This is a genomic window from Streptomyces antioxidans (assembly GCF_000968685.2).
In the GTDB taxonomy this organism is placed as follows: Bacteria; Actinomycetota; Actinomycetes; order Streptomycetales; family Streptomycetaceae; genus Streptomyces; species Streptomyces antioxidans.
Genome location: NZ_LAKD02000137.1, coordinates 1 through 46,540, shown reverse-complemented (window position 1 = coordinate 46,540; position 46,540 = coordinate 1). Strand labels below are relative to the sequence as shown.

Genomic DNA, 46,540 nt, shown 5'->3' with positions numbered 1-46,540 from the left:
GGCTCCAGGTCCGTCTTCTGCCGGCACCCTGAACACGGGCCAGTGCTCAGGATCGAAGAGGACCTCGGACAGGGCATCGGCATCGGCGCCGTCCTCACCGAACCACTCCGGAACCGGGCGCTCGGCACACCCCCCGTCGCTGCCCATCGCCAAGAGGTAGTTCGACCAGAAGCCCGGGTGGAGCAGCAGTGACTCGCCCGGCACCAGCGGGCCGACGTCGTATCCCTTGATCAGCACCCCTCGATCCTGTCACCAGCCACTGGCCGAGCAGTGACCTTCAGAAGATTTGGCTGTTCTGTTCTGGTGTCCCGTCCGGATCGACTGCCGGGTCGGCGCGGCCGATCCCGTGCCGCGGGCGCCCGCCCCCGCGATACCGCCCCACCCGCGATGCCGTCCCCTCCGCGGTACCGCCTCGGGAGAGTCCGGCTGACCCGTTCCGCCGGGCAGCCAATGCCCTGACCTGTGGGTATGACCTATTCGTCGCATCTATACACACCACGTATACGCATCTTGTATAGTGCCGCGTATGTCCATCGGTCACACCTTGCCCGGACTGCTGGAGTCCGGGCCCCGCCACGGCACGCTGCTGCACTGCCTGGCCGGGATCATCACCCCGGACTCGGGCTCGGTGCACCACAGCGGGCGCGATCTGGCCACGATGCCGGACGCCGAGCGCAGCAGGCTGCGCCGCGGCGAGTTCGGCTTCGTCTTCCAGTTCGGCCGGCTCGTCCCGGAGCTGAGCTGCGTGGAGAACGTGGCGCTTCCGCTGCGGCTGAGCGGTGTCAAGCGCAGGGAGGCCGAGGCCCGGGCGCTGTCCTGGCTGGAGCGGCTGGAGGTCGCGGACGTGGGCGCCAAGCGGCCCGGTGAGGTCTCCGGCGGTCAGGGGCAGCGGGTCGCCGTCGCCCGCTCGCTGGTCACCGGCCCGCGGGTGCTCTTCGCCGACGAGCCCACCGGCGCGCTGGACTCCCTCAACGGGGAACGGGTGATGGAGCTGCTCACCGGGGCGGCCCGGGAGGCCCGTACCGCCGTGGTGCTGGTCACCCATGAGGCACGGGTCGCCGCCTACTCCGACCGCGAGGCCGTGGTGCGCGACGGCAAGGCGCGGGACATGGCGGGCGCCCGATGACGATCGAGGAGAGCGCGGCCGAACCACGGGAGCGGACGGCACTGCCGCGGCGCGGAGCCATCACCCGCTGGGCCGCCGACCTCGCCATGGGCGCCCGCTTCGCGGTCACCGGCGGCCGGGAGAGCTGGGCCAGGACGCTCATGACGGCGATCGGCGTGGGGCTCGGCGTGGCGCTGCTGCTCCTGGCCTCCTCCGCCCCCCACGCGTACCACGCGCGCGAGGACCGGAGCGCGGCCCGCGAGGCCTACGAGCCCGGCAATGACACCAAGCCGAAGGCGGGCCCGCACACCATCAGGATCGCCGGTGGGAACACGACGTTCCGCGAGGACTCCATCGAGGGCACGTTGCTGGCGCCGGACGGGAACAGCCCGCCCAAGCCCCCCGGGGTGGACCGCCTCCCGGCCCCCGGTCAGATGTGGGTCTCCCCCGCCCTCAAGAAGCTGCTCGCCGACCACGACCTGCTCCGCCAGCGCCTGCCCTACCGCGTCGTCGGCACCATCGCCGACGGCGGCCTGTCCGGCCCGGCCGACCTCCGGTACTACGCGGGCGTCGACGCCGGGGTGTTCGGCGACGCCCATGCGGAACGCGTCGACCACTGGGGCACCGAGCCCCCGGACCAGGTCCTGAGCCCCGGGGTGCTGCTGCTGGTCGTCGTGGGCTGTGTGGTGCTGCTGGTGCCGGTCCTGATCTTCATCGCCACCGCCGCGCGCTTCGGCGGGGAGCGGCGCGACCGGCGGCTGGCCGCGCTGCGCCTGGTGGGCGCCGACAGCCATATGACCCGGCGGATCGCCGCCGGGGAAGCGCTCTTCGGCTCGCTCCTCGGGCTGGCGGCCGGTGGGCTGATGTTCCTGGCCGTACGGAGGCTGGTCAGCACGGTCAGCCTGTGGGACGTCAGCTTCTTCGCGGCCGACATCCGCCCGTCCGCGCCGCTGGCGTTGCTGATCGCGGTCGTCGTACCCGCCTCGGCCGTCCTGGTCACCCTGTTCGCGCTGCGCGGGATCGCCATCGAACCGCTGGGCGTGGTGCGCAACGCCACCCCCCGGCGGCGCAGGCTGTGGTGGAGACTGCTCCTGCCGGTGCTCGGAATGGGGCTGCTGGTGCCGCTCGCGGGCGGCTTCGGCGCGACCAGCCACAGCCGGGACGCCGAGACGTACCAGGCCGCGGCCGGTGCGGTACTGGTGCTGATCGGCACCACGGCGCTGCTGCCCTGGCTGGTCGAGGCGGTCGTCGAACGGTTCGGCAGGGGTCCGGTGTCCTGGCAGCTCGCCACCCGGAGGCTCCAGCTCAGCAGCGGGACGGCGGCACGGGCGGTGAGCGGCATCACGGTCGCGGTCGCCGGGGCGATCGCGATCCAGATGCTCTTCGCCACCGTGCAGGACACCCAGACGAAGTTGACCGGTCAGGACCCCCAGCGCGCCCAGATCGGCATGACCCTCGACGTCGACAACGGCGCCCAGGCCAGCGCCGCGCTCGCCAAGTACCGCGCCACCAAGGGCGTGCGCCAGGTGTTCGGCAGCGTCGGAGCGTCCGTGGCCGAGGCGCGTTCCAAGGCGACGTCCCGCGAGGACGTCGATGTGCAGTCGATCACGGTGGCCGACTGCCCCACCCTGCGCGAGATGGCCGACATCGGCCGGTGCTCCGACGGCGATGTCTTCCTGGGGAAGCTCTCGATCCCCTACGAGGAGGAACCCGACTTCGCCAAGCCCGGTGCGCAGGTCAATCTGCGGCTGGACCACAACGGCAACGTGATCACCAGGAATCCCGAGCTGTGGACCATTCCGCGCTCGACCAGGACGGTGACGGCGAAGGACGATCCGCAGGGCGCGGAGAACTCCGGGATTCTGGCCACCCCCGGGGCCATCGATGTCGCCCGGCTCAGCGACCCCACGGCCCAGATCCTGCTGCGGCTGGACCCGAGGGTGCCGGACGCGGCGGAGTACGCGCGCAACACCGGCGCGGCGCTGACCCCGGTACCCGATGTGTACTCGCTGACCAGCACCACGGAGAGCGGACAGTTCTCGGCGGTCCGCAAGGGGCTGTTCATCGGCGCCACCGCGACCCTGCTGCTCATCGGGGCCAGCATGGTCGTCTCGACCCTGGAGCAACTGCGTGAGCGCAGGCGGCTGCTGTCCGTCCTGGTGGCCTTCGGCACCCGCCGCGCCACGCTCAGCTGGTCGGTGCTGTGGCAGACCGCCATCCCCGTCGTCCTGGGCCTGGCCCTGTCGATCGCGGGCGGGCTCGCGCTGGGCACGATGCTGCTCGAGATGGTCAACGAGCCCTGGACCGTGGACTGGACGAACCTGACGCTGATGACCGGCGTCGGCGCGGGGGTCATCGGCCTGGTGACCCTGGTCAGTCTGCCGCCCCTGTGGCGCATGATGCGCCCGGAGGGGCTGCGTACCGAGTAGCCGCGGAAGCGGCGGGAGCCGCGCGGGGTCGGTGCGCACCGTGCGCCGATGAGGAGTGAGTGTTCGGTGACCGGTGTCAGTGGGCCGGAGCGGCCGGGGTCGCCGATTCGCGCGCGGAGCCCGTTTCCTCCCAGACCTGGTCCAGGGCGTCGACGAATCCGCGTACGTCGTCGGCGGTGTGCACGGCTCCGGGAGCGACCCGAAGGATCTCCTCCCCGACCCGCACGCTCGGCGCGTTGATCGCCTGCACATAGATCCCGTATCGGTCGAGCAGCAGCGCGGACATCCGCTTGCACACGGCCTCGTCCCTCACCAGCACGGAAACGATGTGTGTCTGGTCCGAAATGAAGGGGATGCCGCGCTCGTTCAACAGCCGGTGCATCAACTGCGCGTTGCACCACAGCTGTTCGCGCTCGGCCTCGGAGGACCGCAGATGGCGTACGGCGGCGGTGGCGGCGGCGGCCAAGGCGGGCGGCAGCGCGGTGGTGAAGATGAAGGAGCGGGAGAACATGCGCACCGCTTCGATGACTTCGGAGGGCCCCGCGATGTAGCCGCCGTGGGTGCCGAAGCCCTTGGCCAGGGTGCCCATGATGACGGTGAAGTCGTCGGCCAGGCCCTCCCGGGCCGCGATGCCGGCGCCCGCCGGGCCGTACATGCCCACCGCGTGCACCTCGTCGAGGTACGTCATCGCCCCGTGGCGCTTGGCGATGTCGACGAGCTCGGCCAGCGGGGCGATGTCGCCGTTCATCGAGTACACGGACTCGGCGACGATGAGCTTGGGGGCGTCCGGATCGGCCGCCGCGATCAGTTCTTCCAGGTGAGCGCTGTCGTTGTGGCGGAAGATCTGCTTCTGGGCGCGGCTGTGGCGCAGGCCGTCGATGATCGAGGCGTGGTTGAGCGCGTCGGAGAAGACGACGCACCCCTCCATGCGTCCGGCGATGACGGACAGCGCGCCGTCGTTCGCGGTGTAGCCGGAGGTGAACAGCAGCGCGTCGTCCTTGGCGTGGAGTGCGGCGAGCTCGTTCTCCAGCAGTACGTGGTAGTGGTTGGTGCCGCCGATGTTGCGTGAGCCGCCGGCGCCGGCACCGTACTCGTCGACCGCCTCCTTCGCGGCTTCGAGCACCGCGGGATGCTGGCCCATGCCGAGGTAGTCGTTGCTGCACCAGACGCTGATGCTGTCCGGGCCAGCCATGTGTCCACTGCTGCGCAGGCTGGCCGCGGGAAACTTCCCGGCGAGCCGCCCGATCTCCAGGAACTCTCTCTTCCCCCCGTCGGATCCTTCGACGAGGTTTGCAAAGAGGTCCAGGTATTGGGTCGTCACATCTACTCGCTTCGTTTCAGGCCGCTGAGGCCACATGCGACTATGGGCGGCTGCGTGTAAATGGCTGAAACTGCAAAACTACGGCTGGCTTCTGGTCGCCCCCGGTATTTGAAAGCTCAATTGCCCCTGGTGCTTGAAGGCTCAACTGGCGGTTGGAAACGCTCAACTGGCGCAATGGGAGGTCGCAGTGGCGTCTGCGTATCGTCGGTCGCGGTCGGCGTACAAGTTACTCAAGGCCGCTAGTCATTGGTAGGGCGTCAATGGGGACTTGAGTAATTTACCCAGTCCATCTGACGGGCAGTCAGTACCGGTTGCCAGGCTCTCACGGCCATGTAATCCTGCACCGACCGATTATGGGTCGGGAGAAGTGTCGGGGAAGTGGGGTTCCGGTGTCTTCGAATGAGAATTACGCCCGCCGGGTGCTTGAGGCGTTGTCATCCGATCCCGACCGAATTGCCCTGTGGCGGGAGGGCGAGGAGTTCACCGCGGGCCAGTTCTCCCGGGCCGTTCTCGCGGCGGCGGAAGTCCTGCGTCGGCACTTCACGGACCGCCGAGCTGCGGATCGCGGAGCTGCGGATCGCCGAGCTCCGGCTACGGACCACCGAGGTCCGGCTACCGAAGGCAAGGATCCCGTTGTGGCGGTGCTGACCGTCACCAACAGCCCGGCGACCATCATCCTCCGCTACGCCGCCAACCTCGCCGGGGCCACCCTGGTCCACCTGCACTCCACGAACGCCGTGGACCCCACCGACCAACTGGCCGCCGCCGCCCGCCAGGAGCTCCTCAGCAGGACCGGGGCGGCCTTCCTCGCCGTCGACAAGGAGCACGTCGGCGCGGCCCACGAGCTGTGCGATCGGCTGCCCGAGCCACCGCGCCTGGCCGTGCTCGGCCCTCTCGGTCCCGATGTCCTGGACCTCTCGTCGGGCGACCCGGACGCCTTCGACCTCGACGCCGCCGGTGCCGACCCCGAACAGCCCGCCGTGGTGATCTGCACCAGCGGTACCAGCGGCAGACCCAAGGCCGTCACGCTGTCGTACCGCGTCCGCGGCCTCCCCCTCCAGAACAGCCCTGCCCAGGACACCCCCTCCCAGGAAAGCCCCTTCCAGGACAGCCCCCTCCAGTCCCCGGAACCCATCGTGTACCTGTCGACCCTGCCGGTGAGCAACTCCAGCAGCTCCGTCGTCGACCTCACGCTCGCTTCCGGCGGAACGGTCATCCTGCACGACGGGTTCGAGGCGGGCGAGGTGCTGCGGGCCGTGGAACGGCACCGCGTCTCCGCGCTGGCGATCACCCCGCCGCAGCTGTACGCGCTGGTCGACCACCCCGACGTCGCCACCACCGACCGGTCGAGCATCAGGGTCATCAGCTACGTCGGGTCCCCCGCGGCCCCCGCCCGACTGGCCGAGGCGGTCGAGGTCTTCGGCCCGGTGCTGCTCCAGATCTACGGGACCACGGAGATCAGCCCCATCAGCGTCCTGACCCCGTCGGACCACACCGACCCGGAACTCCGCGGGACCGTCGGACGCCCGACCGCGGAGGTACGCATCCGCCACCTGGACGACGACCGTGACGTCCCGCCCGGCGAGACCGGCGAGGTGTGCGTGCGGAGTCCGTACACCATGCTCGGCTACTGGGGCGAACCGGAGTTGACCGCCGAGACCATCCGCGACGGCTGGGTGCACACCGGCGACCTCGGGTCCGTCGATGAGAACGGCTGTCTGCGCCTGCACGGCCGGATGCGCGAGGTGGTGAAGACCAACGGCATCAAGGTCCATCCCACGGATGTGGAGAACGCGCTGTTGACCCATCCCGAGGTCGCCCAGGCCGCGGTGTACTGCGTGGTGGACGACGACCGCGTGGAGCACATCCACGCCGCCGTCGTGGTGCGACCGGGCGGCACCGCCGACTCGGGGACGCTGATCGGGCACGTCGCCGCCGAGCTGTCCCCGAAGCACGTACCGGCCGTGGTGACGTCGCACGACGCGCTGCCCCTCACCGCTGCCGGCAAGCCGGACAAACAGGCGCTGGCCGTACGGAACAGGGGTGCGGCATGACGCTGAGCGCCGCGTCCATACTGGCCGAGACCGCCGAGCGGCGCCCCGACCACCCCGCGCTCGTCTTCGGCTCGGAACGGATCACCTACGCGGAGCTCTGGCACGCCACCCGCCGGTACGCGGCGGTGCTGCGGGACCTCGGTGTGCGCCCCGGCGACCGGATCGCCCTGCTGCTGCCGAACACACCGCACTTCCCGAAGGTGTACTACGGCGTGCTGGCGCTCGGTGCCGTGGCGGTCCCGGTGCACGGCCTGCTGCGCGCCGAAGAGATCGTCCACGTGCTGGCCGACTCCGAGGCGAAGGCCCTGGTGTGCGCGGCCCCGCAGCTGACCGAGGGCGCCAAGGCGGCGGAGGCGGCCGGGGTCCCGCTGCTCACCGTCATGGTGGAGGACGACACGGACGACACGAGCGACCCGAACGACCCGAACGACGACGCCCCGCCACGTCTCGACTCCCTCGCCGAACGGGCGGAGCCCCTGGACCGCCTGGTGCCGCGCGCGCCCGACGACCTGGCCCTGGTGCTGTACACCTCTGGCACCACCGGCCGCCCCAAGGGCGCGATGATCACCCAGCTCAACCTGGTGATGAACGTCAGCACCACGATGCGCTCGCCGTTCGACCTCGGCCCCGACGACGTGCTACTCGGCTGTCTGCCGCTGTTCCACACCTTCGGCCAGACCTGCGGCATGAGCGCTTGTTTCCTGGCCGGTGGCACCCTGGTGCTCATGAGCCGCTTCGACGGCCCCGGCGCGCTCGACCTCATGGTCACCGAGGGCTGCACGGTGTTCATGGGCGTCCCGACCATGTACCTGGCCCTCCTCGACGCCGCCGTCCGCGACTCCCGCCGCCCCGCCCTCGACCGCGCCTTCTCCGGCGGTTCGGCGCTGCCGGTCAAGGTGCTGGAGGAGTTCCAGGAGGTCTACGGCTGCCCGATCTACGAGGGGTACGGACTCACCGAGACCTCGCCGGTGGTGGCGTACAACCAGAAGGCGTGGCCGCGCAGGCCCGGCACCGTGGGGCGCCCCATCTGGGGCGTGGAGGCGGAGATCGCCGCCGCCGACGTCGAGGACCGCATCGAGCTGCTGGGGGCCGGGGAGGTCGGGGAGATCGTCGTACGCGGCCACAACGTCATGGCCGGCTACCTCAACCGGCCGGAAGCCACCGCGGCCGTGCTGGTGGACGGCTGGTTCCGCTCCGGCGATCTGGGGGTGAAGGACGCCGAGGGCCATCTGACCATCGTCGACCGCAAGAAGGACATGGTGCTGCGCGGTGGCTACAACGTCTATCCGCGCGAGGTCGAAGACGTCCTGATGCGCCACCCGGCCGTCGCCCAGGTCGCCGTCATCGGCGTTCCCGACGACAAGTACGGCGAGGAGGTGTGCGCGGTGGTACGGACGCGGCCGGGCACGGCCCCGGACGCGGCGCTCGCCGCGGACATCGTGTCCTGGAGCAGACGACGAGTCGCCGCGCACAAGTACCCGCGCCTGGTGGAGTTCGTCGAGGACTTCCCCCTCGGACCGAGCGGCAAGGTCCTGAAGCGGGAACTCACCACCCGCCTAACCGACGGCCACTGACCAAGCCAAGCCGAGGACTGGCACCCGCTCGGACCCTCGCCAGCGTCCGCGCCATGGTCTTCGCTCTCGCGGTGAAGCTGGAACAGGCGCCCGAGCAGGACGGTCCTGCCGAATCCGGCTCACGCGGATGATCAGGAACAGGGGAAGTCGGGAGAACGGGGTTCGCGGGTCATAGAGCCACGACGGCCAGCGGCGCACTGGTCGGCTTGTCCGAACCGCCCCGCGGTTCCGCCGTGACCCCGACACCGTCAGCCCCGTGCGGACCGCCGGTGAGGAACACCGCACCCGTGGCCCGGCCGGGTTCGAGCAGCCCCGCCGGGACCATCGTGCCGTTGCGGCTGTACCACAGCTCGTACACACCGGCCTTCCGCAGCGTCGGCAGATCGTGGTAAACGAACGCCGCCCGGCCCAGTCGCCGGGAGACGACCACGGTGCCGCTGCCACCGCCCTTGAGCGCGGTGGCACGGAAGGTGGCGTCCGGCGCCGCCATCAGCGCGCTCAGCCCGTTCGCCCGACGCTCGGCACGGTCGGTCCGGGCCCGTTGCCCGTCGGCGTCGTCACGGGCGTCCAGGACCAGGCCGCCCGCCACTACCGTCACGGCCAGACAGGCCGCGGTCACCAGGTACGGAATCCGCAGCCACCGCCGCCGGGCGGCCAGGGACACCACCGGCACCTTGCGGCCCTCCGGCGGAAGCTGCCGGACCTCGGGCAGCGCCGCCATCACCTTCGCCCGGAGCCGGGCGGGCGGTTCCTCCGCGACCGCCCGCGCCAGCCGGGCCGCGGTCGCCCGCAGCTCCCTGACCTCCTGCGCGCACGCGTCGCACACCGCCAGGTGGCGGTCGAACTCCGCCGCCTCGCGCTCGGTCAGCGCGTCGAGTGCGTAGGCGCCCGTCAGCGTGTGCAGATCCCCCGCGGTCACGACGACACCTCCAGGCAGTCGCGAAGACGGATCAGCCCGTCGCGCAGCCGTGTCTTGACGGTTCCCAGCGCCGTGTCCAGTACTTCGGCGGTCTCCCGATAGGTGTAGCCGCGGTAGTAGGCGAGCGTCACGGACTCCCGCTGCAACTCGGTGAGCTGATCCAGGCAGCGGCGCACCTGCTCACGTTCCAGACGGCGCTCCACTCGCTCGCTGACCTCGTCGAACAGGGGGCTGTAGTCCTGGGCCGCGACCTTGCGCTCACGGTCCGTCGCGGCCTGCGCGGAGCGCACCCGGTCCACGGCGCGGCGGTGCGCCAGGGTGCTGATCCACGTCATGGCGCTGCCGAGGCCCGGGTCGAAACGGGCGGCGTAACGCCAGACGTCGATGAGGGCCTCCTGCGCCACTTCCTCCGACTGGGCCGGGTCGCGCACCACCTTGCGCACCAGGCCCAGAACCGCGCCGGCCACCATCGAGTACACCGTGCCGAACGCCTCTTCGTCGCCCCGTGCCACCCGTTCGAGCAACGCCTCCAGCGCACCGGGCCCCGGTGCCGCCGATCGGTCGCCGCGTGCTGCCACACGCATGGACACCTCCGGATTGTGGGTCTGATCAGCAAGTGCTTCGGCACCGGGCGCGGAGCGGATTGGTCGGGCCGGACCATCGTGCCTTCCGTCTCCGCGGAGCGAGCGCGTGCGGAATGACGCGGACGAGGCCCCGCGGACTGGTCATGGCACCGGATGGCGCCGTACGGAGCCGGACTACTTCGGAGTTATGGGCCTCTTGGATTGGTGGGGAAATCCTCTTTCCCTCGAATGGGTGAATGACCAATCCGGGCCCGTCGCGGCTCCGGATTCCTTGTGTGAGCGAGAAACTGACGACATCAAGGCGGCGGAAAGTGCTGCGGCTTGCCGGGCTGGGCCCGTTGAGCGGTCTGCTGGCGGGCTATGCCGCGCTCACGGTGGCCGAGCTGGTGTCGGCCGGGGTACGGCCCGAGGCGAGCCCGGTGATCGCGGTGGGCGGCGCGACGATCGACCGGACCCCGGCCCCGGTGAAGGACTGGGCGATCCGCCACTTCGGGACGGACGACAAGCTCGTACTCCAGCTCGGCATCCTCGCCGTACTCACCCTCCTGGCGCTCGCCCTTGGCATCGTGGCCGCACGCCACCGGCGCACCGGCGCGGCCGGAGTCCTGCTGTTCGGCCTTGTCGGCGCACTGGCGGCGACCGGCCGACCCGACTCCACGAGTGCCACCGACGCACTGCCGTCGGTGGCCGGCGCCGTGGCGGGGGCGGCGCTCCTCCACTGGCTGGCCGGACGCCTGCCACAGTGCGGCCGCCCGGCCACCCCTCGAGGGCCCGCACGAGAAAGCGAAGCGATGGACACCGGCCCCGCTGCGCGGATCGACGCCCTGGCCGATCGGGGCGGTGAAGACGGCCGGGACGGATGGGACCGACGCGGCTTCGTCATCGCCGCGACCGCCGCCGCGGCCGCGTCGACGGGAGTGGGCGCGCTGGGCCGCTCGCTCAACGCCGCACGTGGCCGGAGCGCGATCGCCTCCCGTAACCGGATCGTCCTGCCCACCCCCGCCTCGGCGGCGGCGCCCATACCCGAGCGCGCCGCGCTGCGCGTCGCGGGCATCGGCCGGTTCATCACGCCCAACCACGACTTCTACCGGGTCGACACCGCGCTGGTCGTGCCCCGGATCGACGCCACCTCCTGGAGTCTGCGCATCCACGGCAGGGGCGTCACCCGCGGGATGACGCTCTCCTATCAGGACCTGCTGCGAATGCCGCTGATCGAGCGCGACATCACCCTGACCTGCGTCTCGAACGAGGTCGGCGGACCGTACGCGGGCAATGCCCGCTGGCTCGGGGTACGCCTGGCCGATCTGCTCGCCCAACGCGGTGTGAAACCCCCGTCCAAGGGGGGCCCGGCCGACCAACTGGTGGCGCGGTCGGTGGACGGGATGACGATCGGCACTCCGGTCGAGGACGTGATGGACGGCCGTGACGCGATGCTCGCACTCGGGATGAACGGGCAGCCACTGCCGTTCGAGCACGGCTTTCCGGTGCGGATGGTGGTGCCGGGCCTGTACGGGTTCGTCTCCGCCTGCAAATGGATTAAGGAAATCGAACTCACGACGTTCGACGACTACGACCCGTACTGGGTGAAGCGGAACTGGGCGCGCAAGGCGCCCATCAAGACCGAGTCGCGGATCGACACCCCCAAGCCCTTCGCACGCCCCAAGGCCGGCACGGTGATGATCGCCGGGGTGGCCTGGGCCCAGCATCGCGGGATCGACAAGGTCGAGATCCGGGTGGACGACGGTCCCTGGCACGAGGCCGAGCTGGCAGCGGAGGACACCCGCGACACCTGGCGCCAGTGGTCCTTCCCCTGGCAGGCCCTCCCCGGCAGCCACACCCTCACCGTCCGGGCCACCGACCGCACCGGCGAAACGCAGCCGGAGCGGCGGACCCGCACCATCCCCGACGGCGCCAGCGGCTGGCATTCGGTGGTGATCAACGTGGACTGACCACCCCATTGCCCGCCTCGACCTCGCATCCGAACGACCAAGGAGCAGAAATGAACACCATCCCCCGCCGGAACCGTCGTGGATCCCTGGTCCTGGCCGCGGTTGTCCTGCTGCCGCTGGCCCTGACGGCCTGCTCGGGCGACGACGGAGACGACAAAGCCTCCGACACGAAGTCCTCTCCCGCCTCGGACAAGGCCACCCCGAGCGCCTCGGACGACATGAACGGCATGGCCAAGCCGTTCGGCCCGGCGTGCTCGTCGGTTCCCGAGAAGGGATCGGGTTCGTTCGACGGCATGGCCAAGGACCCGGTCGCCACGGCCGCTTCGCACAACCCGGCCCTGTCGACCCTGGTCACCGCGGTCAAGAAGGCCGGTCTGGTCGACACCCTCAACAACGCCGAGAACATCACGGTGTTCGCCCCGTCCAACGACGCCTTCGACAAGATTCCCAAGGCGGACCTGGACAAGGTCCTGGGCGACAAGGCCCAGCTGACGAAGATCCTCACCTACCACGTCGTGGGCCAGAAGCTCGCGCCGAAGAACTTGGCGAACGGCTCCTATCCCACTCTGGAGAAGTCCAAGGTGACCACGTCCGGTTCGGGTGAGTCCTACAAGGTCAATGACTCCGCGAACGTGGTCTGCGGCAACGTGAAGACCGCGAACGCCAACGTCTACATCATCGACAGCGTCCTGATGCCCAAGAAGTAGCAGCCGACGCCAACGGGGGTCGGTCTCCGCGCGATGCGAGCCGACCCCCGGACGGCGCGCCTCCGTAGCCCCGGCCAGATCGTGCGAGGCGTGGGGCACCAATGTTCCGTAAGGAGCGCGTAAGGATCATGTGGGTGCCGTGCGGTGTGCCGGGAAGCCTGGTCGGCGGTAGGGGATTGCTCACGAGCGGTATGACGACGTACATCCGGTCGTGCGGCGGGCCGAGCGGGAGCTGATTGCCCGGTTCGGGGAGCACGACGTGCTGCTGTCCACGAAGGACGGGCGGTTGGTCTGTATCGCGGCCGGCGGTGAACGTGAGCGCGCGATCCTGGACGCCTTCGTGAGCTGGATGCACGATTCCGGCAGTGGGTACGTGGGAGCGCGGCGGGTGGCCGTCGGTCTTGAGCACCCCGGCGCCGGCGGCGTGGTGAGCAGTTACGAGGAGGCTCTGGGCGCCCTGGAGCTCGCCGATCGTCTGGAGCTGCCCGGCCCTGTTCTGCGCTCCGCCGAGCTGCTGGTCTTTCCGGTGCTCGTGTGTGACCGGGCGGCCATGGCCGACCTGGTGCGCACGGTCCTCGGCCCGCTCACGCGGACCCGGGGCGGGGCCGGGCCGCTCCTGGAGACGCTCACCGCGTGGGCGGCGGCGGGGTACGTCAACGCCGAGGTGGCCAGGCGGCTGAACATCGGCGTCCGCACACTCTCCTACCGGCTGGAGCGCATCAAGGTCCTGACGGGTTAGGACCCGGACGACGCGTTGCAGCGCTTCACCTTGGAGACGGCCGCCATGGGGGCGCGGCTGCTCGGCTGGCCGGGGATCCCGTTGTAGGCGCGCCCTCCGCCGTGCGGTTCTGGTGTCACCAAGCCATCAGGAACGCGTAAAGACTGCCGGGATCCGGCAATGCGTGGCTCGTTGTCCCGGTGTCACGATGAGCCCGGCACCGAGACGGAAGAAGCGGGGGAAGCGCTGTGGCCGAGTGCCCGCGGGTCGCGCCGGAGCATCCGGCGGTTCCGCCCGGCCTGACGCTCCTCGTCGCGGCCGGGCACCGGCTGGCGGTGCGGATGGCGGGGTCGGCGGCCGGGCTCACGGGGGAGACGGAGCCCGCGCCGGCACCGCCGGCACACGGCGCACGGCCATTGTCGTGATCGGAATCGCTCTGGCCTGGTTCGTGGCACTCGCCGGGGACGCGCTGACGGATCGGCACTGGTTGCGTATCGCCGTGCTGCCGGCCGTGGCGGGAGCGGGCTGGGCGGGTGTCAGGCTGCAGCGTCGGCTGACCCGCCGCCCCGTCCCGCCCGCCGGGCCGCTCGATCGCCCTCGGACCGGTGTCGATCGCGTCGTGTCCGGGATGTGACCCGTACCACCACCCTCGTTGCTTAGGGTCAAAGGGCCTGCCCTGGCCTGTGCCTTGCCCCAGCGGTAGCGGCACGGGCCGGCGCGACGCCCTCGGGAGGGTTCATTGGCTCAGGAAAGTGGTCCGAAGGGCTCTCTCCTCCTGTCTCTCCTGCCATTTGGGGTCATGGCCGTGGTGGCCGCGGTGGATCTCACCACGGGACCTGGAGTGGGTCTGCTGCTACTGGTGTCCCTGGGGCCGGTCTTCGCGGGCCTCACCGGTGGATGGCGGCGCACGGTCGCCATGGGGGTGGTCGCCGTCGCCCTGTGCCTCGTGCTCAGCGTGTACGACGGGCTGTTCGTCACTCGCCGCGGTTTCACCGCACTGCTCTCCGTCGAGGGCGTCACGGCCGCCGGTCTCGCGGCGGCGGTGCGGCGGCAGCGACGCGAGACGGAGCTGGCCAGTGTCCGCTCGATCGCGGAGGTGGCGCAGCGCGTACTGCTGCGCCCGGTGCCGCGCGCCGCGGGGCGGCTTCGGGTGGCCGTCTCGTACACCTCCGCTGTCGCCGAGGCGCGCATCGGAGGTGATCTGTACGAGGTGGTGACCTCCCCACAGGGGGTGCGGTTGATCGTGGGGGACGCCCAGGGCAAGGGCCTGGAGGCGGTGGAGACCCGCGGCGGTGGTCGTGGGCGCCTTCCGGGAAGCGGCGTACGACGAGCCCGATCTCACGGCCGTCGGCGAACGGTTGGAACGGGCCCTGGAGCGGCAGCTGACCCGGGAGAAGTTCGTCACGGCGGTGCTGGCCCAGGTACGGGACGGCGGTGCCGACGTCACCCTGCCCAACTTCGGCCATCCCGCACCGCTGATGGTGCGGGCACATGGGGAAGTGCGTTATCTGGCGCCACCGGAGCGAGCGCTGCCGCTCGGATTGGGCGCGCACGGAACACCGGGACCGAAGCCGTACGACGTGCTCTTCGCTCCGGGTGACCAGGGCTCTTCCACACCGACGGGGTGACCGAGGCACGCGGCCCCTCGGGGGACTTCTTTCCGCTGGAACAGCGGGTGGGCGGGCTCGCGCACCGTGACCCGGAGGCGGCGTTGGCCGCCGTGCGACAGGGCCTGATGGAGCATGTGGAGGGGCCGTTACAGGACGACGCCGCCATGCTGCTGCTCCGCTGTCGCGACGGCTGACCTCGGACGGGACGGGGGCGGGCGGCTGGGCATCCCTCTGCCCGCCGGGCGTGCGCCCGCCGTCCCGCCGTGCATTCGCGTGTCAGAAGGTGGAGGCGATGTCGTCGTAGGTGGCCTCGTCGACCAGGCCGGAGTCGTCCAGGACGTTCTGGTGGTCGAGGACGGTGAGGTTGACCTCGGAGGCGAAGCGGCGCATCAGGGAGTTCTTGGTGCTGGCGCGGACCTGGGCGATCGTGACGAAGATCTTGCCGTGGGTGCCGCGGAGGATGTTGGCGAACTTCTTGTCGAAGTCGGCGCCCTGAGCGTCCTCCAGAGTGCGGACGAAGCCCTGCTGCTCGGCGCTGGCCTCGTCCGGCAGGGCGACGTTCAGTGCCTCGGCGGTGTTGCGGACGAACTCGTCCAGCTTGGAGTGTCCGTCCATCACGTGCATCCCGGCCCGTTTGACGGCCTCACTGGTGGCGTGGGTCTGGGCGAGTCGCCCGGCCGGGGCCTCCCACAGATTGGCCTGCCGCACCTTCGCCAGGAACTCCATGTCCAGCTTGCTCACCGGCCCGGCCGTGGTGACCACATCACCCGGGGCGGCCGGCTTGGCGCTGGGGAAGTTCGACGAGGAGTTCTCCGTGGCGTTGGCGTCGCCCCGGGTTGCCCACACGATCGCTCCGGACACGACGGCCAGGGCGAGGAGCAGGACGCCCGCGATGGTGAGGTTGCGTGAGCGGCCGGATGCCGACCGGGCGTGCGCGGTCATGGTGCCTCCTGGATCGGGGTGGGTCCGCCTGCGGGGGGGGGCGGACACATGCGTCGTGGGCACGCAGAACGCTAGACTTTTAGACAGTGCAAAATTTGCACTTTGATAAAGCACGCGGAACCGATGGCCGGGGCGCCTCCGATTCGCTACGCTCCGCCGCCCCCAACGGCGCGAGTGCGGACCCCGGCCGCCCACGGGGAGGAGACCGGTCGATGCCGAACCGCCGCACGCGGGTGCCCCCGCCCTCCGGGCTGCGCAGGGTGATGTTCCGGGCGCCGCTCCTGCTCTACCGCTGGCGCCTGGGGTGGCTGCTGGGCGGCCGGATGCTGCTGCTCACGCATACGGGCCGGACGAGTGGCCTGCCGCGGCAGGCCGTCCTGGAGGTGACCGGTCGCGACCCGGCGACCGGGGCGTACCACCTCGCCTCCGGTTTCGGCCCGTCCGCGCAGTGGTACCGCAACGTCCTGCGCACTCCGCACGTCACCATCCAGGTCGGACGGCGCCGGATGCCGGCGATCGCCGAGCCACTGGGCCCGGAGGAGTCCGGGCGTCTGATGGCCACCTACGCGCTGCGGCATCCACGCCTGGCCAGGGGACTGATGCGAATGTGCGGTCTGGAGGCCGACGGCAGCGCGGAGGACTACCACCGCATCGGGCGTGACCACATCCCCTTCGTACGCGTACTCCCCGACGAACGGCCCGCGCCGCGGTGAGTCTCGGCGCTCGCGGAAGCGCGCTGACGTGAGGTCAGGGGTTCCCGGCGGGGGACCGCGGGCGCGTGGAGGACGCTCAGCACGGTCTGGTGGGTGAGCCAGCCGACCGGTTCGCCGGTCTCCGCGTCCAGCACGGGCAGTCCGGCGCCGTCGGTGCTGACCAGGGTGTGCAACGCCCCGCTCAGCGGGGCGCCGGCGGTCACCGCCGAGGGCCGCTCGGCGAGGTCCGCGACGACGCGCGGGGCGGCGTGGGCGTCGAGGGCGGGATCGGGCTCGGTGAGTGCCTCGGCCACGGCCCGTGCGGTGACCATACCCGCGTACCGCCCGCCCCGGTCGGTGACGGGCAGGACTCCGTGTCCGGAGCGGGCGATCACATCGGTGGCGTCCTTCAGCGGCAGGTCGCCGGGCAATGCGGCGGGAAGTTCCTCCATGACGTCGCGGACCCTCGCGCCGGCCAGTGATGACCCCAGCCGCGCGCTGTCCAGGTCGATGCCGCGGCGGCGCAGCTTGAGGGTGTAGATGGTGTCGCGTGACAGCAGGCGGCTGGTGAGCGTGGCCAGGACGATGGCGAGCATCATCGGCAGGATGATGGTGTACTGCCCGGTCAGCTCGAACAGCACGATCACGGCGGTGATGGGGGCGCGGGCCGCGCCCGCGAAGGCCGCGCCCATGCCGACCAGCCCGTAGGCGCCCACCGCTCCGGCGACGCCGGGCAGCAGTTGATGGGCCGTGACGCCGAAGGCGGTGCCGGTCATCGCGCCGAGGAAGAGGCTGGGCGCGAACACCCCGCCCGAGCCGCCGATACCGATGGTCAGGCTGGTCGCGACGATCTTGCCGACCAGCAGGAGCAGCAGCAGGCCCATGGCATACCGGCCTTCGATGGCGCCCTCCAGCACCGGGTAGCCCACCCCGTACATCTGGGGCAGTACGAGCAGCAGACCGCCCAGCAGCAGTCCGCCGACCGCCGGACGCAGCCACTCCGGCCCCCGCCAGGCCCAGTCGCAGACATCCTCGATCAGGTACAGCACCCGGGTGAAGGTCACACCGACCGCGCCCGCGACCACCCCGAGCAGTGCGAACAGCAGATACTGCTCGGGATGGGCCACATGGAAGGCGGGCAGGGTCAGAAACGCCTCGTCCCCCAGCACCGCTCGGCCGATGACGCTCGCGGTGACACTGGAGAGGACCACGGCGCCGAAGGACTCCACGGCGAAGTCCCGCAGGATCAGCTCCATGGCGAAGAACACCCCGGCCAGAGGGGCGTTGAAGGTGGCCGCGATGCCACCCGCCGCGCCACAGGCGACCAGCAGTCGCCTGCGGTCCTCCGGCATCCGCAGTACCCCCCCGACGGTTGAACCGAGCGCCGAGCCGATCTGCACGATCGGTCCCTCCCGCCCCACCGAACCGCCCGACCCCATGCACAGCGCCGACGCCACCGCCTTGACCACCGCGACCCGCGGCGCGATCCGGCCCCCGCGATGCGCCACCGCGTACATCACCTCCGGTACGCCGTGCCCGCGCGCCTCCCTGGCGAAGCGCTGTACCAGCGGCCCGTACAGCAGCCCGCCGACCACCGGCGCCAGTACGACGAACCACGGGCCGAGCCACGGCAGTCCCGGATGGGCGGCATGCCCGGCGGCGGAATAGTCGGCGTGGCCCGACAGCAGTCGGGTGAAGGTCTGGATCAGCCACCGGAAGGCGATCGCCCCGAGCCCGGCACCGCATCCCACCACCAGCGCGAGCGCGATCACCCCTCCCTGCCCCTGCCCTGTGCCGTTCAGCAGCCGCGCGGAGCCCGCGCGCACGGGGAGGGAAGGCACTCGCCGGAGACCGATCGTTTCACTACCCATCTTTGCATTATGCAAAAGAATGGGTGTGGGTCACCAGGTCGCGTGCGTCCGTGGGCCGTTATCCACCGGGGGTTCGCCACCGGCTTCCGTGAACGCCTGCAGCGCCTCGATGAGATGACGCCGCTGACCGGGCGGCATGACGTCGACGATGCCCGCGATCTCCCGTCGCCGTCGGCCGGTGGCCTCGTTCACAATCCGCCGACCGTCCTTGGTGAGGGAAATCACGCTGGTGCGCCGGTCCTCCGCGGTGACACCGCGCGCCACCATGCCCGCCGCGACCAAGCGGTCGATCATGCGCATCGCGGTCGAGGGCTGCACCCCCAACTCCCCCGCCAGCCCGGACAGACTCAGCGGCCCCCGGCCGTCGAGCACCACCAGCATCCGGAACTGCGGCAGCGTCAGGGAATCCTCCACCGCGGCCAACGACCGGGCGGAGACGGCGACAAGCAGCCTGGACGCGGTCAACAGAGCGCTGACCATCGCCTCGGCATCGGACTCGGAGGCTGGAGAAGGGCGGGCCATACGCCCTTTCTACCGCCCCGGCCCCGACGTCGCGTGCCCGGCGCTCATCGGGCGCCGCCCGGGCCGACCCGCCCGCGCCACGCAAGGTCACGGGCGGGCCGCCGCCAGGAGATCAACCATGTAGGTCTCGCGCGAACTCAGCAATTGCTAATGTTGGCAATTACTGAGTTTCACGGCTGGTTTTGGCGGCCGGTCCCTCGGCGCGGGTTCGGTCCGGCCGGTGCCGCACGCGAGGATGAGCCGCATGTTCTTGACGAGTGGGTGGATGCGATGCTCCGAAGTCCGGCCGGTGGGGCCGTGCTGCTGTGCCGGGAAGGGGGCAACACGATGAGTACGCCGCTGTACCAATTGAAGGCGGAGTTCTTCAAGACCCTCGGCCACCCGGCGCGTATCCGTGTCCTGGAGTTGCTGAGCGAGCGCGAGCACTCGGTCGCCGAGATGCTGCCCGAGGTGGGCATCGAGCCCGCGCACCTTTCCCAGCAACTGGCCGTGCTGCGGCGGGCGAACCTGGTCGTGACGCGCAAGGAGGGCTCCACGGTGTACTACTCGCTGACCAGTCCCCATGTCGCGGAGCTCCTGCGGGTGGCACGCACCATCCTGTCCGGGGTGCTGGCCGGGCAGGCCGAGTTGCTGGCCGGCCTCCAGGCCGCGCAGGGGGAGGCGAAGCCGCCGTCGTAGCGGCGGCCCTTGATCGGCGGTCGTCTCTCGTCTCGTGGGCTGGACAGCGCTCTGTGGTGCCGGGAGGCGGCGGCTCACCGGTCGCCTCCACCGGTCGCCTCCACCGGTCGCCTCCACCGGTCGCCTCCACCGGTCGTGATCCGGTCGCGAAGAGCCGCCGATGAGGCAAAGCGCAGGGAAAGTGTCATAACGCCCGTCGTGGGGTGGCCGTTGGGCCGTTGGTCACCCGCGGACAAGCCCTCACCGTGTCAGGAGAGGTTCATGAGCCTGTTGCGCAAGATCCGCGCCACCGGTCGGGTGGCTGAGCCCGCCCCGCCGCCTCCCGAGGGTGAAGTGCCAGAGAAGGCGCGGGAGCTCGGCGGGTCGGTGCAGGTGCGGTGTGTGGACGCGGGGTCCTGCAACGGCTGTGAGATCGAGATCGCCGGGGCGTTCAATCCGGTGTACGACGCCGAGCGGTACGGCGCCCGGCTGGTGGCCTCGCCGCGGCACGCGGATGTGGCGCTGGTGACCGGGCCGGTGACGCGGAACATGGCGGAGCCGCTGCGGCGCACGGTGGCGGCGATGGGTGAGCCGCGGCTGGTGGTCGCGGTGGGGGACTGCGCGATCGACTGCGGAGAGTTCGCGGGCGGGTACGGCGTCGAGGGCGCGGTCTCCGATGTCGTACCGGTGGACCTCCAGGTCCCCGGCTGCCCGCCGGAGCCGGAGGCGATCGTGGCGGCGCTGCGGCGGGTGACCGGGAGGTGACAGTGGTGCCGGCCGCCCTCGCGACGGCCTCCGGGGTGGGCGGTGCGGGTGCGCTGGCCGGGCTGTTGCTGCCGTGCCGGCTGCGGGTGCCGGTGGTGGGCGTACTCACGGCGGGCGTGGGGGCGGGCGGTGGTACGGCGGGTGTGGCCGCGCTGGAGGGCAGCCGCTGGGCGGCTGCCCTCCCCGGGTTGGTGCCGCTGGCAGGGGCGCATGTGGCGGTGGACGCGCTGGCGGGTGTGTTCATGGCGGTGGCGGGGGCGGTGGTCGTCGCGGTCGCGGTGTACGGCATCGGCTACGCCGCCGGAGACGGGCCACACGGCCTGGGCTCGCGGACCGCGCAGGCGGTGCTGCCGCTGTTCGCGCTCACGCTGGTCCTCGTGCCGGTGGCGGCCTCGGTGTCCACGTTCCTGGTGCTGTGGGAGCTGATGGCCCTCGGCTCGCTGTTGCTGGTACTGGCCGAGCACCGGGAGCGGGCCTCGGTGTGGCAGGCGGGTGTGTGGTACGCGGTGATGACGCACCTGGGGCTGATGTTGCTGCTGGCGGGGTTCGCGCTGTTCGCCGCGCAGGCGGGCGGGGAGACCTTCGCGGCGCTGCGGGCGGGCGCGCAGGGTGTGTCGCCTGCGCTGCGCGGGCTGGTGTTCGTGCTGGTCGCGGCGGCGTTCGCGTCGAAGGCGGGGACGGTGCCGCTGCACGCCTGGCTGCCGCGAGCCCATCCCGAGGCGCCCAGCCCCGTCTCGGCGCTGATGAGCGCAGCCATGGTCAACCTCGGCGTCTACGGTCTCGTCCGCACCGGCCTGGATCTGCTGGGCGGCGGTCCGGCGTGGTGGTGGCTGGGGGTGATGGCGGTGGGCGGGGTCAGCGCGGTGTACGGGATCCTGCAGGCGGCGATGGCCGCCGATCTGAAGCGGCTGCTGGCGTATTCGACGAGCGAGAACATGGGCCTGGTCATTGTCGGTGTCGGGGCGTCGGGGCTGTTCGCTGCCTACGGCGACCGGCCGCTGGCCGCGCTGGCCCTGGCCGCGGCGCTGCTGCACGTGGTCAACCACGCCGCGTTCAAGGCCCTGTTGTTCTGCGCGGCCGGATCCGTTCTGAGGGCGACCGGTCTGCGCGACCTCGACCGGCTGGGCGGGCTGCGCTCCCGCATGCCGGCCACGGCGGGGCTGTTCGCGCTCGCGGCCCTTGGCGCGGTGGCGCTGCCGCCGGGGAACGGGTTCATCAGCGAGTGGCTGCTGCTGCAGTCCCTGATCCACGGGTTTCAGGTGCCGGGTGTCGCGGTGGCGGTCGTGCTGCCGCTGTCGGTGGCGCTGATCGCCCTGTCGGCGGGCATCGCCGCGGCCGTGTTCGTCAAGGCGCTCGGGGTGGGCTTCTTCTCCCGTCCCCGCAGCGAACAGGCTGCCACGGCCGGGGAAGCGCCCGCGCCCATGCTTGCCGGGATGGGGCTGCTCGCCGTCTTGTGCGCGGCACTGGCTCTGGTACCGGGCCTGTTGGGCGACGGCCTGGACCGGGCCGTGGGTGCGGCCGGGCTGCCGGGCAGCGGTGCGCTGACGGGTGGCGGGCTGAGGGTGCGCCTTGCCGATGTCTCGGCGAGCCTGTCGCCGCTGTGGGTAGTGGCCGCCCTGACCGTGGCGCTCGCGCTCGCCGCCGGGCTGCCCCGGTTGTGCGCACGCCGTCGGCGCCGCGCGGGCGCCCGGCTTTGGGACTGTGGGGGCGGGGCTCCGACACCGCGTATGGCCTATACGGCGACCTCGTTCGCGGAACCGCTGCAGCGGGTCTTCGACGATGTGCTCGCCCCGGAGCAGGACGTGAACGTCACGCCGGTGCGGGAGTCGGCGTATCTGGTGGAGCGGGTGCGCTTCCAGCGCCGGGTGCCCGACCGGATCGAGCACCGGCTGTACGAGCCGGTGCTCCGGGCCCTGGCGGGTACGGGGCAGGCCGTCCGGCGTCTGGCGGGTGGCAGTGTTCACCTGTATCTCGGCTACGGCTTCGCCGGCCTGGTCGTCCTGCTGTTGGCGCTGACGGTGGGCTGGTGAGAGCGCACCCATGAGTACTGTCGGATACGCGGCCGTGGCAGGCCAGATCGTTGTCGTCGGCGCCGGGGCGCCGCTGCTGACCGGGTGGATGCGGCAGGTGAGGTCCCGTCTGGAGGGCCGGGCCGGGGCCGGCGTGCTCCAGCCGTGGCGGGATATCCGCAAGCTGCTGGGCAAGGAGGCGATCACCCCTGCCGGGACCGGGCCCGCCTTTCGCATCGCACCGGCGCTGCTGGTCGCCACCACCGTGGTGGCCACCGCGCTGGTGCCGCTGTTGTCCACCGACACCCCGGTGAGCGGGCATGCGGACCTCATCGTGGTGGTGGCGCTGATCGCGCTCGGCACGTTGGCGTTGGCGCTGGCCGGGCTTGACACCGGGACGGCGTTCGGCGGGATGAGCGCCTCCCGGGAGATGACGGTGGCCGCGCTGGTGGAGCCGACGATCCTGCTGGCGGTGTTCGCCCTGTCGATACCGGCCGGGACGACCAACCTCCCGGCCATCGTCACCGGCGCCGTCGAGGAGCCGGCCCGGCTCGCCTCCCCGGCGGGCCTGCTGGCCACGGCCGCGCTCGCGGTGGCGGTGCTCGCGGAGACGGGGCGGATCCCGGTGGACAACCCGTCCACCCACCTGGAACTGACCATGATTCACGAGGCGATGGTGCTGGAGTACGCCGGAGGCGACCTGGCCCTGGTCGAACTCGGCGCCCAGCTGCGGCTCACCCTGCTGCTGGGGCTGCTGTCCTCGCTGTTCGCGCCGTGGGGCATTGCCACCAGCGCCTCGTGGACCACGCTCGCGCTGGCCCTCGTACTGTTCGCGGCGAAGGTCGCGCTGCTGGGCGCGGTGCTGGCGGCGGCCGAGGTCTTCTGGGCCAAGGTACGGCTGTTCCGGGTGCCCGAACTGCTCGCCGGCTCCTTCCTGCTGGCGCTGCTCGCGGTGACCTCCTCGTACTTTCTGAGCGGAGGGTCATGAGCGACAGCCTGTACACGCAACTCCTCGACGTGACCTGTGGTGCCTTCCTGCTCGCGGCCGTGATCGTGCTGTGGCGGCGGGAACTCGCCGCGATCGTCAGGGTCTTCGCACTCCAGGGAGTCGCGCTCGCCGCGCTCGCCGTCCTGCTGGGCGCACACGAGGAACGGTGGGACCTGATCGGCGTGGGCATCGGCATCGGGGCGCTGAGGGCGGGCGCCCTGCCGTACCTGGTGCGCCGCGCCCTGGCCGCCCTCACCGAAGACCGGCAGGGGTACGCCACCGGGGGGACGGAGACGCGGGAGACGCAGCCCCTGGTCAACGTCGCCGCCTCGCTGCTGACCGCGGCGCTGCTGACCCTGCTGGCCTACGCGGTGAGCCGGCCCCTGACCGACCTGGAGCCGACGCCCGCCACCCGGGCGCTGCCTGTCGGCCTCGCCGTGGTTCTGATCGGCTTCTTCGTCCTGGTCACGCGGCGGCGTGCGCTCGCCCAGGTGGTGGGCTTCCTGCTGCTGGACAACGGCATCACCGCGACCGCGTTCCTGGCCACCTCCGGTGTGCCGCTGATCGTCGAACTCGGCGTCTCCTTCGATGTGCTGCTGGCGGTGCTGGTGCTGCAGATCCTCACCACCCGGATGCGGGAGGCGTTCGGCACCACCGACATCGACGACCTGCGGGAGCTGCACGACTGATGCCACATCTAGCAGCGGGGGCGACGTCTTCCGCCCTGCTCCTCGCCGCTCCCGCCGTCGTGCCGTTGGTGGCGGCGGGGATGTACGCGCTGATCGGGCTGCGGGCCTCCCCGCCGGTCGCCGTGGTGCCCCCGGCCCGGCGGGCGGTCGCCGCGCTGCCCGCAGGCGAGGCTCCGGTCCTGGTGGCGGAGGCGCCTGGCCCCGAGCCTGTGGTGGTCCGGCATCCGGGGGCGTGGGCGACTCTCGTCTCACCCGCGGTGATCCTGGTGTGCGGGGGACTGCTTGCGGCAGCCGTCCGTTACGGCGGCGCGCTGTCCGCCTACTCCGGGCTGCTGCGCGCGGACGCGCTGACCGCGTGGATGCTGCTGGTGGTCGGCGCCGTCGCGCTGATCAGCTGCGGCTTCGCCCCCGCCTACATGGCGGGCGAGCAGGCGGCCGGGCGGGCCACCGACCAGTCGCTGTGGCACTATCACGCCCTGGTGCAGGCGTTCCTGGCCGCGATGTGCCTGGCCGTGGTGACCGCGAACCTCGGGGTGCTGTGGGTCGCGGTCGAGGCCACCACCATCGTCACCGCCTTCCTCGTCGGCCACCGCCGCACCCGCACCTCCGTGGAGGCCGCCTGGAAGTACGTGGTGATCTGCTCGGCCGGCATCGCGCTCGCCTTCCTCGGCACCGTCCTGATCTACTACGCCGCCCGGCAGGCCGGGATCGCCGAGGCGTGGGCGCTGGACTGGCCCACCCTCGTCGCCCGTGCCGACCGACTCGACCCGGCGGTCACCCGGCTCGGCATCACCCTGATCGTCCTCGGCTTCGGCGCCAAAGCAGGTCTGGTCCCGTTGCACGCCTGGCTGCCGGACGCCCACAGCCAGGCCCCGGCGCCGGTCTCGGCGCTGATGTCCGGGGTGCTGCTCTCGGTCGCGTTCGCCGCGATCCTGCGCTACCGGGTCATCGCGAATGCCGCTCTCGGGGTCGATTTCACCCGCGTCCTGCTGACCGGGATCGCCCTGCTCACCCTCGCCCTCGCGGCCGGGCTGCTGCTGGCGCAGCGCGACTACAAGCGGATGCTGGCCTACTCCAGCATGGAGCACATGAGCCTGATCGCCCTCGGTACGGCGATCGGCAGCCCGCTCGCCCTGTCCGCCGTCCTGCTGCACATCGCCGGCCACGGGCTCGCCAAATCGGTCGCCTTCTGCGCCTCCGGGCGCATCCTCCAGCTGACCGGCACCGTGAGGATCGGACGGGTCCGCGGGCTGCTCACCCGGGCGCCCGCACCCGCAGGGGCGCCCGCACCCGCAGGGGCGTTCGGGCTCGCGGTGGTGGCGTTGCTGGCCTTCCCGCCCTTCAGCCTCTTCGCCTCCGAACTGGGCATCGCCCGGGCCGGCTTCGCCGCTGGAACCGGGCTGGGCTGGGTCACGGCGGCGGCTCTGCTGCTCGTGCTCATCGCCTTCGCCGCGCTCGCCGCCCGCACCGCCCGGATGCTGCTCGGCCCCGCACCCGCAGAGGCACGGCCCACAGGCTCCGAGACGACGACCGTCTGGCCGCTCGCGCTGGGCCTGGCCGCCTGCGCCGCGCTGGGCATGGCCACCGGACCGCTCACCGACCTGCTGCACGCCGCCGCCCAGGCGATCGGAGGCCACTGAAGCGATGCGCACCACGCACGAGATCGGCCTCACCGAACTACCACAGCGGGCAGAAGAGTTGCTGACCGGCGGCCACCGGCTCGGGCTGGTCGCCGCCCACCATGACGACAACGGGATCCGCGTGGTGTACCTGTTTGTCTCGGGCCCGCCCGACACCCGCACCGAGCTGACCGTCCGCCTCGACCCCGACCGGCCCGAGGTGCCGACGCTGGCCCATCTCTCCTTCCCCGCGGGCCGGTTCGAGCGCGAGATGCGCGACCTGGTCGGTATCGTCCCGCTCGACCACCCGCTGCCGCGCCGCCTGGTACGCCACTTCCACTGGCCCCGCGGCTGGTATCCGATGAGCTCCGATGCCGGACCCCCACCGACCTTCGGCGAGCAGGAGGGCCCGTACCCCTTCCTGGAGGTGGAGGGCGACGGGGTGTACGAGATCCCGGTCGGCCCCGTCCACGCCGGGCTGATCGAGCCCGGCCACTTCCGCTTCTCCGTTGTCGGCGAAACGATCCTCAAGCTCAAGGCCCGCCTCTGGTTCGTCCACAAGGGCATCGAGAAGCTCTTCCAGGGCCGTACGGTGGCCGCCGGACTTCCGCTCGCCGAGCGCATCAGCGGCGACACCGCCGTCGGCCACGCCCTCGCCTACTGCCTGGCCGTCGAGGAAGCCACGGGCACCGAGGTCCCGGCCGGGGCCCAGCGCGCTCGCGCGATGCTCCTGGAACTGGAGCGGATCCACAACCACGTCGCCGACCTCGGCATGCTCTGCAACGACGTCGGCCACGGCATCCTCAACGCCCACGCCCAGCGCGTCCGCGAACAACTCCTGCGCCTCAACCGCGAGATCACTGGACACCGCCTGCTGCGCGGCGGTGTCGTCCCCGGCGGCACCGTCCTGCACGCGCTGCCCGACCCGGCCCGGCTGAAGGCGATCCGTGAGGACATCCGTGAGATCATCGCGCTCGCGCTCGGTCACTCCACCGTCCGCGATCGCCTCACCGGCACCGCCATTCTCACGACGGACGCGGCCCGCGCGATTGGCTGCCTCGGCTACGTCGCCAGGGCGAGCGGGATCGCCGACGACGCTCGGGTCATGCACCCCTTCGCGCCGTACGACACACAGCTCAACGTGCCCGTCCACGACAGCGGCGACGTCCTGGCCCGCTTCCTGACGCGCGCGGAGGAGATCGACACCTCCCTCGGCCTGATCGAGCAGTTCGCGGGCGGGCTGCCGACCCCCTCGGCGCTGTCGGCGGCCCCACCGGCGCCCGGCGCGGGTTCTCGTACCGGGGTGGGCCTCGTGGAGGGCTGGCGCGGCACCATCGCCACCCGCGTCGAACTCGCCGCGGACGGGACACTGGCCCGCGTCAAACCGGTCGACCCGTCCTTCTTCAACTGGCCGGCCCTGCCCGTCGCGCTGGCGGACACGATCGTCCCGGACTTCCCGCTGACCAACAAGAGCTTCAATCTCTCCTACGCGGGCAACGACCTGTGAGGGCTCCGGCCTGAGCCGGGCCCGCCACGACATGCGGACTTCCGGCAGTCCGCCCACCTTGTCGATCTTGCTGGAGGCCGACTCGGCGTCGGCGTTCAGAACAGCCCGGAACTCCCGGCTCGAACCAGCCGATAGCCGCTGACGACCTCCGGCCGGATGCGCACCACCCGCCCGGTCTCCGCGCCGGTCCACGGCGCGAGCAGCCCCCGTTACGGGGCGAGCCTCATCCGGCTCGTACGCCACCACCTCGGACAGCAGCGCACGCCCCAGCGGACCCACCCGGTGCGTGCGGACGATGACGTCGCCCTTGTCCACGAGGTGATTGACCAGCCGGATCGCGGGCAGCACCTGATCCGTGAAGGCACCCCGCCCCGACAGCCACCGCGGTCGCCCGGATCGCATTCCAGCAGGCGCACGGGCCGCCCTCCCGAAGCTGAGCTCTCCGGAAGAGCCCCTGCTACTTATTGGAGTGCTCCCCCAGATAGAACAGCAGCATCACGAACCCCGCGATGATGTGCGTGCCGAAGATGTAGACGAAGACGCGCAGCTTGAGACCGCGCTCCTTCCAGCCCTCGTCGTCCGCGTCTGGGCTGCCCTTCTCGGCCTTGCTCACTGTGCCAACTCCCTCCTGTGTCCGGGTGGTGCGGGTGGTGCGCTACGAAGGAATCCGGAACCGTACGAGGACGACCTTGCCGTCGTGACCGACGGCCGGCTTGGCGCTGACGTCGCCGACGCAGTCGGCGGCGGACACCATGCGAAGCTCCGCCCCCATCCCTCCGCCCCCATCCCTCCGTGCGTGATCCCTCCGTCCGTGATCCCTCCGTCCGTGAGATCCGGCAAACGTCCGGTCACGGCTTCCCGCACCCGTCGTACCGCCTCAGGCCCCACCTCCACCGCACCGGCGGCGGCACATGCTCGATCACCGGCCACCGGCCACCGGCCACCGGCCCGCCGCGCCGCCACGGGAGGCGAAACCCGCCCCTGCCCGTCACCGTGCCGTCTCCGCCGTCCGCAGTTCCTCGAGCAGGTCCTGTCGGCCCCCCAGCAACACGGCCAGGATCCGACGTGCGGCGGCAAGCAACTCCGCCACATCGCCGCCCGCCAGCTCATAGACCACCGTCGACCCCGTACGCGTCGCGGTTACGATCCCCGAGCGGCGCAACACGGCCAGCTGCTGCGACAGGTTCGACGGCTCGACCTCGATCGCCGCCAGCAGATCCCGCACCGGCTTCGGCCCGTCCTGCAGCAGCTCCAGCACCCGGATGCGCACCGGGTGACCGAGCATCCGGAAGAACTCGGCCTTCGCCTCATAGAGGGGAACCGGCATCCGGATCACTTCCCTTCCGCTTCTGTCTCGTCAGCCTCGACGTCGACCCCCACCTGCCGCGCCACTCGGACCGCGTCATCCAGCTCGTCCTCGGCCACCGCCACGGCATAGGCGTCCCCAGCCTCCAGCGCCGCCTCCAGAGCAGCCTGCGCCTGACGCACCCGCCCCAGCAGCGCCTCGGCGAACACGGACTCGCCCATCCGGGCCTCCTTCCCGATGGCCGCACCCCACGGCAACTAGTGAATTGAAGAACTCTTCAAGAGTAATGTGCCGACCGACAGAAGGGCGCTGAGCAGGGCGGCCCGGAGCCTTCTGGTGCGGATCTGGTGCAAGACGCTAGAGAGGTCTAGACAACAAAGAAGCCCCGGGCCGCTGGCCTGGGGCTTCTATCACCTCGTAGAACGGGTGTGTGCCGAGTCGTGTCCGAGTTGGCCCTACACCCTGACTGACCCTGGCTCGCCGCTCCATCGGGGACACATCGGGCACGGCTGCCACGGGAAGCCCCACGTCTTACGTCGAGGGGGAGTGAAGTACTGGCATACATCAATGTGGTACATGTGTTACTCTAAGTACATGTCTATGAAGCGCACCAACGTCTACGCCGACCCGGAGGACCTCGCCATCATCAAGGAGGCGGCCAAGCGCCGCGGCATTAGTGAGGCCGAGATCATCCGGCAGGGCATCCATCTTGCCGCGATGGCCAATCGTGTGTGGGATGAGCCGTTGTTCTCCCGCACTTTCGCTGGCCCTGGGCGCACTCTTGCCAAGGATGAGGTGCGTGATGTCGTCGCTGATGCTGCCCAGCGCGAAAGCGGTTCAGGAACTGCTGCGTGATCGTCGTCATCGCTGACACCTCCGGCCTGCTGGCGGCGCTCGATTCCACTCACCCGGAGCACGAAGCGGCTCAAGAGGCGATCATGGCTGCCGGTCTGCTCGTCATGTCGCCCTTGCTGCTCGCTGAACTGGATCACGTGGCCACCCGCGAACTGGGCCGCGAGGCCGCGGTGAGCGCGATCGACGACATCCGGGGCTGGATGCGCCGCGGCCGGGTATCCGTCCCCGAGATCACCGAAGTGCACCTCGGTATCGCTCAGACCGTCCGATCCCGCTACCTGGCGCTCGACCTTGACCTCACCGACGTAGTGAACGTCGCCCTGGCAGCCGACTACGACACCGACGCGATCCTCACCCTGGACCGCCGAGACTTCCGTGCCGTACGTCCCCTCGACCACCACAAGGCGTTTCGCGTCCTGCCTGACGACCTACCCCTCTGAAGTCCCACCACACTCCGGAAGACGGCGACGGCCAGTTCGCTCTCTCCCACGCGGAGTTGTCGACCCCTGAAACGAGTGCTGGCGGCAAGCTACTGTGCCTGCCGCGGCAGCCGTCGTTGACCGCTGATTACCGCTCTATCTGGTGCGCATCTGGTGCGGTCGGCGCTTTGTCCCGAACTACTGGCAGGCCGGTCGGTGAGGGCTGCGGGGCTAGTCAGTCGGTCGCCCGCCTCGGCTCGAACCCCCGGATCCGGACCGAGACACTTCAACGGACGCACTTCGCGCACATTCTTCTCGTTGAGCGTGGCGAGCAGGATGGCACGGGTGCGGTTCGGGATCGGTTTGTGCTGCGGGGTCAGAGTGCCCGGCTCATTCCGCCGTGGACGGCACGCAGCATCTCGGCGACGAACGCCCGCACTGGGGGTGCTTCAGCTTGCTGCAGCGTGGCCAACGCGACCGTACGCGTCACGGCCGGCGTGCACCGGACCAGCCGTACTCCCCCGGGCTTGGGGAGAGCGGCCATGCGAGGGACGAGCGCGGTGGCGAGGCCCGCTGCGACCAGCTGGAGCTGGGTGGCGTAGTCGGCAACCCAGTAGCGCACCTCCACATCGGTGCTGCCGTGGGAGCGCAGCAGCTGGACGAGGGCCTCGTGCGGGTCGCTCCCCGGCGGGCAACTCGCCCACACCTCCTCTCGGAGGTCGGCCAGCTGCACGGACTCCTGTGCGGCGAGCGGGTGCCGCTCCCCCACGGCCAGCAGGGCGTCTTCCTGGATCAGGCTGGTGGTGCGAATGCCGGGTGGGACGCGGGCGGGCCAGTGCGTCCAGCTCTCCAGGATGACGGCGTCCAACTGACCCGCGCGCAGCGCCGGAAGCATCTGTACCGCCTCGCCGTCCCGCACCTCCGGCTTCAGGCGCTCGTGCTGCTCGGTGAGGGTCTGGAGCACCTGCGGCACCATCGACCGCAGAGCGGAGGCTACGGCCCCGATACGCAACGGACCCGCGATAAGGCCACGGATCGAAGCCAGATCCAGCTCGGCTCGAGCGGCGACCGCACCCATCTCCTGCACGGAGTCTGCCAAGACGCGCCCGGCGTGGGTCAGGCGGACGCCACGCCCGTCACGCTCGAGCAGTTGGCAGTCAGTTTCCTTCTCCAGTTTGCGTAGGTGCTGCGACACGCCCGGCCCGGTGATGTGCAGGGCCTCCGCCGCTGCTCGCACCGAGCCGTACTGAGCCACAGCCGCAAACACCCGTAGTCGATCCCACGTCAACACATAATTCATCCTACTCGTTTGCAGGAAGAAAGAGTAAGTAGTGCTGCCGAAAAATTGATGACATCGTGAAGCAAGTGGAATCGATATCTGAAACCCGGGCGTCTGCCCGCGCTCACCAAGGCGAGCCGGCGCCCCGTGCGGTCTGGGGCCTGCTTGTCGTCAGCGGCGCCGCCTGCCTGTCCGGCTCGGCGATGTTCGTCAAACTCGCAGACATCAATGCGGGGACAGCGGCGTTCCTGCGCTGTGCCATCGCACTCATTCCGCTCATTCCTATGTTGATGCATGAAACGCGCCGTTACGGTTCGCTTCCAGGTTCCCTGCGTGGGTACGCCGCGCTCGCGGGGTTTTTCCTCGGCGTAGACTACGTCATGTGGACCGTCAGCATCCTGGACATTGGCGCGGCCGTTTCCACGGTACTGATTAATGTGCAGGTCATCGCTTTTCCCTTGCTGGCGCGGATCTTCAGCGGTACCCGAATTCCACGTCGCTTTATGTATGCCAGCCCTTTGATGCTGACCGGAATTGCGCTGGCCAGCGGGGTGCTCGACCACAGTACGCAGGTCCACAATCCGGTGCGTGGAGCCGTTCTCGGCATCGCCGCTGGTATCGCCTATGCCGTGTACCTGTATCTGACCCGGCTGTCCGGCCAGCGGGCCCCGCAGCACATCGCGACACCAGTGTGCATCTCCACAGGCTCAGCGGCAGCTACGGCCGGTCTCGTCGGCGCGGTGACGACAGGTCTGCCGCTTGCGATCTCCGCCGCGTCATGGGGATGGATCGTCGCGTTGGCCCTGCTGGGGCAAGTCGCCGCATGGCTTCTGATCAACAAGGGCAGCGCGAAACTCGCGCCGAACGTCTCGGCGGCGCTGCTGCTGCTTCAGCCGGTGATGGCGATCGGATTCGGCCTGCTCGTCCTTCATGAGACCCCCACGATCAGCCAGTTGGCGGGCTGCGCCATCGTGATCGGCTCGGTTTGGTTCGCCAATCGCAAATCCGATGCGCCACCACGTGATGGGTAAGCTCCATCGCCGCCGTATGCCACGGCCCTGCTGCCCTCCTGTCATGTACGGATCCCGCCGGACAGTGGCCCCTTTCCGGCTACAAGATGACGGCCTTCACCGATGACGAAGAGGACAGCCTCGACGAAGAGGACAGCCTCGGCCTGCTGGAAACCATCCCGTGGACCGTGCAGCCTGCCCTGACTCATCGAGGTGTCTACTTACTTTCCGGACCCCAGCCGTGGGATGAGCACGTCGTCTGCGACCGGCAGCCGCTCACAGGCCAGAATCCCGCCTCCGCGGCACCTCTCGCCCGTCTCGTCACGACCATGTTGTGAGCCGCAGCCCCACGTGCGGAAATCTCGACCGCGCAATCAATCCGCTGACTGTACGGGGAACTCGCTATGCACTCCGAGCACAGCGCATGACCGCGTGGTGGGCTTGGCCTCCCACGCACCTCATGCGGCGGCCGGCTTGATGGGTGCCCGTCTCCAGCAGGGGCCAGGAGAGGCACGCCGCCTCGCCGGTCAGGGGTCTGAGCGACCTGACCCGTATCGCCGCGGCCGACCCCGGGCTCTGGAGTGACGTCCTTCAGCCCAACGCCACCGCTGTCGCCGGAGTCCTGCGAAACCTCAACGAGGACCTCTTGGTTCTCTTGGCCGCGCTGGACGATCTCTCCACATCCTCGCCGCGCAGCAAGGCTCAGAGCATGAAGCGGGTGGTGGATCTGCTGGATCGGGGTGTTGCCGGCCTGAAGGAGATCTCACAGCCAGCGACCCGGCGATGCCCCGCCCCAGATGCGGGTGCGGGTGGCTCATGAGAACACTCGGGAGAGCTGGCACGGCGCGCACGAAGCATCCCGGATGCTGAAGGAGCAAGGCTGGAGAATCTGGCTCACCCACCCGGTCCCCGAGGCCGTCCCGGTGGTGCAGGGCGCAGCGGGGTGAGCGGCGGCCATCTCTCGTCCGAGCGGGCCGCGTTGATCTACCAACACTCGCCCCTGGAACGGCAGAAGGAGGTGGCCGCCGGGATCGATGCCCGGGGCCGTGCCGACCGGCAGAAGGGCGTTGAGCGGGGCGGCGCGAAGCCTTCTGGTGCGCTTCTGGTGCGGGGGACGCTACGTGGTTGCTCAGGCGGCGTCCTGGCTCACCCTGCGGCAGCCTAGCGGCGCCAGATCGCACGCGGGTTGGCGTCGTGCCGCTGGTTAGCCCAGCCATGTGACGCGGGTGATCACAACAAGTTCGAGCCGCTCCAGGGCCATGAACATGAAGAAGCCCCGCCCTCCGAAGATGTCCTGTGTCCGCAGACCTCCGCCGTGCGGGTTTCCGCGGCCGACGTCGACCGCGTCGCGGCCCAGCACCGTCAGTTGCTCAGCCAGGCGCTCTACTTCGGCCACGACTTCGTGCGGCAGGCCGTCTACGACATGCTCGGCATCGGGGTCGTAGTCCCAGGTCCAGTTATCGCTCACGCGGAGATCTCGCGCTGCGCCAGGTCTGTGATCTGTCGCATCTCGGCGAGTGCGGAGTGCAGGGCCTCGCGGTCCGTTGCTTCTTCCGCGACGGCTTCCAGTTCACGCAGGCGGGCCGCGCGCGCGGGGTAGCGCTCGATGGCAACGAATTCTCCCCACCACAGCAGGAAGGTGCGCAGCGGAGCGATGGTGCTCTGAGCGGCGGCTTGTTCGACCGCGCGGTCGAGGTGCTCGACGAAGGAAGGCAACTGGGCGGGGGCGATCTGGGCGACCGCTGCGCGGAGCGCTGCCGGAGTGAGCGCCGGCATGGGGATGAGGGGCCCGTCGGGGGCAGAGGGCTGCTCGGTCATCGGAACGTCTCCTGGGCGGCGGTCTGCGTGATCATCGTGAGCATGGCCGTTGTTGCGGACGCTTCGCTGAGCCTACGCCCGCGCCTCGGCCGCCACACAACACCCGACGCGTCTCGATCGCTTTGGCTCAAGTGGGATCGCGTTGTGCTGGATCTTGGTGTGTCGTCGCGATTTACCGGAGACGCCAGCGGCCCTGGGCAACGAAGAAGCCCCGGGCCGCTGGCCTGGGGCTTCTGCCTGGAGCGGGTGACGGGAATCGAACCCGCGCTCTGAGCTTGGGAATCACCGTCCCGTTAAGGCGGCCCTACGGCCGTGACCTGCGGAAATCTCTCTGCAACCGACATTGACGCTGGCATCTGAGCGACCGCTGGTGACTGCGGCTCTCCGCCCGTTCTGGCATGCATCTGGCACGGCGCGACCTCACGGCAGGAGCGTTAGCGCCGGCACGTGGAGGGGCTTGATGGCATGGAAGTGGCGACGATCCAGGGTGGCGACCCTGGGCGCTTTGAGGCGCTCCGCAAGGGCGACTACCGATGCATCGGCGATACCGAGAGGGAATCCGCGGTACTGCTGCATGAGTTCGGCCATGCGGGAGAGATCGGCTCTCTCGGTGGGTACCTGGATGAGGTCCTCCGCGGCCACGGCTTCGATGAGATTGATCTCCGCGTCGGGGCTCACGTACTTGGCTAGCAGGTAGCAGGCTTCGGTGAGCACATACGGCGTGATCAGCAATTCGCCGTCGTGGGACTCCAGCAGTTCGGTGCAACTCTTGTGATCGGGGTCGTTTCGGTTCAGCAGGGCGACGATGGGGCCTGTATCAACGATCAGCATCGGCCTCGCCGAGCTCCTCGCGAGCGATATCCTTGGCACGGGCTCCAAGGTCGTCCGACGGCCCGTCGAAGCTTCGCAGGACGCGGAAGCGGCTCGGCGGAGGCGTCTTCACCAGGCGCAGGGCGTGGCGACGCAGCTCTTCCACCTGCTCGGGCTCAAGCCGCTCGATGATGTCGTGCAGATCGCTGTAGTCATGGGCGGCAGTCATCGGACTCTCCCTGTCGGCCGTCTCTGCTTCACGATAGCGCTCGATCGAGGAGACCGCCGGGGCCTCTGCATCTGGTGCGCATCTGGTGCGAGCCGTCTGAAGGGGGCTGGACAACAAACAAGCCCCGGGCCGCTGGCCTGGGGCTTTGTGTTGGAGCGGGTGACGGGAATCGAACCCGCGCTCTGAGCTTGGGAATCACTGGTTGATTGCGGCCAATCACCGCTTTGACCTGCTTAAACGGTGCCGAGTGCGATCTTGCGTGTGGGCTCCTGAAGCCTCGTGTTGACCGTGGTTCACCGCTCGTTCTGGCACGCATCTGGCACGGAGGTGGCTGCAGCCACTCGCGCGCATGACTGCGACGCTTGTGGCAAGTGCGAAGAATGCCTAAGCGCCGCTCGTTTGGCAGAGGCCGTTGCGTACGGCGATGTTGGGATCGCAGCACCTGCGAAGGGCTGATCAGCTGGGCAACCGAATCTGACCCGTATCGATGGTGTCAGAAGTCCCATCGCGATAATAGTCCGTTTGCCTGGTGGCGTAGGCATCGTCAAACATCAGCACCATTAGAGGTATTACGGTATCTGCTCGACAACAACTACATGATTTCATAATGGAGAGTCGTATTCTTTTGTATACAGGAGCGCTTTCGATGTGTCGAGATTTCACGTAATTCTCGGCTGGATCTGAGGATTCCTCTGGAAGTCTATAGGTTTCTTCAATTGAATCAGTTGTCGTGATTTCAGACGTTCGGGACTTCTTTACGGTCCGCGTAACTGCAGACTCGATCCGCGCGCCGAGTTTGGGCTTTTTTGCGACCTCGCTCGATAGGGTGCCTTTAACGTTGTATTGCAGAGAACTTTCCACGATGAAAGCATCCTTGACGGATGCACTAAAAGTGAACTTTTTCTCTTGTCCCGCGTTGATTTGCTGAATCGTACTCCAGGATTCTGGGACTATGTATGCACTATCGATAACCTGTAGTGCGGCCAGGTAGTAGCGGACTTGATTGCCGACCAGTAGGAACCTCTTTCTCCCTGTGAATAGAGGTTCGAGGGTGTTGATCTGTAACTCGCTTGCTTGGTCAACCTCGTATTGAAAGTACCACTTGAGAACGATTTCGCAGAGTCGAGACACCTCACCCTTGGCTAGGTAGTCCGAAAACCCAAGACTCAGGGCTTGGCCCACCTCACTCGAATTGGCTTCACCGGTGACCATCACGGCTTTCACTTCGGGACTTATTTCGCGAATTTCCCGATATAGGTCAGTCCCGCTTTTTATTGGCATTCTTTGATCTAGTAGAGCTACCTTGATGGGGTGTTCTTGGACGGCTGATATGGCCGCTTCGGGTCTGCTGCAAGCCAGAGCTGGTAGACCGGTCTGGAGCTGGATTAAGTCGGCAAGCTGCTCTGCCATGCTGAGCGAGTCGTCTACCACCAAGACTGTGTACATCGCCTACCTCGCAGACGGGAGTGAGACCGTGAATCTGATCATCTCATTTTCGATATTCATTCTCAGTTCTCCGCCTGCGAATCCTTCAATCAGTCCTTTGCTTACCGAAAGGCCCACTCCCTGATGATCATTCTTGGTCGTGTACCCTCTGTCAAAAATGCTAGGAGTCGGCGCACTTCCGGCGAAAATATTGGCCACAGTGAAGGTGGAGAAATTTTGCACTTGCGTGAAAATGATTGATATCGTGCCATCCTCGGGGGATGCTTCAACCGCATTCTCTAGGAGTGGAAGGAGGGTCGCGATAATGAAATCGTTTGAATATCCGTCGAGGCTATCTGGTATGTCGCGGAACTCCGCGCTCAGGGTTTTGTTGGACGCGTTGCGGTAGAGTTCTATAGCTGATTTAAGTATGTCCAAGTTGGAGTCGCTGGATGAATTGCCAACCTTTTCCTGGAGTCGGCCGTAGTTCCTGTATGCGCTAATGAAGGACTTGCATATTTCCACGCCCCCTCGGATGCGTTGAATGGCGACTGACTCATATTCGGTGCGGCCTTGTGGGTCGATAGAAAGGGCGGCGGCCTCGATTTGCGCCAACGGCGTTCGGAGTGAGTGTGCTATTTCTTGTGTCAGTCTCGCCCTTTCGGAGCTCGTGTCTGCTTGGTGTATGTGAAAAGCCTCGGCCGTGATGTTGGTGACGTCCGGGTCCCGGTTAGTCAGTTCCCGGCTGACGCGCATCATCACTTCTTCAGGGATGCGTTCGATTAATTCAGGAAGCCAGGTATAAAATCTTGTTTCCTCATGGTAAGTGCGTTCTTGTGTTTGGCGTAGCTGAAGTGCGGCTTCGAAGGCTCTTCTTGTCGCGTCTGCGCTTTGCTGCGTTGCCCGTTTCGACGCCCTGATGGCAAAAATACTTCCTATTAGAGCGCCGAAGATCCCGAAAAGCCCGCCCGTGACGGCCGCGACTGTTTCCGACACATCCACCCCTTACGGTCTCTCTAAGGCTAGCGGTCAGTACCTGGCATCCACTCCGAGTTTGGACAGGGGCACGAAGCCTGGCAACGGTGCCCACGTAGTCGGTGGAGCGGGTTTGGGCGGTGGCCTGCCCGGTCTGGGGTCGGGCATGGTCAGGGGGCCGTACGCTAGTTGGCAACTCGGGCAGGCTTTGGACCTGCCCGGAATTTGAACGAGTGGCCCCCTGGCCTTGCCCGACGCGGGACCCGGACCGGGGAGGTGCCTAAAGCCGTGGAGCCGACCCCCAGCCACGACGGTGCTCTTCTCCTCGGCCAAGGTGCTTGCTGCTGGCGCGCGGCTCGGCGGTCGGGCCGGAGCGGGGCGGAGACAGGAGCGGCGGCCCGCGCCGCCGGGCCGCGCGCGCCGCGCTTGCGCGGCGCCTTGAACCCGTAGAGAAGGTTGTAACTCAGTGGCGGTTGGCCTGGTGGCGGGCGATCTTGTGTGTGGTGGGGCAAGCGAACTGTTCTGCGCATGCCGGAAGGCGTCGGGATTCGCGGTGGGCGAGGGGTAGGAAGATGACCGGCCGGAGGATCCATTCGATGTGGGTGTCTTGTTGGGTGAGGGCGAACGTGGTTGCTTCGCCGTTGGTGAGGGCGTCTTCGGCTTCCTTGTGGCCGTAGGTGACCCAGTCCCATGCGTCATGGGCTGTTTCCCGGTCGAGTGCTGAGGCGATGGTTCGCACGGTGACGCGGATCCATCGGGTGGCCTCGCTCGGGCTGTTGGTTTCGATGGAGGCGAGCAGGACCGAGCGGGGTCCTCTGGCTGGTGAACGCGTCCAGCACTCGCACCAGTAGCCGGGTCGCAGTAGGGGCCTCAGCATGTGGTGACTCCTGCCTGCTCGGGTGCTGCTACGAGTTGGGCGGTGACGGTGCGGCCGTACTGGCTGCCGGTGATGTCCAGGCGGCGGGCGAGTGCCATGACGATGGTTAATCCGCGGCCGTGGGTGTCGTCCGGGTCGGCCTCCGTAGAGCGGGGTTCTTCGGGGTGGCCTCCCTCGTCGGTGACGGAGATCGCGACGGTGCGGGGTGAGAGGGACAGCGTGAGTTGGAAGGTGCCGTAGGGGCTGCCGCTGGCGGTGTGGGTGAGGGCATTGCTGCCGAGTTCGCTCACGATCAATTCGGCGTCGTGCGCGCAGGGGTGTCCGTTGAGGATGTCGCGGGTCCAGCGGCGGGCGCGGGTGACTTCTTCTCGGGATCCTGGGCACATCAGGCCCCAAACTCGCGGAGCACTCATATACTCGTCCATACAAGTTTCTTCGTGCTGGTAGGGGCTATGGGTCGTGGGTGCGTGCTAGATGAGTCGTACGCCGTCGTGGGCGCGGATGGCTGGCGGGGATGTGTTGTCGAGCGCGTCCAGGACGCGGATCGCGTATGCCTCGTCGGCGAGCTCGGCGACCTCGTCGCGGGTGGCCCAGCGCAGGGCACGGGTTTCCGCTCCGGTGGTCGGGGTGCCGTCGATGGCCTGGCAGCGGAAGACCAGGGAGACGATCAGGCCGGTCATGTTCTTGTAGACGCCGGTGAGGGTCGCGGGAAGCGCGATCTTGACGCCGGTCTCTTCCAGGACTTCCCGCTGCAAGGCGTCCGGGATGGTTTCCCCGCGTTCGAGCACGCCGCCGGGCGGTTCCCACTTACCGTTATCGCGTCGCTTGATCAGCAGCGCACGGCCCGCGTCGTCGACGATGACTCCGGCGACGCTCACGGAGTGCGGGCGCTCAGTGCTCACGTTCCTCGGCCCTCTCGGCTGGCTAGGCTCTCCACCGTAGCAATCCCGGTCAGCCGCTCGTCTAGATACCTAAAGGAGTATGTGCCAATGGCTTCTCTGACTTCCGTCCTGGGTGTATTGGACCCGACGAGCGACCGGGCGGTGTTCCGGCAGATCGCCGACGCGCTGCGGGAAGCGATCGATAAGGGCCGCTTCCGGGAGGGCGACAAACTGCCCTCGGAGACTGAGCTGGTCGATCACTTCGGTGTCTCGCGGATGACCGTCCGCAACGCTTTGTCGTTGCTCCAGCAAGAGGGCCTGGCGGTGTCCGAGCACGGCAAGGGGGTCTTCGTCCGGCCCCGGCCACCTGTGCGGCGGTTGGCCTCCGATCGCTTCGCGCGGCGTCATCGGGAGCAGGGGAAGGCTGCCTTCACCGTGGAGGCGGAGGCGGCGGGCAGTCGTCCGGAGGTGGACAACCTGGAGGTGAAGGAGGAGCGGCCATCGCCGGACATCTCGGCCCGGCTGGGTTCGCCTCGTAAGGTGCTGGCCCGGCGGCGGCGGTATCTGCTGGATGGGCGGCCGGTGGAGTTCGCCACCTCGTATCTGCCGCTGGATCTTGCGCGGAACACCCCGATCGCCCAGCCCAACCCCGGCCCCGGTGGCATCTACGCCCGGCTGGAGGAGATGGGGCATCGCCTGGATCACTTCGATGAGGAGATCCGGGCTCGGATGCCCTCGCCCGCAGAGGTGCGGACGCTCCAGCTCGCCTCCGGTGTGCCGGTGATCCATCTCGTCCGGACCGCCTACGACAGTGAGGGGCGGGCGGTGGAGGTGTGTGACACCGTGATGGCCGCTGACGCGTACGTCCTCGCCTACCAGCTTCCTGCCAACTGACGCGTGACCGGGGCGTGGTGGCCCCGGGCTGCTTCTTCTGACTCGTACACACGAAGACACATACTCGTATAGACGAGTGGGTAAGTCGTGTGGCATGGTGGTCCCCGTTCCCGCCCGTTCGGGTTCGAAGGCCGCAACTCATCTACACAACTAGGTGCGTTGTCGTGAGAGAAGGAGAAGTAGTTGCGTTCCATTCGAGTTGAGACCTCCGGTGCCACGGTTCTGCTGACCGAGGCGCCGGAGCCGAAGGTGAAGGACCGGCAGACCGGCGAGATCGCCAAGGACGCCCAGAGCGGCGAGACCCTGATGCGGCTCGGCGTCGTCTACATCGACGGCGGGGAATCCTCGCTGCTTCAGGTCACCGTGCCGGAGAGCGGAGTCACGGAGGGACTGGCCCTCGGTTCCCCGGTCACGCTGATCGGCCTGATTGCCCGGCCCTGGGACACCGTGTTCAACGGGCAGCAGCGTCACGGCATCGCCTTCCGTGCCGAGGCCATCGCCCCGGCCGCCATATCCGTCGGTGCGGGGGCCTGAACCTGATGACTGACGTCATGACGCTGATGGAGGTGGGTGGTCCGGTCGCCGCGACAGTTGGCGGGGCCGCCTACCTCCGGGCCCGGCACCCGGCCGCCTACTGGTCCACGATCGGGATGCCCATCTCCACGGCCCGGCTGCTGGGGTCGTACGGGTCGGTGATGGATGCGTGCGGGCTGACCGTTCCGCCGTCGCGGCTTCGGGCTTGGGTGGTGCAGGCGTTCACGCATCGGGAGGTTCGGCCCGTTCCTCCGCGTCGGGGGCTGATCCGTCCGACGTCGACCGGGCTGCGGGTCCGGTTGCGGCTGGCGCCGGGGCAGGAACCTGCGGACGTGGCGGCCTCGGCCGAACGGCTGCGGCATGCCTGGGGCGTTCACGGCGCCTACGTGGAGGAGATCAAACCGGGCGTGGTCGAGCTGCGGCTGATCGGCTTCGACGTGCTTCGGAAGGTGCGGATGCCGCGCAAGACCGGCGGTGGCTTCCTGAAGGTGCCGGTGGCGCTGCGGGAGGACGCGACGCCGTTCATCCGGGACTACCGAGCCGTACCGCACCAGCTCACCCTGGGCGCCACTCTGTCGGGGAAGTCGATGTTCCTGCGGCATCTGATAGCCGGGCTCGCTCGGCAGCCGGTTGCGTTGGTGGGGATCGATTGCAAGCGCGGTGTCGAGCTGGCGCCGTTCGCTCCACGGCTCTCGGCCCTGGCGACTGATCCTGTGCAGGCGGCGGAGCTGTTGCCTGTGCTGGTCGGGCTGATGGAGGACCGGTACGACCTGATCAAGGCCCGGCAGGGCATCGCTCCCAGCACTCCGGATGAGGAGATCACCTCTGACATCTGGGGGCTGCCGGAGGAGGAGCGACCGGTGCCGGTGGTGCTGCTCGTGGACGAGGTGGCCGAACTGTTCCTCGTCGCCACGCGGAAGGACGAGGAACGGCGGGATGAGATGGTCACCCAGCTCATCCGGCTCGCCCAGCTCGGCCGCGCAGCGGGCATCTACCTGGAGGTGTGCGGGCAGCGCTTCGGCGCCGAGTTGGGCAAGGGGGCGACGATGCTGCGGGCGCAGCTGACCGGGCGGGTCTGCCACCGTGTGAACGATGAAGCCTCCGCCAAGATGGCGCTCGGCGACATCGCCCCCGAAGCGGTCGGCGCGGCCTGCGCCATCGCCCCGGAACGGCCCGGTCTTGCGGTCGCCGGTGATACGTCCGGCGGCTGGTCCCGTATCCGTACGCCGTATCTGTCGTTGGCTGAGGCGGCCGAAGTGTGCCGCGAGACCGCTCATCTCGTGCCGGACATGCCCGCGCTGGAGCCGTTCCGGCCGGACGTGCCGGCCGTACCGGTGAGCGCTCCAACCTCGCTGCTCAAGCCGCTTCCGGCTGCCGAGTAATCCACCCCATCTGACGGCTGGCGCGACCGCATCGCGCCGTGTCCCTACCCTCGCCATGCCTGAAAGCGAAAGGGAGTCCCTGTGTCCCGTCCCACCATCGCCGAAGTCTCCGCGCTCCTGGCCGACCTGGCCGACTTCCGCACACGCGGGACCGGGAGCCGCGCGGAGCTGATGAGCCGCAAAGCGGACCTGCTGGAGCGCATCGCCGCTGCCCAGCCCGATGATGTCGAAGCCGCTGAGGTCGCCGCCGCCGCTCGCGCCCGTGCCGACGAAGGCTGACCGGACCGGAAGGAGTTCCCATCCATGCGCGCTTACCTGGCGCGGGTTGACGCGGTGCTCGTGCAAGCGGTCATCGCTGCCGCGCTGTCCTTCGCTCACCTGCATGACCTGGCCTCGGCGGCCGGACAGGCCGGGTGGAAGGCGTGGGCCTATCCGGTCTCCGTTGACCTGCTGCTCGTGGCGGCCTGGAAGCGGCTGCGGTCGGGGGCGTCCAAGGCTGCGGGCTGGTGCTGGTTCGTGGTCGCCTTGGTCGCGTCGCTGGGGGCGAACGTCGCCACCGCCGGACTGCTCGACCTGGCCGACGTACCGGCCTGGCTGCGCATCCTCGTCGCCGGATGGCCTGCCGTGGCCTTCCTCGGCGGCACGCTCCTCGCCCACACCACACCAGCACCCGAAACCGCATCGGCCCCGGCCGAGCCTGCCGAAGCCGTACCGGTCTCGGCCGAGCCAGAAACCGCGGGGCCACCCGCTGACTCTGAGCCCGAGACGAAGCGGCCCGCGCCGCACGTTCCGGCCGCGCTCGTGAACCACGCGCGCAAGCTCGCCGACGACCACCACGCTCGTACCGGCTCGCCCATCGACACCGACACCTTGCGCGCCCGCCTCGGCGTCCCGGCGCCGCTGGCCGAAGCCATCGCCTCCCGCCTCTGACAGGAGTCCACCATGCTCCGCCGCTTCCGCAACGTCCTGCGTGTTGGCCCGGTCCGTGTTGGTACCGCCAACGACCAACGCGGGCGTGAGAAGCACACCGCCGTGTGCACCGCTCCCCGCTGCGACTTCTCCGCCGACTACGACACCCGCGCCGCCGCCGAGCTCGCCGCTCGTACGCACCGCTGCCCCATCCGCTGAAAGGAGATCGCCTGTGACCGTCAGTCTGCCTCTGGTCCTCGTCCTCGGTGCCGTCGCCTGGATCGCGATCAAGTTCATGGGCGTCCGCCTGTGGGTTGCCGTCGTGGTCGCGCTGTTCGGCTTCTGGCTCGCCCATACCGGCATCGCGCCGTCCGTGGAGTCCGGTACGCGCTCCGGCGTCGACTCCGTCAACCGCCAACACGACTAGACGAGTAGCTGAGAGGAGATCGCCGTGTTCCGTCCGAAGTACCCCGAGGCCCCCACGCCGTCGATCGTCCACGTGCCCACCGCCGTCCCGACGGCCCAGCACAGTCACGCCCCGGCCTGCTCCTGCCAGCACGCCCCCGCACCCGCTCCTGCTCGCCCGGCCGGGGCCTTGAGCGGCCTCAACGCCGGAACGGTCGGCGCCGTGGTCACGGTCGGCATCGTCCTGACCGCCCTACTCGCCGCTGTTGCTGTCACGGCCGTTTCCGTCGCCGTGGCCGCCGTCGTCATGCGCTCGCTGCTGGCCAGCCAGCGCCGCCGCTAACCCCGCACGAACACGACTGCCGGGGCGGCCTCGATACCGCCAAGCATCCGCCGCCCCGGCAGCCCAACCCCTCCCGACCCAACACCCAACAGCCGAAAGAGGAGACCCCATCATCACCCGCACCACCCCGCCACCGCTGCCCGAACTGGGCAGCCTGGCAGCTCTCGGCACCATGCCCGCACTGCTCCGCCAACTCTCCGGCCTCGGCGGCTGCACCCACCCCATCCGCCTCGACGGCCACCGCACCGAACATCACCTCAACCAGGGCACCGGCGAGATCGGGCGCGTTCTCCGTCACCTGGACTCCGCCGAGCTGCCCGCCGGGCATCTCCTGGTCCGCTGCAACAACCGCCGCATCACCCGCTGTGCTGCCTGCGCCGAGACCTACCGCCGCGACACCTTCCACCTGATCACCGCAGGACTACGCGGTGGCAAAGGCACACCGGAAGGCGTCGCCACACACCCGCGCGTCTTCGCCACCTTCACCGCACCCAGCTTCGGCCCAGTCCACAACCGGCCCACCGGCCCAGCTCGCACGATCCGGCCGTGCCGCTGCGGCGCCCGCCACGACCAGGACGACGACGCGCTCGGTACGCCGCTCGATCCGGACAGGTACGACTACGAATCCGCGGTGCTCTGGAACGCTCACGCAGGTCTGCTGTGGCGGCGGTTCTCGATCTACCTGCGGCGGGAGGTCGCCAAGCGGGCCGGGCTCACACAACGGGCCTTCCGTGAGCACGCCCGGCTGTCCTTCGCCAAGGTCGCCGAGTACCAGAAGCGTGGCGCCGTCCACTTCCATGCCGTGATCCGCATCGACGGCCCCGACGGCGGCGACACCCCGCCTCCGGGCTGGGCCACGGCCGAGCTGCTGGCCGATGCCATCCGTGCTGCCACAACCACCGCCACGACCAGGGCCCAGGTCATCGGTCCCGTCATCGACGGCCGGGCCCACACCTTCGCCTTCGGCGGGCAACTCGACGTACGGCCCATTCGGGGAGCGGACTTCAACGGCGGCCAAGAGCTGACCGACCGGGCCGTTGCCGCGTACATCGCCAAGTACGCCACCAAGGGCGCCGAGACCGCGACCGGGGCCCTGGACCGGCCCATACGGCTCATCGCCGAGGTGGCGCAACTCGACATCAGCGAGCATGCCCGCCGCCTTGTTCGTACCGCCTGGGCGCTCGGAGCCCGCAAGGACCTGGAATACCTCCGGCTTCGGGCCTGGGCTCACATGCTCGGCTTCCGGGGCCACTTCTCCACCAAATCCCGCCGCTACTCCACCACCCTCGGCGCGCTCCGCGACGCCCGCGCGGCCTGGCGACGTGCTCAGGGTGCGGCCGCCGACTCCGGCCCGGCCGAGACCACGCTGGTCCTTGCCCACTGGACCTACGCCGGTACCGGCCTAACCCCCGCTGAGGAATGGCTCACCGCCACAATCACCCCCGCCCCAGGAACAGAAGGAGAACCGACCCATGCGTGACCGGTACCTCAGCGTTGCTCAGGTGGCCGAGCTGCTGGGGACCACCCAGCGCTTCCCTCGACGGCTGGTCGCTGAGCGGCGCATCAAGTACGTGAAGGTGGGGCGCCATGTCCGGATCCCGGAGAGCGTCATTCAGGAGTACATCGACGCGAACACCGTGCGGCCGGTGCAGCCTCGGCGTCGTCACCTCCGGAGGGCTGCCTGATGGCCAACAGCAAAGGGAAGAGGCGTCGTTTTGGAGCGGTTCGCAAGCTCCCCTCCGGCCGCTTCCAGGCTCGCTATCCCGGCCCGGACGGGATCATGCGTCCGGCTCCGGTGACCTTCGAGACGACGGGCGACGCAGACGACTGGTTGGCGGAGAAACAGACCGAGCTGCGGCGGGGTGACTGGCAGGACCCGGACGCGGGGGCCGTCAACTTCGAGGAGTACGCCTTGCGGTGGGTTAAGGAGCGCGGTCTTTCCCCCACCACCGATGAGCTGTACCGGCGGCTTCTGCGGTTGCACCTCCTTCCCACCTTCCGGGCCTGGGATCTGGACGAGATCACCCCGCCTCGCATACGCACCTGGCGTGCCGAGCGCCTGGAGACGGTCGGGGAGACGACCGTCGCGAAGTCGTACCGGCTGCTGAAAGCCATCCTGGAGACGGCCGTTGAGGACGAGCTGATCCGCCGGAACCCCTGCCGGATACGCGGAGCAGGGAAGGAGTCGGCAGGTGAACGTCCCATCGCCGCCGTGGAACAGGTGGATGCGCTCGCCGACGCGATGGGGCCTCGGTGGCGGCTGATGGTCTACATCGCCGCGTACGGGCCCGCTCGGCCCGAAGAGCAGGCGGAGATGAGGCGGCCTGACGTGGACCTTGAAACGGTCGGTGTATGGGTGCGCCGGGCCGCGCCTGAGCTGACATCCGGCCGGCGGGTGGTCGGCGATACGAAGTCGGAGGCGGGAAAGCGGTTCATCGTGCTGCCCGGCTTCATGCGGAAAGACCTGGAGCGGCATGTGAAGTGGTTCGCCGAGAAGGAGCCGAACGGGCTGCTGTTCGTCGGCGAGAAGGGGGCGCCGTTCCGCCGGTCCTCCTTTGGGCGGAAGTGGCGACGGGCGAGGGCGAAAGTGGGGCTCCCCGACGACTTCCGTTTCTACGATCTTCGTCACACCGGACACACCCTCTCGACCCAATCCGGGGCGACGCTCAAGGACACGATGGTGCGTGCCGGGCAGTCGTCCACGCGGGCCGCGCTGATCTATCAGCACTCGACCCTGGAGCGGCAGAAGGAGGTGGCCGCCGGGATCGATGCCCGCGTCGCTGCCGACCGCCAGGCGGCCAAGGCTGCCGCCGAGAAGAGCGGTGATCAGGCATCTGGCACGGATCTGGCACGAGATGCTTAGGGAGGTCTAGACAACGAACAAGGCCCAGGTCTCTGACCTGGGCCTTAAGCGTGGAGCGGGTGACGGGAATCGAACCCGCGCTCTGAGCTTGGGAA

General features: G+C 69.2%; 50 protein-coding genes and 3 pseudogenes. 32 read left to right on the top strand and 21 right to left on the bottom strand.

Annotation, left to right across the window (positions count from 1 at the left end; genetic code table 11):
* Positions 1–237: pseudogene (locus VT50_RS36285) on the bottom strand (hypothetical protein); the annotation flags it as partial.
* A gap of 289 nt (positions 238–526) precedes the next feature.
* Between VT50_RS36285 and VT50_RS36280 the strand changes: the two are divergent.
* Together VT50_RS36280 and VT50_RS36275 are read left to right on the top strand one after the other, a co-directional pair.
* Positions 527–1,126, top strand: a complete 600-nt coding sequence (locus VT50_RS36280) for an ABC transporter ATP-binding protein (protein ID WP_078840874.1) — start codon at positions 527–529, stop codon at positions 1,124–1,126.
* Complete coding sequence (locus VT50_RS36275) at positions 1,123–3,534, top strand: ABC transporter permease (protein ID WP_046088626.1); 2,412 nt, start codon at positions 1,123–1,125, stop codon at positions 3,532–3,534. Before VT50_RS36280 ends, VT50_RS36275 begins: the two co-directional genes overlap by 4 nt.
* Before the next feature lie 76 nt (positions 3,535–3,610).
* Here VT50_RS36275 and hemA read toward each other — a convergent pair whose 3' ends face one another.
* Entirely contained in the window at positions 3,611–4,891 is a 1,281-nt protein-coding gene (gene hemA, locus VT50_RS36270; protein WP_046088627.1) for a 5-aminolevulinate synthase, read from the bottom strand.
* Between the two features lie 398 nt (positions 4,892–5,289).
* The gene (locus VT50_RS40830; RefSeq protein ID WP_240529452.1) at positions 5,290–5,457 is read right to left on the bottom strand and encodes a hypothetical protein; all 168 of its coding nucleotides are present in this window, start codon (positions 5,455–5,457) and stop codon (positions 5,290–5,292) included.
* Positions 5,458–5,490: 33 nt separating this feature from the next.
* Between VT50_RS40830 and VT50_RS36265 the strand changes: the two genes are divergently transcribed.
* The gene (locus VT50_RS36265) at positions 5,491–6,909 is read left to right on the top strand and encodes an ANL family adenylate-forming protein (protein ID WP_240529451.1); all 1,419 of its coding nucleotides are present in this window, start codon (positions 5,491–5,493) and stop codon (positions 6,907–6,909) included.
* On the top strand, positions 6,906–8,483 hold the full coding sequence (locus VT50_RS36260; protein WP_046088629.1) for a long-chain-fatty-acid--CoA ligase: 1,578 nt from the start codon (positions 6,906–6,908) through the stop codon (positions 8,481–8,483). Before VT50_RS36265 ends, VT50_RS36260 begins: the two co-directional genes overlap by 4 nt.
* Before the next feature lie 169 nt (positions 8,484–8,652).
* Here the strand turns inward: VT50_RS36260 and VT50_RS36255 are convergent, their stop codons facing one another.
* Both VT50_RS36255 and sigK read right to left on the bottom strand, forming a co-directional pair.
* A complete protein-coding gene (locus VT50_RS36255; protein WP_046088630.1) occupies positions 8,653–9,402 on the bottom strand; it encodes an anti-sigma factor in 750 nt (249 codons plus the stop codon).
* The gene (sigK, locus tag VT50_RS36250; RefSeq protein WP_046088631.1) at positions 9,399–9,986 is read right to left on the bottom strand and encodes an ECF RNA polymerase sigma factor SigK; all 588 of its coding nucleotides are present in this window, start codon (positions 9,984–9,986) and stop codon (positions 9,399–9,401) included. The genes VT50_RS36255 and sigK overlap by 4 nt, the downstream gene beginning before the upstream one ends.
* A 275-nt stretch (positions 9,987–10,261) precedes the next feature.
* Here sigK and VT50_RS36245 point away from each other — a divergent pair, with 275 nt between their 5' ends.
* From VT50_RS36245 to VT50_RS36230, 5 genes and pseudogenes are all read left to right on the top strand, one after another.
* A complete protein-coding gene (locus tag VT50_RS36245; RefSeq protein WP_046088632.1) occupies positions 10,262–11,935 on the top strand; it encodes a molybdopterin-dependent oxidoreductase in 1,674 nt (557 codons plus the stop codon).
* Between the two features lie 50 nt (positions 11,936–11,985).
* A complete protein-coding gene (locus VT50_RS36240; RefSeq protein WP_046088633.1) occupies positions 11,986–12,642 on the top strand; it encodes a fasciclin domain-containing protein in 657 nt (218 codons plus the stop codon).
* Positions 12,643–12,826: 184 nt separating this feature from the next.
* Positions 12,827–13,468 (top strand): annotated as a pseudogene (locus VT50_RS36235) (PucR family transcriptional regulator); the annotation flags it as partial.
* Positions 13,469–13,781: 313 nt separating this feature from the next.
* On the top strand, positions 13,782–13,994 hold the full coding sequence (locus tag VT50_RS39205; protein WP_143645330.1) for a hypothetical protein: 213 nt from the start codon (positions 13,782–13,784) through the stop codon (positions 13,992–13,994).
* A gap of 165 nt (positions 13,995–14,159) precedes the next feature.
* Positions 14,160–15,164 (top strand): annotated as a pseudogene (locus tag VT50_RS36230) (PP2C family protein-serine/threonine phosphatase).
* A gap of 82 nt (positions 15,165–15,246) precedes the next feature.
* On the opposite strand, the gene VT50_RS36225 reads toward VT50_RS36230, so the two are convergent.
* The gene (locus VT50_RS36225; protein WP_046088634.1) at positions 15,247–15,912 is read right to left on the bottom strand and encodes a DUF4142 domain-containing protein; all 666 of its coding nucleotides are present in this window, start codon (positions 15,910–15,912) and stop codon (positions 15,247–15,249) included.
* 212 nt (positions 15,913–16,124) lie between these two features.
* Here VT50_RS36225 and VT50_RS36220 point away from each other — a divergent pair, with 212 nt between their 5' ends.
* Positions 16,125–16,625 carry a nitroreductase family deazaflavin-dependent oxidoreductase gene (locus tag VT50_RS36220; protein ID WP_046088635.1) on the top strand — a complete coding sequence of 167 codons (501 nt, stop codon included), beginning with the start codon at positions 16,125–16,127 and terminating at the stop codon, positions 16,623–16,625.
* On the opposite strand, the gene VT50_RS36215 is transcribed toward VT50_RS36220, so the two are convergent.
* Positions 16,553–18,373 carry a chloride channel protein gene (locus VT50_RS36215; protein WP_206269545.1) on the bottom strand — a complete coding sequence of 607 codons (1,821 nt, stop codon included), beginning with the start codon at positions 18,371–18,373 and terminating at the stop codon, positions 16,553–16,555. The two genes, VT50_RS36220 and VT50_RS36215, sit on opposite strands and share 73 nt — an antisense overlap.
* A gap of 132 nt (positions 18,374–18,505) precedes the next feature.
* On the bottom strand, positions 18,506–18,997 hold the full coding sequence (locus VT50_RS36210; RefSeq protein ID WP_046088636.1) for a MarR family winged helix-turn-helix transcriptional regulator: 492 nt from the start codon (positions 18,995–18,997) through the stop codon (positions 18,506–18,508).
* Positions 18,998–19,324: 327 nt separating this feature from the next.
* Here VT50_RS36210 and VT50_RS36205 point away from each other — a divergent pair, with 327 nt between their 5' ends.
* The 7 genes from VT50_RS36205 to VT50_RS36175 all read left to right on the top strand — a co-directional run bounded on the left by VT50_RS36205 (position 19,325) and on the right by VT50_RS36175 (position 27,231).
* A complete protein-coding gene (locus VT50_RS36205; protein ID WP_046088661.1) occupies positions 19,325–19,675 on the top strand; it encodes an ArsR/SmtB family transcription factor in 351 nt (116 codons plus the stop codon).
* Positions 19,676–19,936: 261 nt separating this feature from the next.
* Positions 19,937–20,419 carry an NADH-quinone oxidoreductase subunit B family protein gene (locus tag VT50_RS36200; protein ID WP_046088637.1) on the top strand — a complete coding sequence of 161 codons (483 nt, stop codon included), beginning with the start codon at positions 19,937–19,939 and terminating at the stop codon, positions 20,417–20,419.
* A gap of 5 nt (positions 20,420–20,424) precedes the next feature.
* Positions 20,425–22,449, top strand: coding sequence for a proton-conducting transporter transmembrane domain-containing protein (locus VT50_RS36195; protein ID WP_276207365.1), 2,025 nt, complete (start codon positions 20,425–20,427; stop codon positions 22,447–22,449).
* A gap of 10 nt (positions 22,450–22,459) precedes the next feature.
* Positions 22,460–23,416 carry a respiratory chain complex I subunit 1 family protein gene (locus tag VT50_RS36190; RefSeq protein ID WP_046088639.1) on the top strand — a complete coding sequence of 319 codons (957 nt, stop codon included), beginning with the start codon at positions 22,460–22,462 and terminating at the stop codon, positions 23,414–23,416.
* On the top strand, positions 23,413–24,105 hold the full coding sequence (locus VT50_RS36185; RefSeq protein ID WP_046088640.1) for a hypothetical protein: 693 nt from the start codon (positions 23,413–23,415) through the stop codon (positions 24,103–24,105). Before VT50_RS36190 ends, VT50_RS36185 begins: the two co-directional genes overlap by 4 nt.
* Positions 24,105–25,745 carry a proton-conducting transporter transmembrane domain-containing protein gene (locus VT50_RS36180; protein ID WP_046088641.1) on the top strand — a complete coding sequence of 547 codons (1,641 nt, stop codon included), beginning with the start codon at positions 24,105–24,107 and terminating at the stop codon, positions 25,743–25,745. Before VT50_RS36185 ends, VT50_RS36180 begins: the two co-directional genes overlap by 1 nt.
* A 4-nt stretch (positions 25,746–25,749) precedes the next feature.
* On the top strand, positions 25,750–27,231 hold the full coding sequence (locus VT50_RS36175; RefSeq protein ID WP_046088642.1) for a hydrogenase large subunit: 1,482 nt from the start codon (positions 25,750–25,752) through the stop codon (positions 27,229–27,231).
* Between the two features lie 457 nt (positions 27,232–27,688).
* Here the strand turns inward: VT50_RS36175 and VT50_RS39880 are convergent, their stop codons facing one another.
* From VT50_RS39880 to VT50_RS36165, 3 genes are all read right to left on the bottom strand, one after another.
* Entirely contained in the window at positions 27,689–27,844 is a 156-nt protein-coding gene (locus VT50_RS39880; RefSeq protein ID WP_167396654.1) for a DUF6126 family protein, read from the bottom strand.
* Between the two features lie 375 nt (positions 27,845–28,219).
* The gene (locus tag VT50_RS36170; protein ID WP_046088662.1) at positions 28,220–28,558 is read right to left on the bottom strand and encodes an ArsR/SmtB family transcription factor; all 339 of its coding nucleotides are present in this window, start codon (positions 28,556–28,558) and stop codon (positions 28,220–28,222) included.
* A 5-nt stretch (positions 28,559–28,563) separates the two neighbouring features.
* On the bottom strand, positions 28,564–28,758 hold the full coding sequence (locus VT50_RS36165) for a hypothetical protein (protein WP_046088643.1): 195 nt from the start codon (positions 28,756–28,758) through the stop codon (positions 28,564–28,566).
* Positions 28,759–29,131: 373 nt separating this feature from the next.
* On the opposite strand from VT50_RS36165, the gene VT50_RS36160 reads away from it, so the two are divergent.
* Together VT50_RS36160 and VT50_RS36155 are read left to right on the top strand one after the other, a co-directional pair.
* Positions 29,132–29,392, top strand: coding sequence for a ribbon-helix-helix domain-containing protein (locus VT50_RS36160; RefSeq protein ID WP_046088663.1), 261 nt, complete (start codon positions 29,132–29,134; stop codon positions 29,390–29,392).
* Positions 29,389–29,832: a PIN domain-containing protein gene (locus VT50_RS36155; RefSeq protein ID WP_046088644.1), complete on the top strand. Its 444-nt coding sequence runs from the start codon at positions 29,389–29,391 to the stop codon at positions 29,830–29,832. The genes VT50_RS36160 and VT50_RS36155 overlap by 4 nt, the downstream gene beginning before the upstream one ends.
* 355 nt (positions 29,833–30,187) lie before the next feature.
* Here the strand turns inward: VT50_RS36155 and VT50_RS36150 are convergent, their stop codons facing one another.
* Positions 30,188–31,111 carry a LysR family transcriptional regulator gene (locus VT50_RS36150; protein ID WP_063893252.1) on the bottom strand — a complete coding sequence of 308 codons (924 nt, stop codon included), beginning with the start codon at positions 31,109–31,111 and terminating at the stop codon, positions 30,188–30,190.
* Positions 31,112–31,167: 56 nt separating this feature from the next.
* On the opposite strand from VT50_RS36150, the gene VT50_RS36145 reads away from it, so the two are divergent.
* Both VT50_RS36145 and VT50_RS36140 read left to right on the top strand, forming a co-directional pair.
* A complete protein-coding gene (locus VT50_RS36145) occupies positions 31,168–32,121 on the top strand; it encodes a DMT family transporter (protein WP_240529450.1) in 954 nt (317 codons plus the stop codon).
* 86 nt (positions 32,122–32,207) lie between these two features.
* Complete coding sequence (locus VT50_RS36140) at positions 32,208–32,438, top strand: type 1 glutamine amidotransferase family protein (protein WP_053048706.1); 231 nt, start codon at positions 32,208–32,210, stop codon at positions 32,436–32,438.
* Positions 32,439–33,304: 866 nt separating this feature from the next.
* On the opposite strand, the gene VT50_RS36125 is transcribed toward VT50_RS36140, so the two are convergent.
* The 9 genes from VT50_RS36125 to VT50_RS36090 form a co-directional block, all read right to left on the bottom strand.
* A complete protein-coding gene (locus VT50_RS36125; RefSeq protein WP_046088645.1) occupies positions 33,305–33,568 on the bottom strand; it encodes a hypothetical protein in 264 nt (87 codons plus the stop codon).
* Entirely contained in the window at positions 33,565–33,918 is a 354-nt protein-coding gene (locus VT50_RS36120; protein WP_046088646.1) for a hypothetical protein, read from the bottom strand. Before VT50_RS36120 ends, VT50_RS36125 begins: the two co-directional genes overlap by 4 nt.
* 420 nt (positions 33,919–34,338) lie before the next feature.
* Positions 34,339–34,749, bottom strand: a complete 411-nt coding sequence (locus VT50_RS36115; protein WP_046088647.1) for a type II toxin-antitoxin system VapC family toxin — start codon at positions 34,747–34,749, stop codon at positions 34,339–34,341.
* A complete protein-coding gene (locus VT50_RS36110; protein WP_037954114.1) occupies positions 34,736–34,957 on the bottom strand; it encodes a hypothetical protein in 222 nt (73 codons plus the stop codon). Before VT50_RS36110 ends, VT50_RS36115 begins: the two co-directional genes overlap by 14 nt.
* 456 nt (positions 34,958–35,413) lie before the next feature.
* Positions 35,414–36,403: a response regulator gene (locus tag VT50_RS36105; protein ID WP_075200470.1), complete on the bottom strand. Its 990-nt coding sequence runs from the start codon at positions 36,401–36,403 to the stop codon at positions 35,414–35,416.
* A 3-nt stretch (positions 36,404–36,406) separates the two neighbouring features.
* Positions 36,407–37,378, bottom strand: a complete 972-nt coding sequence (locus VT50_RS38865; protein ID WP_143645329.1) for a sensor histidine kinase — start codon at positions 37,376–37,378, stop codon at positions 36,407–36,409.
* 442 nt (positions 37,379–37,820) lie between these two features.
* Positions 37,821–38,096, bottom strand: a complete 276-nt coding sequence (locus tag VT50_RS36100; protein ID WP_240529449.1) for a hypothetical protein — start codon at positions 38,094–38,096, stop codon at positions 37,821–37,823.
* Between the two features lie 131 nt (positions 38,097–38,227).
* Positions 38,228–38,620 (bottom strand): ATP-binding protein, encoded by a 393-nt coding sequence (locus VT50_RS36095; protein WP_338058384.1) that lies wholly within the window; start codon positions 38,618–38,620, stop codon positions 38,228–38,230.
* Positions 38,621–38,704: 84 nt separating this feature from the next.
* Positions 38,705–39,112: an NUDIX hydrolase gene (locus tag VT50_RS36090; protein WP_046088649.1), complete on the bottom strand. Its 408-nt coding sequence runs from the start codon at positions 39,110–39,112 to the stop codon at positions 38,705–38,707.
* Positions 39,113–39,223: 111 nt separating this feature from the next.
* Here VT50_RS36090 and VT50_RS36085 point away from each other — a divergent pair, with 111 nt between their 5' ends.
* The 11 genes from VT50_RS36085 (at position 39,224) to VT50_RS36035 (ending at position 46,445) form a co-directional block, all read left to right on the top strand.
* Positions 39,224–40,009 carry a GntR family transcriptional regulator gene (locus VT50_RS36085; protein WP_046088650.1) on the top strand — a complete coding sequence of 262 codons (786 nt, stop codon included), beginning with the start codon at positions 39,224–39,226 and terminating at the stop codon, positions 40,007–40,009.
* A gap of 183 nt (positions 40,010–40,192) precedes the next feature.
* The gene (locus VT50_RS36080) at positions 40,193–40,543 is read left to right on the top strand and encodes an SCO3933 family regulatory protein (protein WP_030836282.1); all 351 of its coding nucleotides are present in this window, start codon (positions 40,193–40,195) and stop codon (positions 40,541–40,543) included.
* 5 nt (positions 40,544–40,548) lie between these two features.
* Positions 40,549–41,925: an FtsK/SpoIIIE domain-containing protein gene (locus VT50_RS36075; protein ID WP_046088651.1), complete on the top strand. Its 1,377-nt coding sequence runs from the start codon at positions 40,549–40,551 to the stop codon at positions 41,923–41,925.
* Between the two features lie 81 nt (positions 41,926–42,006).
* Positions 42,007–42,204: a hypothetical protein gene (locus VT50_RS36070; RefSeq protein ID WP_046088652.1), complete on the top strand. Its 198-nt coding sequence runs from the start codon at positions 42,007–42,009 to the stop codon at positions 42,202–42,204.
* Between the two features lie 24 nt (positions 42,205–42,228).
* Positions 42,229–42,855 carry a DUF2637 domain-containing protein gene (locus tag VT50_RS36065; protein ID WP_046088653.1) on the top strand — a complete coding sequence of 209 codons (627 nt, stop codon included), beginning with the start codon at positions 42,229–42,231 and terminating at the stop codon, positions 42,853–42,855.
* A 12-nt stretch (positions 42,856–42,867) separates the two neighbouring features.
* Complete coding sequence (locus VT50_RS36060) at positions 42,868–43,053, top strand: mobile element transfer protein (RefSeq protein WP_046088654.1); 186 nt, start codon at positions 42,868–42,870, stop codon at positions 43,051–43,053.
* 13 nt (positions 43,054–43,066) lie between these two features.
* Positions 43,067–43,261 (top strand): hypothetical protein, encoded by a 195-nt coding sequence (locus tag VT50_RS36055; RefSeq protein ID WP_046088655.1) that lies wholly within the window; start codon positions 43,067–43,069, stop codon positions 43,259–43,261.
* A 24-nt stretch (positions 43,262–43,285) separates the two neighbouring features.
* Entirely contained in the window at positions 43,286–43,582 is a 297-nt protein-coding gene (locus tag VT50_RS36050; protein WP_046088656.1) for a hypothetical protein, read from the top strand.
* A gap of 172 nt (positions 43,583–43,754) precedes the next feature.
* Positions 43,755–45,062 (top strand): replication initiator, encoded by a 1,308-nt coding sequence (locus VT50_RS36045; RefSeq protein WP_046088657.1) that lies wholly within the window; start codon positions 43,755–43,757, stop codon positions 45,060–45,062.
* The gene (locus VT50_RS36040; RefSeq protein ID WP_046088658.1) at positions 45,055–45,267 is read left to right on the top strand and encodes an excisionase family DNA-binding protein; all 213 of its coding nucleotides are present in this window, start codon (positions 45,055–45,057) and stop codon (positions 45,265–45,267) included. Before VT50_RS36045 ends, VT50_RS36040 begins: the two co-directional genes overlap by 8 nt.
* Positions 45,267–46,445: a tyrosine-type recombinase/integrase gene (locus VT50_RS36035; protein ID WP_075200472.1), complete on the top strand. Its 1,179-nt coding sequence runs from the start codon at positions 45,267–45,269 to the stop codon at positions 46,443–46,445. The genes VT50_RS36040 and VT50_RS36035 overlap by 1 nt, the downstream gene beginning before the upstream one ends.
* The last annotated feature ends 95 nt before the right edge of the window (positions 46,446–46,540 follow it).

Bases quoted from the DNA above. Each gene is read 5' to 3' on its own strand.
- VT50_RS36280 (WP_078840874.1), top strand. From the start codon at position 527: ATGTCCATCGGTCACACCTTGCCCGGACTGCTGGAGTCCGGGCCCCGC.
- VT50_RS36275 (WP_046088626.1), top strand. From the start codon at position 1,123: ATGACGATCGAGGAGAGCGCGGCCGAACCACGGGAGCGGACGGCACTG.
- hemA (WP_046088627.1), bottom strand. From the start codon at position 4,891: ATGTGGCCTCAGCGGCCTGAAACGAAGCGAGTAGATGTGACGACCCAA.
- VT50_RS36260 (WP_046088629.1), top strand. From the start codon at position 6,906: ATGACGCTGAGCGCCGCGTCCATACTGGCCGAGACCGCCGAGCGGCGC.
- sigK (WP_046088631.1), bottom strand. From the start codon at position 9,986: ATGCGTGTGGCAGCACGCGGCGACCGATCGGCGGCACCGGGGCCCGGT.
- VT50_RS36240 (WP_046088633.1), top strand. From the start codon at position 11,986: ATGAACACCATCCCCCGCCGGAACCGTCGTGGATCCCTGGTCCTGGCC.
- VT50_RS36225 (WP_046088634.1), bottom strand. From the start codon at position 15,912: ATGACCGCGCACGCCCGGTCGGCATCCGGCCGCTCACGCAACCTCACC.
- VT50_RS36220 (WP_046088635.1), top strand. From the start codon at position 16,125: ATGCCGAACCGCCGCACGCGGGTGCCCCCGCCCTCCGGGCTGCGCAGG.
- VT50_RS36210 (WP_046088636.1), bottom strand. From the start codon at position 18,997: ATGGCCCGCCCTTCTCCAGCCTCCGAGTCCGATGCCGAGGCGATGGTC.
- VT50_RS36205 (WP_046088661.1), top strand. From the start codon at position 19,325: ATGAGTACGCCGCTGTACCAATTGAAGGCGGAGTTCTTCAAGACCCTC.
- VT50_RS36200 (WP_046088637.1), top strand. From the start codon at position 19,937: ATGAGCCTGTTGCGCAAGATCCGCGCCACCGGTCGGGTGGCTGAGCCC.
- VT50_RS36190 (WP_046088639.1), top strand. From the start codon at position 22,460: ATGAGTACTGTCGGATACGCGGCCGTGGCAGGCCAGATCGTTGTCGTC.
- VT50_RS36185 (WP_046088640.1), top strand. From the start codon at position 23,413: ATGAGCGACAGCCTGTACACGCAACTCCTCGACGTGACCTGTGGTGCC.
- VT50_RS36180 (WP_046088641.1), top strand. From the start codon at position 24,105: ATGCCACATCTAGCAGCGGGGGCGACGTCTTCCGCCCTGCTCCTCGCC.
- VT50_RS36175 (WP_046088642.1), top strand. From the start codon at position 25,750: ATGCGCACCACGCACGAGATCGGCCTCACCGAACTACCACAGCGGGCA.
- VT50_RS36170 (WP_046088662.1), bottom strand. From the start codon at position 28,558: ATGCCGGTTCCCCTCTATGAGGCGAAGGCCGAGTTCTTCCGGATGCTC.
- VT50_RS36165 (WP_046088643.1), bottom strand. From the start codon at position 28,758: ATGGGCGAGTCCGTGTTCGCCGAGGCGCTGCTGGGGCGGGTGCGTCAG.
- VT50_RS36160 (WP_046088663.1), top strand. From the start codon at position 29,132: ATGTCTATGAAGCGCACCAACGTCTACGCCGACCCGGAGGACCTCGCC.
- VT50_RS36150 (WP_063893252.1), bottom strand. From the start codon at position 31,111: ATGAATTATGTGTTGACGTGGGATCGACTACGGGTGTTTGCGGCTGTG.
- VT50_RS36140 (WP_053048706.1), top strand. From the start codon at position 32,208: ATGACGGCCTTCACCGATGACGAAGAGGACAGCCTCGACGAAGAGGAC.
- VT50_RS36120 (WP_046088646.1), bottom strand. From the start codon at position 33,918: ATGACCGAGCAGCCCTCTGCCCCCGACGGGCCCCTCATCCCCATGCCG.
- VT50_RS36115 (WP_046088647.1), bottom strand. From the start codon at position 34,749: ATGCTGATCGTTGATACAGGCCCCATCGTCGCCCTGCTGAACCGAAAC.
- VT50_RS36110 (WP_037954114.1), bottom strand. From the start codon at position 34,957: ATGACTGCCGCCCATGACTACAGCGATCTGCACGACATCATCGAGCGG.
- VT50_RS36105 (WP_075200470.1), bottom strand. From the start codon at position 36,403: ATGTACACAGTCTTGGTGGTAGACGACTCGCTCAGCATGGCAGAGCAG.
- VT50_RS36095 (WP_338058384.1), bottom strand. From the start codon at position 38,620: ATGTGCCCAGGATCCCGAGAAGAAGTCACCCGCGCCCGCCGCTGGACC.
- VT50_RS36085 (WP_046088650.1), top strand. From the start codon at position 39,224: ATGGCTTCTCTGACTTCCGTCCTGGGTGTATTGGACCCGACGAGCGAC.
- VT50_RS36075 (WP_046088651.1), top strand. From the start codon at position 40,549: ATGACTGACGTCATGACGCTGATGGAGGTGGGTGGTCCGGTCGCCGCG.
- VT50_RS36065 (WP_046088653.1), top strand. From the start codon at position 42,229: ATGCGCGCTTACCTGGCGCGGGTTGACGCGGTGCTCGTGCAAGCGGTC.
- VT50_RS36060 (WP_046088654.1), top strand. From the start codon at position 42,868: ATGCTCCGCCGCTTCCGCAACGTCCTGCGTGTTGGCCCGGTCCGTGTT.
- VT50_RS36045 (WP_046088657.1), top strand. From the start codon at position 43,755: ATGCCCGCACTGCTCCGCCAACTCTCCGGCCTCGGCGGCTGCACCCAC.
- VT50_RS36040 (WP_046088658.1), top strand. From the start codon at position 45,055: ATGCGTGACCGGTACCTCAGCGTTGCTCAGGTGGCCGAGCTGCTGGGG.
- VT50_RS36035 (WP_075200472.1), top strand. From the start codon at position 45,267: ATGGCCAACAGCAAAGGGAAGAGGCGTCGTTTTGGAGCGGTTCGCAAG.